Genomic DNA, 57671 nt, shown 5'->3' with positions numbered 1-57671 from the left:
GCACGCCCTATGCGATCCCCCATCAACGCATCGAATTCCACCCGACGCGCTCTCCCTTACGTCAAGGCTCCTACCGCGCGCTCGCGGCCACGGCCAATCATTTCGCCCGCGAGACGGCCATGGATGAACTGGCGCACCTAGTGGGGATGGATCCACTGGCATTTCGATTGAAGAACCTCACGGATGATCGCCTGCGCGCCGTGCTCCAAGCCGCAGCGGATCGCTTCAGATGGGGGAAAGTGAGACCAGCCCCTGATCGCGGCGTAGGTCTCGCCGCGGGATTTGAGAAAGGCGGCTACGTGGCCACGTGCGTGGAGATCGCCGTGGACCGCACAAGCGGCGAGGTGAAAGTCGTGCGCGTCGTCACGGCCTTCGAGTGCGGGGCCATTCTCAATCCCGACCATCTCAAGAACCAAATTGAGGGCGCGCTCGTGATGGGGTTGGGCGGCGCCCTGTTTGAGGCCATCGAGTTCGAAGGGGGAAAGATCCTCAATCCGCGCTTCTCGCGGTATCGTGTCCCTCGCTTCAGTGACCTTCCGCAGATCGAAGTCGTGCTTCTGGATCGCCGAGACTTGCCGTCGGCGGGAGCGGGAGAGACGCCGATTGTGGGCATCGCGCCGGCGATCGGGAACGCGATCTTTCAAGCCACGGGCGTGCGTCTTCGATCGCTGCCGCTGGTGCCCCGCGGACTCCCCATCGAAGCCCGACGGCGACAAGAAGGCTGAGCCGATATGCTCATCTCAGGAGGAGGAATGATGAAGGAACGATGGATCGCCTTGCTCGTGTTCTTCGCGACCTTGAGTTTCGGGAGTACGCGTCCCTCAGCTCAAGAGTGGGCGCGGCGACGATTGGAGACGTCACCGCGCCACCAAGAGTGGGTCACCATCACATATGGCCAGCGAACGGTCCATGCCTTCGTGGTCTATCCCGAAGCCAAAACCAAGACGCCGGCGGTCATCGTGATCCATGAAAATCGTGGGCTCACCGATTGGGTGCGGAGCGTGGCCGATCAGTTGGCTGAAGCTGGTGTTATTGCCATCGCTCCCGACCTGCTCTCTGGGATGGCGCCCAACGGAGGACGGACGAGCGACTTTCCATCGGAAGACGCGGCGCGCGAGGCGATTTCGAAATTGCCGCCGGAGCAGGTCATGGCCGATCTGGATGCCATCGCTGACTACGCTGCGCGATTGCCTGCCAGCAATGGGAAAGTCGCCGTCGCTGGATTTTGCTGGGGGGGAAGTCAAGCCTTCCGGTTCGCCACCCATCGCCAGAATCTGGCCGCAGCCTTCGTCTTCTACGGTACGGGACCACGGGATTCGGAGAGTCTGGCGCGCATCCGCTGTCCCGTCTACGGGTTCTACGGCGGCAATGATGCCCGCGTGACGGCGACCGTACCGGAGACTGCCGACGTGATGAAACGTTTGGGCAAGACCTTCGAGCCCATCACGTACGATGGCGCCGGACACGGCTTCATGCGTACGGGAGAGGAACCGAATCCCACCGATGCCAATCGAAAGGCGCGCGAGCAAGCGTGGGCGCGATGGAAGGAATTGTTGAAAAAGCTGTGAAGAGCTGACCAGCGCAGCCAGAGGACAAATATCCCGAGCTTTCTGCTCCTGGCGAACCGGAGCGCATTCTTCCAAGCCGCCACCTCGCCGCTCGCGCGCGGTGATTTCCCGCCGGGATCGAATCGGCTTCTCTTAATTCCGACCGGACCGGTCGGCACTCACACTCCTCAAGTGCCGCCGAACCCGATCGTCACGCGCTCCCCTTCTACGATCACTGGCACACTGCGCTTTCCCCCGGAGTACTGGAGCATTTGCTGAAACGCCGATTCGTCCTTTTGCACGTTGAAATATCGGACCTCATATCCTCGCTGGCCGTAATCCTCACGGGCGGCCATCGTGTACGGTCAGGTGTCTTTCCCGAAGATGAGCACGATGTTCTTCTTTTCCTCCATCGTCACCCCTCCTTGCCGCAAGTCCTTGTCGGAGTCGCCCTCCCGACGGAGAGGCGCGCCCCTTCAGATCAAAACCTACGGCGATGCGGCGCGATGATTGAGCCGGCGAAGATACTCGTGATATTCCTGCAGGCATCCGATCTCCAGCTGCTCCTTCTGCAAGGCCTCGATGGCCTCGACGGCCGCGCGAGCTCCCGTGAGCGTCGTGATGCACGGGACGCGATACTGGACGGCAGCGCGGCGGATCGAACGCTCATCGTAGAACGACGCTCGCCCAAGCGGTGTGTTGATGATGAGATGGATGTGACGGCTCTTGATGAGGTCAACGACGTTCGGACGTCCTTCGTTGACCTTGTAGACGAATCGCGCCGGCAGGCCAGCGCGCTGCAACGCCTCGCGCGTGCCGCGCGTGGCAATCAGCTCAAATCCCAAGTCGCAAAGGCGCCGCGCGATGGGAATCACGTTCGCCTTATCGTTGTCATTGACGCTGATGAAGGCCGTGCCTTGGCGCGGCAGATGGGTTCCGGCCCCATACTGCGCCTTGAGGAAAGCGCTGCCGAAGGTCGAGGCTGCGCCCATGACTTCTCCAGTCGAGCGCATCTCCGGCCCCAGTACGGGATCCACGCCCGGAAAGCGCGCGAACGGGAAGACTGGCGTCTTCACGTAAAACCGATCCACCTTCAGCTCGTCGGGCAGATCGAACTCATCCAGCATATGTCCGACCATGAGCAAGGCCGCGATCTTCGCCAGCGGAACGCCCGTCGCCTTGCTCACAAACGGCACAGTGCGTGACGCGCGCGGGTTCACTTCGAGCACGTACACGATCCCGTCTTTGATCGCATATTGGACGTTCATCAAGCCGACGACGCCCAAGGCTTCAGCCAATCGCCGCGTGTAGCGGCGAATCACATCCAGTTGCTCGGCGGGGATCATGTACGGCGGGAGCACGCACGAGCTGTCGCCCGAATGAATCCCCGCTTCCTCGATGTGCTCCTGAATGCCCGCGATCACACATCGGGATCCATCGGCGAGCGCATCCACATCCACCTCGAACGCGTCTTCCAGGAAGCGATCGATCAGGACGGGATGCGCGGGCGAGGCTTCGACGGCTTCCCGCATGTATCGCTCCAGAGCGCGCTCGTCGTAGACGATCACCATGGCGCGACCGCCGAGGACATAGCTCGGTCGGACCAAGACGGGATACCCGATGCGCGCAGCCACGCGTTTGGCTTCTTCGATGCTCGTGGCCGTCCCATTCTCGGGTTGTGGGATGCCCAGCTCGCGGAGAAGCGCGCCGAATCGCTCCCGATCCTCGGCCAGATCAATGGATTCGGGCGACGTGCCGATGATGCGGACGCCCGCTCGCCACAGCTTCATCGCGAGATTGAGCGGCGTTTGCCCGCCGAACTGGACGATGACCCCATCGGGCCGCTCCAGCTCGTAGATGTTCATCACGTCCTCGAATGTGAGCGGCTCGAAATACAACCGATCGGACGTGTCGTAATCGGTCGAGACCGTCTCGGGATTGCAGTTGACCATGATCGTCTCGTACCCCTGCTCGCGAAGGGCGAAGGCGGCGTGACAGCAGCAGTAGTCGAATTCGATTCCCTGCCCGATGCGATTGGGGCCGCTTCCCAGGATCATGATCTTGCGCCGAGCGGTCGGCTGAGCTTCGTCCTCGTCCTCGTAGGTCGAGTAGAGATACGGCGTGTAGGACTCGAATTCCGCCGCGCATGTGTCCACGCGCTTGAAGACCGGACGCACGCCGAGTTCCAGACGTCGCTGCCGCACGGCTTCGTCGCTCACTCCCCACAGATCGGCCAACCGCGCATCCGAGAATCCCATCCGTTTGGCCCGACGCAAGTCTTGGCGCGTCGCCGTCGTCAGCGTCATCGTCCGCAAGCGCCGCTGCTCCTCCCCGATCTCGCGCAGCTGCGCCAGAAACCATGGATCGATCTTCGTCAATTCGTGAATCTGCTCGACGCTCCATCCTCGATCCAAGGCGTAGCGGATATAATTGAGGCGCTCGGGCGTGGGGATCGCCAGGCGCCGCCGCAGCTCTTCCTCCGGCAGGTCGTGATCGAAGCGGAAGAGACGTCCCGTCTCCAGCGATCGAATCCCTTTCAGCAATGCCTCCTTGAACGTTCGTCCAATGGCCATGACCTCTCCGACCGACTTCATCTGCGTGGTGAGCGTCGGATCAGCCGTCGGGAACTTCTCGAAGGCCCAGCGAGGGATCTTCACGACGACGTAATCAATCGTCGGCTCGAAGCTCGCCCACGTCTTGCGCGTGATGTCGTTGGGGATCTCATCGAGCGTATACCCCACAGCGAGTTTGGCGGCGATCTTCGCGATCGGAAATCCCGTCGCTTTCGAAGCAAGCGCCGAGGAGCGCGAGACGCGCGGATTCATCTCGATGACGCGCAGCTCGCCGGTACGGGGATTGACAGCGAACTGAATATTCGAGCCGCCCGTCTCCACTCCGACCTTGCGGATCACAGCGATGGCAGCATCCCGCATGCGCTGATATTCGCGATCGGTGAGCGTTTGCGCCGGAGCCACCGTGATGGAGTCCCCCGTGTGAATCCCCATCGGATCGAAGTTCTCGATCGGACAGATGATGACGACGTTGTCGGCGAGATCGCGCATGACCTCCAGCTCGTACTCTTTCCATCCGATGATGGACTCCTCCACGAGGACCTCATGAATGGGCGAGGCCTCCAGGCCCCGCTCGACGATCTCTCGGAACTCTTCATCGTTGTAGGCGATCCCTCCTCCCGTCCCCCCGAGCGTGAAGCTCGGACGAATAACGATTGGATATTCCAGGTCCGCCGCGATCGCCCACGCTTCTTCCAGGGAATACGCGAATCCGGCGCGCGGCATTTGCAACCCGATCTCTTCCATCGCCTGCTTGAAGAGCCGGCGATCTTCGGCAATACGAATCGCCTGCAAATTCGCCCCGATCAACCGCACGCCGTAGGCCTCTAAAACGCCCTGCTCGGCCAACGCGACCGCAAGATTCAATCCCGTCTGCCCTCCAACGGTCGGCAACAACGCATCGGGACGCTCCCGTTCGATGATCTTGGTGAGGACCTCGACCGTCAGGGGTTCGACGTAGGTGCGATGGGCAAATTCCGGATCGGTCATGATCGTCGCGGGATTGGAGTTCACGAGGATGACCGTGTATCCCTCACCACGCAACGCCTTGCAGGCCTGCGCCCCCGAGTAATCGAATTCGCACGCCTGCCCGATGACGATCGGGCCTGATCCGATGATCAAAATCTTCTCGATGTCCGTCCGCTTCGGCATAGCTCCGATGTATGAAATCGAGAGTATGGCGCATCTTGGTGCAGCGGGGCAAGACGCTCGCTCGTCGCGTCGAATCCGAAGATCGAGGATCACTTCGAGGTTGGTTGAGCGGACGGGAGGGCAAGTGGTATATTAGCCTTTCTGGAGGTGGCGCCGGGTCACACGATCCGAAGCCCTCGTGATTGCGGAGGTCATAGACTTCGATGCTGCGACGCCGAGAAGAAGCACGGGAGGGAGTAGATGAGAAAGCGGACGTACGTGGGACTTGTGGGGCTTTTGTTCGTCTTCAGTGATCTCGCTCTGCCGGCCCATTCTCCCGAACGCCGATCTCTATTGCCGCTCGGATCGCTCGAGAGCGAGTGGAGAGGATGGGAAATCCAACCTCTTGAGCTTCTTCCTCAACCCCCAACCTCCCGCCGATCGCGTCCTGGGACGAGCCGCGCCTCGCAGCGTCAGCGCGCCCGCCGAAGAGCCCAACGTCAAGCCGCCCTTCAGCGCCGCTTGGCTCGCCTGGACGCCTCCGTTCGCCGCACGAGCGCTGCGGCCATCCAGCGCGACGACCTGCGCGGCGAAGATCCCGAAGTGCGAGAAGCTGTGCTCGCGGCGCTCCGCGGCCATGCCGGGACCGCCGTCGTCATGGACCCGTTCTCCGGACGCGTCTACAGCATCGTCAATCAAGAGTGGGCGCTGCGAAAGGGGTTCAAACCTTGCTCGACGATCAAGCTGGTGGTCGGACTCGCGGGATTGAACGAAGGCCTCATTGAGGCGCGGACGCCGCTGCCGCTCGGTGGGGGATCAATCGCCATGAACCTCATCGAAGCGCTCGCGCACTCGAACAATCAATATTTCGAGATCATCGGAGAGCAACTGGGGCGAGCGACGCTCCTTCAATATGCGCGAGAATGGGGGCTCGGACAACCGACGGGGATCAACCTCCCGCGAGAGAGTGCGGGCCAATTGCCGAGCGAGCGACCTCCAGCCCCGCGGGGGCGGCGCGCGATGCCAGCCGTTGGCCGCATGGCGAGTCACGGAGATGGATTCGCCGTGACGGCCCTACAACTGGCCGTGCTCACTTCCGCGCTCGTCAACGGAGGGACGTTCTATCGCCCGTACGTCGTCCAAAGCGAGGCGGAACGCCCGACACCGACCGTACGTCGCTACGTGAACCTCCCGGCAGAACATCGCGAGAGTCTCATCGCCGGCATGATCGCCGCCGTCGAGTATGGGACGGCCAAGCTCGCTTATGTTCCCGGCATCTCCTTCGCCGGGAAGACTGGGAGTTGCCGCAGTGATTCCCTCTGGCTGGGTTTGTTCACCTCGTTCGCCCCTGTCACGAATCCCCGTTTCGTCGTCACGGTGATCGTCTACGGCAGGCACGAGCGCGGCTCCACAGCCGCTTCCATCGTCGGTCAAATCTATCAACGCTTGGCTCACCGGCTGACCTCACCCCCGATGACGGAATCCTTACGGGAATCTCGGCTGCCTGATCTCACTCCTTCACGACGCTTCGCTGATGTCCCAGGAAGAACACGAGCCCGTTGCAGGGATGAAAGAGGTGCACCTCGGCAGAGGGACATCGTCACATGGCAGCGAGAATTTCACATCCAGGAGAAAACACGCCTATGAAAGCCGTTCGATTCCATGCGCATGGCGATGTCGACGTCCTCCGATACGAGGATGTCCCTGAACCGCAGATCGGCCCCACGGAAGTCCTCGTCCGCGTGCGGGCCTGCGCCCTCAATCACCTCGACCTTTGGCTCCGACGGGGATTGCCCGGCCGCTCGATTCCGCTCCCTCGTATCGTGGGCAGCGATATCGCTGGTGAGATCGCCGAGGTCGGATCGGCCGTCACGCGCGTGACGGTTGGACAGCGTGTCCTCATCTCGCCTGGCCTCAGTTGCGGACAATGTCCGGCATGCCTCGACGGTCGAGATAATTTCTGTCCCGATTACGAGGTCATCGGCTCAAACCGCTCCGACGGCGGATACGCGGAGTACGTCAAGGTGCCCGAGGTCAACATCGTCCCCCTCCCCGATCATATCAGCTTCGAGGAAGCGGCGGCGTTCCCCCTGGTCTTCCTCACGGCTTGGCATATGCTCGTGACCCGGGCCGGTGTGCGACCGGGCGAGACCGTGCTCGTCATCGCTGCTGGAAGCGGCGTTGGAATGGCGGCCATTCAAATCGCTAAGCTCTTCGGCGCGCGCGTCCTGGCGACGGCCGGAACCGAGGCGAAGCTGGAGAAGGCAAAAGCGCTAGGCGCCGACGAGGTCATCAATCATTCGACCCAGGACCTGCTTCAAGAAGTGAAGCGCTTGACCGAGCGGCGCGGCGTCGACATCGTCATCGAGCACGTTGGCACGGCCGTCTTCGAGAAGTGCGTCCTCAGCCTCGTTCCGGGCGGGCGGCTGGTGACGTGCGGCGTCACAAGCGGCTATCAAACGCAACTCGACATCCGCTACCTCTTCAGTCGCCAACTGAGCTTGCTCGGATCATTTATGGGCAGCAAAGGGGAACTCCTCGAAGCCTTCACCTTCTTCGTGCAGGGCCGTCTCAAGCCGGTCATTGATCGTGTCTTCCCACTGGAAGAAGCAGCGGCCGCGCAGCGGCGCATGGAGGAGCGAGGTCACTTCGGCAAGATCCTCTTGAAACCGTAACGTCCTCGAAAGGAGCCTCGCGCGATGCTCCGAGCGCCAGCCTGTTGGCTGGCGCTCTTTTTCCCGAGGGGATATAATTTTGCCTTATGCGACGCTAAGCGAAACTAATCTGGAGGGGGAAGGCCTTGCCTGTCGAATTGACGCAAGAGCAGCAACAGGTCCGGCACCTGATTCGCGAATTCGCCGAGGCCGAGATCGCCCCTCACGTGAGGGAATGGGATGAGGCCGAGCATTTCCCACGCGAGCTGATTCCGAAGCTGGGCGAGTTGGGCGTACTCGGGGCGATCTTCCCGGAAGAATATGGGGGAGCGGCGCTGACGTCTTTGGAGTACGCCCTCATCATCGAGGAGTTGGCGCGGGTGGATCCGGCGATCGCCCTCACGGTCGCCGCACATACGGGTCTGTGCGCGAACCATATTTTCCTGGCGGGCACGCCGGAGCAAAAGCGGAGGTACCTGCTGCCACTGGCTCGTGGTGAGAAGTTGGGCGCATGGGGATTGACCGAAGCGACAAGCGGCAGCGACGCATCGCACATGCGCACGACGGCCGTGAAGCGTGAGGGAACCTGGGTCCTCAATGGAGCGAAGAACTTCACGACCAACGGCTCGTGCGCGGACATCTACATCATCTTCGCCGTTACTGATCGCGCGCAGGAGAAGAAAGGCATCTCGGCCTTCATCGTGGAGCGAGGAACGCTAGGTCTTCGCCCCGGGCGAAAAGAGAAGAAGCTCGGCATGCGGGCCAGCGATACGGCGCAAGTGCTTTTGGAAGAATGTCTGGTCCCCGAGGAGAATCTGCTCGGGACGCTGAACCTGGGGTTCATAGACGCCCTGCGCGTGCTCGATGGCGGACGAATCACCATCGCGGCCCTAGCCGTTGGACTCGCCCAAGGCGCTTACGAGGCCGCCTTGCGATACGCGCGCGAGCGCTGGGCCTTTGGCAAGCCGATCGCCGAATTCCAAGCGATTCAGTTCAAGCTCGCCGATATGGCCACTCAAATCGAAGCTGCGCGGTTGCTCACCTATCACGCGGCGGAGCGAAAGGCACAGGGGTACCGCGTCACGAAAGAGGCCTCGATGGCCAAACTCTTCGCTTCGGAAATGGCCGTGCGCGTTTGCGAGGAGGCCATTCAGATCTTCGGCGGCTATGGGTACATCCGGGATTATCCGGTTGAGAAGTTCTGGCGAGATGCGAAGCTGCTGACGATCGGCGAAGGGACGAGTGAGATTCAACGCCTCGTCATCGCCCGCGAGATCCTACGCGGCACTTGAAGCAGCACTCTAGCGGGATCGAACGGCGACTGGGGAGCGCACCACCAGAACGCGCTCCCCAGTTCCGATCCGACCTCACCACGCAATGGAGAAGCGTCCGCTCACCGCCTGCGCCGTTCGACCGCAGGTATCACGCACCGTCACGCGGAGACGCCCATCCCCCGTGCGAACGCCCCGTGGGATCGTCCAGAGGAATTGCGACGCATCCCCAGGAAGATTCGTAATCAACGTCCACGTCGCTCCGCCGTCGGTGGACAGCTCCAGAACATGAGCCGCCAGTTGCACATCATCCGAAGACGTCCAAGAGACCAACACGCGCTCGCCACCGACGAAGACCGAACCCGTTCCGACGGTCAGACCGTTGATTGTCGGACTCGCGCCGTCAATCGAGAAAAGCTCATCGCTCGTATCCACGGCGACATTATCTGCAAAATCGCGCACCCGCACGGCGATGAACGCGCGCGTTGTCGACAACCGAGCCGGGATACTCCAATCGAAGGACTGCGCCGTTCCCGGCAGCCGCTCGACGATCGGATTGAACCTGGCGCCTCCATCGGTCGAGAGGAGGACGTCCTGGAATTTCACAGCCGTATTGTCCGATACTCGCCAGGTGATTCGGAAGGGCGTTCCAGCGCACAAGATCTCCCCACCGTTCGGACTGAGGACTTGTATAAACGGCGGCTCGCTCTCGGTGGGCAGGATGGAGAAATCGGCATCGCTCGCATCTTGGCTCACCTTCCCGGCAATGTCCTCGGCCACGATGCGGATGCGTCCCCGCTGCGTGAAGAGCGTCAGTGGCACTTTCCATCGGAAGACCTGAGGATCATCGCCGTCGAGCGTCACGATGTCCGTGTACGTCGCACCGCCGTCGGTCGAGAGTTGGATGCTCTGCCGCGTCAATCGCGTATCATCGGAAGCCTTCCAGAGGATTTCAAAGACGTCTCCGCCTCGAAAGACTTCCCGCCCATTGGGCGAGACCACCCGCACCACCGGCGCTTGCGAGTCAATGATGAAATCGGCATCGCTCTGATCAAACGCCCGACGCCCTTGCGCGTTCACGACCGTGACGCGGATGCGCCCGCGCACTGTGGAAACCGTCGTCGGCACCCTCCATGAGAATTCTCGAACATCGGCGGCCAAACCCGCAGCGACACTGATCGGGAACGTCGCTCCTCCATCGAGCGAGAGCGCGATCTCCTGCGAGGCGACGCCACCGCCGGCTTCCCATCGGATGGTAAAGGTGCTTCCTCCAATCAAGATCTCACCACCATTGGGCTGAAGGACGCGCACGCTGAGCGTACCTTCGCCGATGATGAAGTTATCCGCGAACTCCGATGTATCGCCGCGAAAGTCCGTCGCCGTACACGTGATCGGCTCTCCCCGAGAGCGCCCTGAGAGTGCAAGCGAGAACTCCCCGCGATCGTTAGCGCGCGTGCTGCCCAGGAAGACTTTCCCCTCGCCACGTCCCGAAGGATCCGGATCGGCGAGATAGACTTCGATCACCGCGCCCGCGGGAGCCGGAGCGGAAAAGACGCCTCTCACCGTCACTCGGCCACCACCTTCTTCGGTGATCGCCGTGATCTGAGGGATGACGCCTTGCCCGCCTCGGTCAATGCCCAGGTCCTCGTTTTGGAAAATCGAATTCTGTGACAAGCGATTTCCCGTTCCCGAACCGAGGATCCGCACGCCAGCTCCTCGATTGTACGCAATCGTGTTCTGCAACACCGTATTTCGCGAGGCAGACCCATCGGTCGAGAGAATCCGCACGCCATTGCCGCCATTCGGCAGTGCGATCGTCCCCCCAGCGTCCGTTCCAATGGCATTGCCCACGAGGCGATTCTCGGAAGCGTTCAACAGCTTCACGCCATCGCCCGCATTACCGCTGATGATGTTGCGCGCGACGCTCTCGCTGCTGCCAATCTGATGATTCCCTCCCCCATTGGCGGTGATCCCATCGCCGCCATTGCCCAGCGCGACCTGACCCGTCGCATCCACACCAATACGGTTCCCAAACACTTGCGTCCCCAACGCACCCGCGCCGAGGAAGAGACCGCTGCCGCGATTCCCCGAGATGACGTTACCGGCACCTTCGACGGCACCGCCGATGAGATTATTCGGCGAGTTGAAATCCACGTGGATGCCCGCGCCGCCGTTGCCCAGCGCTTGACGTCCCGTGGCATCCGTGCCGATGTAGTTCCCTTGAATCTTACTCCCCGTGCTCCGCACGAGCGTCACGCCGTTGCCCTCGTTGCCGGAGATCACGTTTCGCGCCGAGGCGGAGACGCCGCCAATCTGCGCATTGAAGACATCCGCGAGGAAAATTCCATCATCCCCGTTCTTCACGACAGCAGCGCCCCGTGCGTCCACGCCGATGAGATTCCCTTGCGCGCGCACGCCCGTGCTATTCCGCACTTGGAGGCCGTGACGCGAGTTCCCAGAGATCACGTTCCCGGCACCACTGGCCGTTCCGCCAATGGTCACATTATCGGCTCCCGTCAAGAGAAGGCCAGCACCACCATTGGGCAAGGGCGTTCGCCCATCCGCCGCGACGCCGATGTAGTTGCCCACGATTTGCGTATTCCGTGCCAGACCTCGCACTTCGATCCCATCGCCGCCATTACCGGAGATGACGTTTCGATCAGCGGCGGCCGTCCCTCCGATAAGGGTATTGCTCACGCTGTCCCCGGAAATATGAATCCCCGCAAGCCCATTGCCGCGAGCCCGCTGCCCAGAAGCATCCGTGCCGATGTAGCATCCAGCGATGACGTTTCCTGTAACGGGCGCCTCACCGCCGACGATCCGAATTCCGTGGCTACCAAAGCCGCTCACAACCACGCCGCGCACGACATTCAGACTCGAAGCGATCGTCAATCCATCCACAGCACCGGCTTGCGAACCATCCAGGACAATGATCGGCGTGCCCGCGAATCCGCGTTGCGTCGTCCCGTCTATCGTCGTCCCCCCATCGGTCAACCGCGGAAGTGGACCTAGCTCCGCGCTCACACGAATGGTGAAGACCCCACCTGATCGCTGAGCCTCCGGCAGGTCAAATCCGATCACATCGGGCGCGTTTCCCCGCCCAGAGGGGACGTCCGGATTCGGTGGATTCCCATTGGCGGCGAGGATCGCCTCGCGCAAACTCACGCGCCCGTCCTGTCGGACTTCATCGGCCGTCGTCGTGACGACGATCGTCGGCGGCGCGTTGAGCGCGATAGCGACGGTCGCTCCCCCCTGTTTCGCAACGACTAGATCATCGAGCGCTCCCTGACGGAATCGTCCGGCCACAACCGCGACCGGAGGGCTGTCCACATCATAGCTCACCGAGCGATCGAATGCCCCGCTGGCGTTCCCCAACAGGACCGTGATGCGATTGCTCCCGCGCTCGACGACGGCCAGATCGGGATATCCATCGTTGTTCAAATTCGCTATCGTGAGCGGGCCTGGGAGCGTCCCCGCATGAAAACTCATAGGAGAAGTGAACATTCGATTCTCACGCCCCCGCAGCACGAAGATGCTTCCGCTGGCGGCATCCGTCACCACAATGTCCGTTCGCTTGTCCTGATCGAAATCACCAATAGCCAAACCTTCCAGAGCGACCCCCGCAGACAAGAACTGGGGATAGGAGAACTTCCCATCCTCCGCACCATAGAGGACGGCAACGCCCGATCTCTGGCCCCGATAGAGCACGATGCCATCGAGTCGGCCATCGCCATCGAGATCGGCTACGCGCACTTCCCCAAGGCTCAGGACAGCTCCACTGACGTTGAGCGAGAAGAACCACGGCGTGCCGAATTGCCCCCGTCTATCGGCGGGCAGGAGCGCGAGAAAAGGAGGAGATGAAGAAGCGACCAAAAGATCCGGCATCCCATCGCGATTGAAATCCCCCGAAGCGAGCCCACTCACCATGAGTCCCAACCGCACGTCTTCTTTCCACTGCAATGAGCCGCGTCCCGTTCCCATGTAGATCGAGACTACCGGCTCATCCGTATAGCCGACGGCAACATCTAAAGCCCCATCTTGATCGAAGTCCTCAACAAGGAGCGCCGAAGGCTCTTGCCCGACCACTGGCACGCGAAGCGGCGTTGTAAAATCCCCGCGCCCGTTTCCAAACCGAAGGGCGAGTTCCCCTCCACCTGTCCGCGCATAGGCAATGAGGAGATCCAGCCATCCATCCCCGTTGAAATCTCCATAACTGAGCCGCGTCGGCCACGACACCCCCGAACGCCCACCATCGCCAGGACGATCCTCGGGCAAATTCCGCCCATTTTGCAGCGTCAACTCTGGCTCGCCGCGCCCTTGGACGAGGAGGCCAATGCGCTCCGGCCATTTTTGCGGAGACGATGCGCCAGCGCGCTCGCTCGGGGTGAACGGAAAGATCAAAAGGAGAGAGCCGAGGATTATCGCGCTCCATGCCCACAAAGATCGAACAGCCGGCATATTCCCCTCCTTAAAAGTTCGACACGAGCGATGCCGATTTTAGAGAAGGGATGCATCTCTGTCAAGCTGCAAATTCACCCTCGTAGGAGGCGGGCGATCCGAAGTCATACGGAGTGGAGGAAAAACGCCGAGCCCGACCGGCTCTCTTCAAGCCCGTCGGGCCCAGCGAGCGAGAGGATTATGAACGTTATTCAGATCCACCGCTCTCGAATTCGAGCGCCTCAAGCTGCCCAGCGAAGGTCAAGCGGGTGAGAACGGGTTGCGGCCCCGTTCGCCGATAGGTGATTGAATCCGTGGTGGCCTTTTGCGGCAATCGCACCAGCTTGTACGACGCCTCCACGACAGCCTTTCCGCCTCTCATGAATGTCGCCTTCCCCTCGACACCCGGTTGGTAGACGACCGTGTACGTCCCCCTCTTCAGGAGCTGTCCGGCGACAAGGACATCTTCGGTGAACGTAACCTGACGACGCTGCTCCTTCTGGGCAGCCCAGGCGATCGCTCCGAAAGCGATCATGAAGATCACCAAAAGGCTCAGCGTTCGTCTCATCATGGCTTCACCTCCTGCCTATGATCCTCTCGGAGACCGAAACTGTGAGTAGCAACTCTCGTGCCAAAGAGGCATTCCGCGCCCCGCCACAGGAGCGCGATTTTTGTAGCGAATTCGCCGAAAGCCACCAGGGCGCGTCCGCCTGTGGCGCGTCTGCGCGCCATCCCGTGGCGAAGATGTCACACTTCGAGGGCGTGCAACGCTTCCTCATACAGCTCCGACCAGTAGGACATTCGTTCGACCACGCGCAATTGCCGATACAGCTCGGGGTTCTCGAGCAGGCGCGCGGCTCCGAGGACGACGGCTTCGACCGGATGCTCTGCGCGCACAACGGGCAATTGCAATTGGTCGCTCAGCCAACGATCCAAGCCATGCAGGAGCGATCCCCCGCCGCTCAACACGATCCCACTTTCACAGACGTCGTGTGCCGCATCCGGTGGCGCTTGCTCCAGGACCCTTTGAATGCCGTCCCGAATAGCCCGCAGGATTGGCTCGAGCGCTTGAGCGACCTCGTGACTGTGCAGCAGAACGCTTTCGGCCCCGCCCCCGAGGGCCAATTTCCCATAGACCTTCACCGCGCGACCGTTCCCCTCCGGAAGCGCCGATCCAATCTCGATCTTGATCCATTCGGCGGTCCGCTCCCCGACCAGGAGATCGTAGCGCTTCTGCAGGTATCCGCGGATGGCCTCGGTCATATCATTGCCGGCGATCTGCAAGGTCTCCGAAGCGATCAATCCATGTCGGGAAGCGATGCTGAGGTTCGTCGTGCCACCCCCGATGTCCACGATCATGCGCGCCGCTCCATCCGGAGCGATCGCGTCGGCACCGAAAGCTGCGGCCAATCCCTCTTCGACGAGATCCACGCGATGAGCTCCAGCCTCGCGCGCGACTTCTATCAGGGCGTTACGTTCGGCATCGGTCGCTGATCCTGGAATTGTCGCCATCAGATGGATGCGCCGGAAGCGATTCCGACAGATGGGTTCGAGAAAATGCCGCAGCAGGTACTGGGCCAGATTCAGATTGGCGATAGTCCCATGCCGCAGGGGACGATGGACCTCCACATCGTAAGGCTCTCGCCCAAGCATCTCCAAGGCGCGTCGCCCGACGGCGATGACCTCTCCGGTGAAGCGATTCACGGCAACAGCCGAAGGTTCATGCAACGCTAGGCCTCGCCGCGAGGAATAGATGAGCGTCGTGACCGTCCCCAGATCCAGGGCCACGCGCTCAACGAAGAACCGACGGAAGAACCGCATCTTCATCCTCCTTCTCAGCCCTTCGGCACTCTCCAGGCACAAGGGCTTCGCACACTACTTTTAGATGCAATCGGCATGCCACGGGCCGCCTCCAGTCCCCGCTGAAAGGTGCACATCTCCCCTTTGGTTTCTCGCTTCGACGACGAAAATCTCCCTCTTCAGACCAACGGGAGTGGCGAGTTTGCACCCTCTGCGCAGACCAAATCGCCACGGGGAGGGGACGCTGCAGAGTTTCTTCCCTTCTCAGCACGCGATCGAATCCTCTTCTCGGCAGCGATCTTCTGGCCGATCGGCGGGCGCGCGAAATGACTTGGTTATGCGGCATGCCATTTGCTTAACTTCAGAGATGGAAGCCCTCGCGAAAGGCAGTATCTCTTCACGAGCGAAGTGGCTTCACAACGACATCAGGAGGCGAAGGCGTATGATGCGGATTCGACGTGGTGACCCATTCCGCGAACTGATGAACCTGCAAGAAGAGATCAATCGGCTCTTCCGCGAAGTCTTCCGCACGCGTCCAGAGGAAGAGGTAGCCGGTGGATGGACACCCGCCGTCGACATCTACGAGAACACTGACGGCATGGAGATCCTCTTCGATCTCCCCGGGATCAACAAGAATGAGATCCAGGTGAGCGTGGAGAAGAACATCCTCACCGTCAGCGGCGAGCGCCGATTGGAACATGAGGATCGGCCCGACAATTATCATCGCGTGGAGCGCCCCTATGGGCGCTTCAGCCGCAGCTTCACTCTCTCGCCTAACATGGACATCGAGAACATCAGTGCGGAATATCGGGATGGCGTGCTGCGGGTGCTGATCCCGAAGAAGCCGGAAGCGAAGCCTCGGCAGGTGGAGATTAGAGTGAAATGAGGCCGATCCTCCCGACGATCCTTTCGATCGTCAAGGAGGACCTGCGCCGTCGGGGAGGCCGACATGAGCGAGCGAGAGGACCGAGCTTCGGCAGAGCGCCATGGGGAACTGGCTCCCGTGCGCTTGGTGGAGACGGCGCGCGAATCTTCGGAACTGGCGCATCTGACGGCCGAATTGGAACAGTTGCGCCGGGAGCTCGCGGCCGAACACCGCCGCTATCTTCGGGCCTTGGCCGATTTTGATAATTACCGCAAGCGCATCGAGCGGGAACTGAGCGAGCGCGTGCGGGACGGCATGCGCAAGATCTTATTAGAGGTGCTGCAAGTGCTGGATGCCTTCGAGAACGTCCTGGGCTTGGAGAAAGAGCGGACGGGGACGACGGCCTCCCCGACGGGCGAAGCCCTACAACTCATTCACCGTCAGCTTGTGCGGCTCTTGGAAGCTTGTGGCGTTCGCCCCTATGAGAGCCTCGGGCGGAAATTCGACCCAGCCCTGCACGAGGCCATCGAGGCGATTCCCAGCCATGAGCACGAAGAGCAAACGATCGTGCGGGAGGTCCGAAAGGGATATCGCTGGGGAGACCAGATTTTGCGTCCGGCGCACGTCGTGGTCGCTGTCGCCGGGCCTTCCACACAAGGGTCGTCTCCTCCAGCGAAGTCGGCTGAGCCACATGCGTAGTGGGCGCTTCTGAGGAGGAGCGTCTAGCCGCTCCACATGGACGCTGGGGCGCTCATCAGAGCATCCGGCCATCAAAGGGCTCTGGGAGCAACCCTCGCAGCGGATGCACGCGCATCTGCCCTTTGAGATTAGCCGAGACGACGATCAGGTCCGGCGCGAACTCCCATAACACCTGGCGACACGCTCCGCAGGGGGAGATGAGCGCCTCCGTGTCGGCGACAAGAGCGATTCGCGAAAACTCGCGCACGCCTTCGGAGACCGCTTTGAAGAGGGCCACGCGCTCGGCGCAGACGGTCAAGCCATAACTGGCGTTCTCAATATTGCATCCGGTGAAGACGCGGTCATCGGCTGTGAGCAAAGCCGCTCCAACGGCGAACTCCGAATACGGCGCATAGGCGAGGGCGCGCGCCGCCATCGCTTGTGCGATCAACTCGGTATCGGTCATCGCGTCGTTTCTCCCGACCTTTCGACCTCGCTCAAATAGGCCTTGATCTTCTCGATGATGAGGTCAATGCCGACGATATTATACCCCCCTTCGGGGATGATGATGTCGGCATAGCGCTTGCTCGGCTCGACGAACTCCAGATGCATCGGGCGCACTGTCTCCAGATACTGCCGGATCACAGATTCGACCGTGCGGCCGCGCTCGGAGATGTCGCGGAGGAGACGGCGAATGAACCGAATATCGTCGGCCGTGTCCACGAAGATCTTCAAATCCATGAGAGCGCGCAGACGCGGATTCTCGAAGACGAGGATGCCCTCGACCAAAATGATGGGGCGCGGTTCGATGCGACGCGTCTCCGGCCGACGCGTATGAGTCGTGAAGTCGTAGATCGGCTGCTCGATCGCTCGACCCGCACGTAGCTCCTCGATGTGTTGCAAGAGCAAGTCCGTGTCAATGGCATCGGGATGATCGAAGTTCAACCGATGCCGCTCCTCCAGCGGCAAATGACTCAGGTCCTTGTAATAAGCATCCTGCTGCAGGTAGACGACGCGATCGGCGCCGACGGCCTCCAGGATCTTTTGCGCGACCGTCGTCTTACCAGAGCCGGTCCCCCCACAAATCCCGATGATCAGGACGCGACGCGCTTGGACGTCTCTCATTCCCCGTTCACTCCTTCGGCCGCGATTCGGTCTGGGCGACGTGGGCTTCCGCAAGGCGCGGGATGAGTCGATCGAGCAACGCTTGAAGTCGCTCGCGCACGCGCGTCATCGCTTCCAAGACGTCCTCATGGCGCAACGGATGCTCGGCGATGCCTGCCGCCATATTGGCGATCACCGAGAGACCAAGGACCTCCATCCCCATATGGCGCGCCACGATCGCTTCGGGAACGGTGGACATGCCCACAGCGTCTGCGCCCAATTGCCGCAGCATCCGAATCTCGGCGGGCGTCTCGTAGCTCGGCCCACTTACGGCCGCATATACGCCTTCCTCCAACGCCAGACCGATCTCGCGCGCGACGTCATGCGCAAGGGCGCGCAGAAGCGGGGAGTAGACCTGCGTCAAATCGGGAAATCGCGGACCGAAGCGCTCGTCGTTCGGACCGCGCAGCGGATTCACGCCCATCAGATTGAGGTGATCGGCGATGAGCATGAGCGAGCCAGGGCGAAAGCGAAGATTGATCCCTCCGGCGGCATTCGTCAACACCACCTGTCGGACGCCGAGCACGCCGAGCACGCGAATGGGGAATGTCACGTCCTCCATCGCGTACCCCTCATAGTAGTGAAACCGGCCCTGCAACACGGCGACTGCCGTCGTCGCAAGCCGGCCCAGGAGCAATCGTCCCGGGTGTCCGGCCACAGTAGCCGTGGGAAAATGTGGGATCTCCGCATAGTTGAGTTCTACGGCATCGCTCATCCCTCCGACCACAGTGCCCAATCCCGATCCCAAGACGAGACCGACCTGCGGCCGTATCGCGCTTCGCTCGCGAATGAAGGCGACGGCCTCTTGAACGCGTTCGTACAAGGACTTCGCCATCTCATCCCCCACGCCGCTCATGCTAGACCGAAGTTGCTGGCGCGGTCAACTGATCAGCCCAGCGATCGTCCCGGTCAAACACGTCGTCAAGAATCCGCCGATCATCGCTCGCACGCCCAACTCGGCGAGGTCGCCTCGCCGATTGGGCGCGATCCCCCCGATCCCGCCAATCTGAATGCCGATGGAAGCGAAGTTGGCGAACCCGCAGAGCGCATACGTGGCGATCATCACCGAACGCGGATGCAGCTCCGACTGCACCCGCGCCAGCTCCGTGTAAGCGACGAACTCGTTCAGGATGAGCTTTTGCCCGAGCAGATTCCCGACCTCAGTGATGTCCGCCGTTGGCACGCCCATGATGAAGGCCAGCGGCGCGAAGAGCCATCCGAGAATCCATTGCAGATTGGGCGGGATGAAGCTCACGCGCGCGTGCAAAAATCCGAGGAGCGCATTCACCAAAGCGATCAAGGCGATGAAGGCGATGAGCATGGCCGCGACGTTAATGGCTAAGCGCGCTCCGTCGCCTGCTCCGCGCGCGGCCGCCTCGATCACATTCCGATCCTCGGTCTTCACCTCGATCCGCACCACGCCCCGCGTGAGCGGCTCCTCCTTCTCCGGGATCAAAATCTTCGCCATCATGATGGCGCCGGGCGCTGCCATGACGCTTCCCGTCAACAGATAGACGGGATTGATGCCCATGCCGATATAAGCGGCCATGACCCCCCCGGCGATCGTCGCCATTCCCCCGAGCATCAGACAAAGCAGCTCCGAACGCGTCATCGAGGGCACATACGGCGCGATGATCAACGGCGCCTCTGTCTGTCCCATGAAAACGTTGGCTGCTGCCGCCAAGCTCTCGGCGCCGCTCACCTTCATCGTCCACGCCATGAATTTCGCCATGGCGAGCACGATCCGCTGCATGATGCCCAGGTAATAGAGGATCGAGAAGAACGACGAGACGAAGATGATCGTCGGCAGCACGCGAAAGGCGAAGATGACGCCAAAACTCTCTCCCGCCAGCGGTCCGAAGACGAACGTCGCGCCTTCGACGGCGAAGGCCAGGAGTCGCCGAATCAATTCGCCGAGCTGATCGAAGAACCATCGCCCCGGGCCCGTTCGCAAAATGAGGATCGCCAGAGCGATCTGCAAGCCGATGCCCCAGAGGAGAATGCGCGCGCTCACGTCGCGCGGGCTGTTGGAGAGAAGGAACGCGATGCCGAGGATAGCGAAGATGCCCACCAGCCCGATCGCCCGCGTCGTCCACGGGACATGAGCTGTGCGCGCTTGATCGCGCATGTCCGGCGCATCTCCTTGAACTTTCTCTACAAGCTCACGCTCGTGCGCCGTCGGCATCGAAGAAGCTGAAGCCCAAAGCGGCGCCGCGAATGCGCGCGCTTCCGTCGGGCGTGCCTTCTCCCCCTCGAGGACGAAGGAGAGGATCCCGGCTCCGGCCAGCAACGCCCCGAGGATGATTCCCGCTTTGCGTCGAAATGCTCGATCCATCTTCATCCCCCTCCCCAATTCGTGAAGATTTTGGCTCGCTGATGAGAAGGCCAGCGGCACGAGAAATGCGGACAGATGCTCACACGACGGCTTTGATCAGAGGTTCGGGCTTCGGCGCGGCCGCCCCAATGACGAATGCGGCGCGGACCTGTTCCAAAGCGCGCGGCAGCCGCTCCTCACTATTGTAATGGAGCGTGCACAGGACTTCCCCCCGGATGACAGGCTCGCCCACCTTCTTGTGAATGATGAGGCCAACGGCATGATCAATGGGCGCGTGAAGATGCTCGCGTCCGGCGCCCAACAGCATAGACGCCTGGCCGAGGCGCTCGGCATGAGCTTCGACCACGACGCCCGCGACTTCCGCCCGATAGTCCATGCGGAACCGCGCCTGCGGCAAGCGCGCGTAATCATCCACGACGCGCGGATCCCCCCCTTGCGCTTCGACGATCTCTCGAAACTTCTCCAGAGCGGCCCCGCTGTGCAAAACGCGTTCGGCCATTTGTCGAGCGGTGTCGAGATTCGCCGCCCGATCACTGAGAAGAAGCATGTGCGCGGCCAACTCCAACGATAGCGCGCGTAGATCCTCCGGACCTCGTCCTTTGAGCGTCTCTATGCTCTCGATCACCTCGAGGGCGTTGCCGACAGCTCGCCCGAGCGGCTGATTCATATCCGTCAGCAGCGCTCGCACGCGCTTGCCCATGCGCCGCCCGACGTCCACTAAGCGCTCGGCCAGATCTCGTGCCTCGTCCTCGCTCTTCATGAAGGCGCCCTTTCCCACCTTGACGTCCAGCACGAGTGCATCAATCCCTTCGGCGATCTTCTTACTCATGATGCTGGCGACGATGAGCGGCACGCACTCCACCGTCGCTGTGACGTCGCGCAAGGCGTAGAGCTTGCGATCGGCCGGGACGATCTCCTCCGTTTGTCCCACGAGCGCCGCGCCCACGCGCTCGACCAATTGGCGAATCGTTTCCAGCGGGAGCTGTACGCGAAATCCCGGGATGGACTCCAATTTATCGAGCGTCCCTCCTGTGTGCGCCAGACCGCGACCGGAGATCATCGGCACGCGCCCGCCAGCCGCTGCGACGATGGGCGCCAAAACGAGTGAGGTCTTATCCCCCACGCCCCCGGTGCTGTGTTTGTCCACCTTCGCCTCGAGCAGATGTCCCCAATCCAGCGTGCGCCCCGATCGCACCATCTCCTCGGTCAGGACGAGCGTCTCTTCCATCGTCATCCCCCGCCACATCGTCGCCATCAAAAAAGCGGCCATTTGATAGTCGGGGATCTCCCCTCGCGAATAGCCGCGAATGAGGAATGCGATCTCCTCGGGCGCGAGCGCCTGCCCATCTCGTTTCTTCCGAATCAGATCAACGACGCGCATGTTCGCAACCTTCTCGGTGAGCCCAGGGGCTCACGCTCCGGATCGCCGCAGCAAGCACACCGCGTACGCCGCAATTGCCTCTCCGCGGCCGATAGCATCCACACCCTCATTCGTCTTCGCCTTGATATTGACTCGATCCGGTGGGATCTGCAGCAGCTCTGCCACCCGATTGCGCATGCTCTCCAGAACGGGCGAGAGGCGCGGGACTTCGGCCAAGATCGTCACATCCACGTTCTCGATCTCAAACTCGCGCTGCGCGAGCTCCGCGAGCACGGCCTCCAAGAGCTTCGCGCTGGAGATCCCAGCGTAGCGTGGATCCGTGTCCGGAAAATGTCGCCCCAGGTCGCCAAGTCCCGCTGCGCCCAAAAGCGCATCGCAGAGGCTGTGAAGGACAACATCGGCGTCCGAATGTCCCGCTAATCCCTTGGGGAAGGGGATCTCGATCCCCCCCAGCACGAGCCGCCGCCCTTCGACCAGGCGATGGAGATCGTATCCGAATCCGATGCGCTCGCTCATCTTCTCTCCTCCGCGCGCACGAGCGCTTCGGCCAGAAGCAAATCTTCGGGCCACGTGATCTTCATATTGCGGACTGATCCCTCCACGATGACGACCGGCCATCCACAGCGCTCGACGAGCGCCGCCTCATCGGTCGCCGTGACCCCTTCGCGCAGGGCGCGTTCATACGCCTCGAAGAGGATCGAAGCGCGGAACGCCTGCGGGGTTTGCGCCAAATAGAGGCGACGACGATCCAACGTGCCGATGACGCGCTCATCTTCGACCTCTTTGACCGTCTCCGCGATGGGGAGGGCCAGCAGTGCTGCGCCCACGGCGCGCGCCCGCTCGATGACGCGCGCGATCTGCTCGGGCGTGACGAAGGGGCGAACGCCGTCGTGAACGAGGAGGAGATCCACGGCCTTCGGTGAGAGCACCTGCAGGGCGCGCGCGACCGAATCCATGCGCTCTGGCCCGCCCGCGATCACAGCGGCGAGCTTCGTCACGTGCGCCGCCGCGAATATCGCTTCGGCGCGCGCTCGCAATTCCTCAGGCACGACGACGACCAGCCGATGCACCTCCGCACATGCTTCAAACGGACGCAGCGTGCGCAAGATGATCGGCTCCCCCGCCAGCGAGAGGAAGGCCTTCGGGATATCCGCGCCGATTCGCTTCCCTCGCCCGGCTGCGACGATGATGGCGACGTTGGTCTCCTTCACTCTTGCCCCGGCCTGCTCCGGCGAGCGCTCACGAGTCCTCCGCCGCCTGCGACGATCGCGAGCCCCGCGTCGAACGCGCGTCTTCGACGTAGCGTCCGAAGATCATCTTCCCCGCTGTCGTCTGCAGGACGCTCGTCACAGTCGCTTCAATGGTCTTGCCGATCATCTTCCGCGCGTTATCTACGACGACCATCGTCCCATCGTCCAGATAGGCGACGCCCTGATTCGCCTCCTTCCCCTCCTTGAGGATGAAGACGCGCATCGTCTCACCAGGCAAGACCACGGGCTTCAGCGCATTGGCCAGCTCGTTGATGTTCAAGACCTCGACGCCGCGCAACTGCGCCACCTTGTTGAGATTGAAATCGTTGGTCACGATCTTGGCATCTAACTGCTTGGCCAGCTCGATGAGTTTCTGATCCACGTCCCGTAGCTCGGGGAAGTCAACCTCGGAGAACTGCACCGTGATGCCATGCTTGGTCTGCAGCTTCTGCAAGATGTCCAATCCGCGCCGCCCGCGATTGCGCTTATGCGTATCCGGAGAATCGGCGATCTGTTGCAGCTCCCGGAGGATGAAGTTCGGAATCACGAGCATGCCTTCGAGGAACCCCGTCTCCACGATGTCCGCGATGCGCCCGTCAATGATGACGCTCGTGTCGAGGATCTTCACGTTCCGCGAACTGCGCTCGCGCAGGAGCCCGCCAAGAGCGGACAGATCGAGGAACTCCCCCTTGGCGGCGCCGACCATTAAGCCGACATAGGCCATCAGCAGCAGCAAGGCCAACGTCACATAGGCGCGCACATCTGGTGGCAACGCGCCTTGAACCGTGATAAGGAAGCCGATGAGCGTCGCGCCGATGATACCGAGGATGGATCCCATGGCCGCCCCAATGAGCGTCTTCAGCGAGGCTCGACGTACGCGCGTCTCGAAGAAGATGATCGCCACGGCCAGCGCCGCAGCCGCCAGCACCGAGAGACGCACATCGTGAGCGATGGGGCGGAGAAAGTATCCCGCGGCAATCAAGATTCCCGTGAAAACGATCCGAATGAGCAAAACGTCCCAATTCACGCGCATGATCGCTCCTTCCGATCGCCGCCGGTTGCGTGCGGCGATTTGGCAGGGATGATCGAAAATCGCGACCGCGAACGCTCGATGATCCCTCGTTCACCCACGACCTCACGCCATGATGTCGAGGACTTCGAAGATCGAGCGCACGCCGATGATCTCCATCGTCTCCGAAGCATCCACGCTCCGGCGATTATTCTCCGGCACGATGAGGCGCCGGAAGCCCATCTGCGCGGCCTCGCGCGCGCGCGCGGCGGCCGCTGAGACAGCCCGCACCTCTCCGGCCAATCCGACTTCTCCGAAGATGACCGTCTGCGGATCGAGCGCCACGTTGCGGAAGCTGGAAGCGACCGCCGCGACAATGGCCAGATCCACAGCCGGTTCATCCACAGTGATCCCACCGGCGATATTGACGAAGACATCACATCCGACCAATTGGAATCCCGCCCGCCGTTCTAACACGGCCAAAAGCAGGGCCACCCGATAAGGATCCACGCCGCGCGTCATCCGCCGTCCCGCTCCAGAGCCGCTCGATCCCACGAGCGCCTGCAGCTCGATCAAGATCGGGCGCGTCCCCTCCATACAGGCCGAGACGACCGAGCCCGAGACGCCCAGCGGACGCTCGCTCAGAAACATCGCCGAAGGGTTCGGCACGGGGATCAACCCCTGCGACGTCATCTCGAAGACGCCCACCTCATTGGTGGCCCCGTACCGATTCTTCACAGCGCGAATCACCCGATGATTCTGATGCCGCTCCCCCTCGAAATAAAGGACCGCATCCACGATGTGCTCGAGCGCCTTCGGTCCGGCGATCATCCCTTCCTTGGTCACGTGCCCGATCAGGAAGATGGGGATCTCGTGACTTTTGGCCAGCATGAGGAAACGAGCCGCGGCCTCGCGCACCTGTGCGAGGCTGCCCGGTATTGACTCGAGCGTCTCGGAGAAGATCGTCTGAATCGAGTCAATGACGACGGCCGCGGGGCGCAGTGTCTCGATGGCCTCGCTCACAGATTCCAAGCACGTCTCCGTCAAAACGTAGAGCGCTGGTGCTTCCAGCCCTAAGCGCTCTCCGCGCATCCGGATCTGCCGCTCCGATTCCTCGCCCGAGACGTAGAGCACGGTTCCGTATCGGCGAGTCAATTGATCAGCGACCTGTAGCAGCAGCGTGCTCTTGCCGATCCCCGGATCGCCGCCGACAAGCACAACGCTCCCTGGGACAATCCCTCCCCCCAAGACGCGATCGAATTCGGGAAGCCCACTGGTCCAACGGACATCCGCGCGCTGCTCAATCTCCGAGTATGGTCGGGGAATCGCACGACCCGCGCGCCGGAGACGACGCTGTTCCCCTTCGAAGGGAGGCTCTCGCTCCTCAACGAGCGAATTCCACTCTCCGCAGGCGGGACATTTCCCCAGCCACTTGGGCGATTGGTACCCACATTCTTGACAGATGTAGATGGTCTTTTGGCCCCTCGCCACGTCCCGTCCGTTGCTCCTTTCGTTCCCGAATCGGTATAATTGTGACCGCAATGCCAGTGAGTGTCAATCAAATGGGTCTCTGGCGCGCGAGCGCGACTTCTGGATCCCCCCCCTCGACGGTCTCCGCCCCCACGGACGAAGATTACATTCGCCTGGCCTTGGAATTGGCAGCTTCGGCGAAAGGAGAAGTCAGTCCGAATCCCTTGGTGGGCGCGCTCGTCGTCAAAGAGGGATGCATCGTCGGTCGCGGCGTCCATCGCTATGCCGAAGTGAAGCACGCTGAAGTCCTCGCTTTGGAAGAGGCCGGAGAGCGGGCCCAAGGAGCGACACTCTACACGAATCTGGAACCGTGCTGCCATTACGGACGAACGCCGCCTTGCACCGACGCGATCATTCGTGCTGGCATCGCGCGCGTCGTCGCCTGCATGATGGATCCGAATCCGCAGGTTTGTGGGCGCGGCTTCGAAGCCTTGCGCCGCGCGGGCATTCGCGTTGAGGTCGGCATCGCCGAAGCGGAAGCTCGGCAGTTGAATGAGAAGTTCGTCCACTACATCACTTCGGGACGCCCCTTCGTGCATTTGAAGATCGCCATGAGCCTTGACGGTCGGATCGCAACGGCGACCGGCCATTCCCGATGGATCACGGGTGACGTCTCGCGTCGAACCGTCCATCACTTACGCCACGAGTATGATGCCATCTTGGTCGGCATCGGCACGGTGCTCGCCGATGATCCGGAATTGACGGATCGGTCGGCCCGCCCGCGCCATCGGCCGCTCGTTCGCGTCGTGCTAGACTCTCGTTTGCGCATCCCCCTCACGTCGAAACTCGTGCGCACGGCGCGCCAGTGGCCCCTGTGGATCTTCACGACGGAACCTCTCAGGGAGCACGCGTCCCACTTGATCGAGTGCGGAGCCTCGGTGATCCCTGTCCCGGCTCGCGCCGGACGTGTGGACCTTTCGGCCGTCTTGGATGAACTCGGCCGCCGAGAGATCACGAGCCTCTTGGTCGAGGGAGGAGCCGAAGTCCATGCCGCCTTTCTCCAGCAAGGGCTCGCCAATAAGCTGACGGTCTTCATCGCGCCGAAGATCATTGGTGGACGGGGCGCTCTCCCAGCCATCGGGGGCGAGGATATTCCGACGCTCGATCGTGCGCTCTCGGTCCGGATCGTCGCCGTCGCATATTCGGGCGACGATGTGGAGATCACGGCGTATCCAGTCCCCTGACCGCGCTATCGGCGCGCTTGAGATCGCGATGAGGATGACCGCATGATGCGCGCGCGCAAACGTCTGGGGCAACATTTCCTGTCCGATCCCCATCTCGCCCGTCGGATCGTGGAGGCCGTTGATCTCCATCCCGAGGATGTCGTCCTGGAGATCGGTCCGGGACGCGGCGCTCTGACCCGCTTTCTGAGCGAACGCGCGGCCCGCGTCCTGGCTGTCGAGATTGACGAAGCGCTCGCTCGACAGCTCGCTGGCCGATGGCCTCCGGAGAAGGTCACCCTCATCATCGGAGACATCTTGAAGCTGGACCTCGATCAGCTCCTGGAGCGAGAAGGACTCAGCGCACCCATTCGCGTCTTCGGCAATCTCCCGTACAACATCGCTACGGCCATCCTTCAACATTTGCTTCGCTTCCGCACACGCCTGCGCGATATGACCGTCATGTTGCAGCGCGAGGTCGCCGACCGCATCCTGAGCCCTCCCGGGAGCAAGTCCTACGGCTATCTCTCCATCTTCGTCCAGTACCATTGCGAAGGCCGACGCCTCTTCACCATCTCGCCGAGCGCCTTCCGACCATCGCCTAAGGTCTTCTCGACGGTCGTCCATCTTCGCGTGCGCGAACGTCCGGCCGTGGAGGTCCCCGATGAAGAGTTCTTCTTCGACGTGGTCAGCGCGCTCTTCGCCGAACGGCGCAAGACGATTTGGAACAATCTCAAGCGCGCCGCTGCGCGCTTACGGGTGAACGATCTCGCCTCGGTCTTTCAGCGCGTCGGTCTCTCTCCCCTCCGTCGAGCGGAGACGCTCGCGTTGGAAGAATTGGCCGCTCTGACGACGGCTCTTTTTCACGCGCGCGCTCAAGAGCAGGGAGCGATTCGCTTCGTTTGACAGGCTCCGAAGGATTCGCTAGAGTGAAGGTTCGAACCCTCGGGGCGTGGCGCAGCCTGGCGAGCGCGCCTGCCTTGGGAGCAGGAGGTCGGCGGTTCAAATCCGCCCGCCCCGACCACGCTTTCGATCCCCCCGCGAGAGATTCCCCCCTCGACAGGAGCGACGACCGAATGCTATCTTTGTAGCGCGCCCCGATAGCTCAACTGGAAAGAGCAACGGCCTTCTAAGCCGTAGGTTGTGGGTTCGAGTCCCGCTCGGGGCGCCACTTGCCCTCCCACACGCTCACTCCCCAATGGAACGGTCCCTTCGAGTTTCGGATGAGGCCCTTCTTCCTCCCTCCGCACGGGCACCTTGTGAACGCCTCGGGCCTTTTGATATCATGCGGAAATGATTGATTAGGAGGCATCCCATGGGGGCCATTTTGATCGTAGATGACGAGGAGAGCATCAGAGCGCTCTTGAAGGAGCTTTTGAGAGGATTGCTGGTGGCTCCGGAAGTGAAGGAATGGGCCGATTTGGGCATCACGCGTCTCCTCACCGCCTCGGAAGGAGCGGAGGCCTTGGCCCTGATGGAGCAAGAGGAGATCGCTCTGGCGATCGTGGACATTAACCTCCCGCGTCTGGATGGCATGCAGGTGCTAGCGCGGATCAAGGAACGAAGCCCAGAGACCGAGGTCATCGTCATCACCGGATACGCCTCCTTGGAGACGGCCATCGAGGCTGTGCGGCGTGGGGCTTACGACTATATCACTAAGCCCTTCGATCATGCGCGACTCCTCAAAGTCGCCGCCCATGCCCTCGATCGCTGGCGATTGCAGAAGGAGAACAAGCGGTTGTTCCAGACGTTGGAGAAGCGCGTCGCGGAGCTCCACTTGCTTTATGAATTGACGGCCTCGCTCAATCGTGTGCTCGAGCCGCGACGCGTGTTGATGGTGGTTGCGGAGGTGCTGCCCAAGGCGATCGCTTATGATGTCCTGAGTCTGCTGCTCGTGGAAAGGCAGGCAGAGCTGACAATGATCCCCCGCCATGTCGTGAGCGAGGTGTTCTTAGAGCGCGTGAAGCAACAGGCCCTCGAGTCGGCGCGCCAGATTCTCCCGACCCTCTCGGAGGTCTCCGTTGCCCTCCATGTGCTCGAGCCGGAGGTGCCGCCCAGCCAGATCCTCGTCGCTGAAGAGCCGCGGGCCTCTCTCACAATTCCTCTCGAGGAGGGGGAGGCCATTGTTGGAGTGCTCCACCTCAGTCGCGCTCAAGCCGAAGCGTTCACTTCGGACGAAGAAGCCTTCGTCCGCATCGTCGCCCAGCAATTGCTGATCGCCTTGAACCGATTGCGCGAGACCGCCGCCGCGGAGCAAGACAAGATCAGCGCGATGCTGGAGAGCATGAGCGAGGGCGTCGTCATGGTTGACGAAGCTCGTCAGGTGCGCGTGATCAATCGAGCGGCGAAGGAGGTCTTGGGACTGACGGGCGACGCGACAACGGAGGCATTCGTGAATCGTTGCGAGGAGCTGGGGCTTTGCAATCTCCTCCAGAACGGGGGTCAGGAGAAACAGAGCGCGGAATATCGTCTGGAAACGCCGACGCCCCGCGTCCTGAAGGTCAATGTCAGCCGCGTGCGAAGCCATACGGGCGAGCTTTGGGGGACCGTCTTCACGTTTCACGACGTGACGCGGGAGAAGGAACTGGACGAAATGAGACAGGATCTGCTCTCGCAGATCTCCCACGATCTGCGCACGCCGTTGTCGCTCATCAAAAATGCGCTCGGCATCGTGCTCGCTCAGAAAGCGGGCGCTCTGACGCCCGAACAACTTCGATTCCTCTCGATCGCGAACAAAAATGCGGATAAACTGGCGCACTTGCTGGATACGATTCTGGATCTGGATCGCATCCGAAGAGGGAAGTTGGAGCTGGAGATCGAGCTGATGGATGTGGAGAGGGTGATCGACGCGGCGCTGGCGACGTTCCAACCGATCGCTGAGCAGAAGCGAATCACGCTGCAGAAGCAACTGACGGAGGGATTGCCCAAGGTATACGCGGATGCCGGACGCCTGGAACAAATCCTCAACAATCTGCTCCAGAACGCGATCAAGTTCACTGCCGAGGGCGGACGCGTGTGGATCCGCGCGATGCCATATACAGATCCGGCCGATCCTGAGACAGCTTGGGTTCGCATTGATGTACAAGACACAGGCATCGGTATTCCCGCAGAAGCGCGCGAGCGCATATTCGAGGGGTACTATCGCGCGCCGACGACGAAGGAACAGGGCTTGGGCCTAGGGCTCGCCATCACGAAGGCGCTCGTCGAAGCCCACAAGGGACGCATCTGGGTCGAGAGCACAGTGGGTGAAGGCAGTTGCTTCTCCTTCCTCTTGCCGGCCGAAAGGCGACGTCCGCGGAAGCCGGTGGTCCTAATTGTCGAGGACGAGCCCGATATGGTCGAGACGTTGAGCTTCCATTTGCAGAGCGAGGGCTTTGCGTGCGAGGTGGCGTATACGGGGATGGAGGCGTTACGCAAAGCGAACGAATTGGCCCCGGATGCTATCCTCCTGGACATCATGCTTCCGGACATCAACGGCTATCAGGTCTGCCGCCGCTTGAAGGCTGAGGAACGGACGCGCCACATTCCGATCCTCATGTTGACGGCTCGCTCTCAAGCGAGCGATCGTTTCTGGGGACTCGAAGCAGGAGCGGAGGCCTACATCGTGAAACCGTTTGAGATCGAGGAAGTCACGGCGAAGCTCCGCGAGGTGCTCAAGTTGTGATCCCGAGCGAAACCTTACGCACATGGTTGATCTGGAGCATCGTGGCGATCGCCGGGGGGATTCTCCTGGCGATCCTTGTCGTCTTGGCGAGGGAATCATGGCGACGATGGCGACAATGGCGCCTGGCGCGGATTCGGCGGCGGTTCCGCGCGATGCTCGATGAAATGGACCGCATGGAGGAGGCCGCTGTGGCCGAGCTGGCTGAACAGCTCAAGAAGACCTTCGGCTTGAGACACCTGGAATGGCTTCTGAACGAGAGCGTGGAGCTGGCCGACGTCTCCTTGCAGGCGAAGTTTCAAGCGCTTTACGAGCATTTGGGCCTTTTGGACCGCTATCTTCACGACCTTCGCCATTCGCCCCGCTGGAGCGTTCGCGCGGGTGCAGCGCGGCGCCTTGGAGAGATTGGCAGTGCGCGAGCTGTCCCAGCGCTGCTCGAAGCCATGCGCGACCCCTATGAGGACGAGGACGTCAAGCTGGCGTGCGCTCGCGCTTTGGGAATGATTCGCGATCCGCAAGCGATTCCGTCGCTGATCGAAGCCCTTCGGGAACCGGACAAATGGGTCTCGCCGCGAGTGGCCGAGGTGCTCGTGCCGTTTGGAGCGCTCGCTGAAGCACCCCTGATGGAAGCCCTTCGGGACCCGAACTCGGACAACTTGCGCACATGGGCCGCGAGTATCCTCGGAGAGATTCGCTCCCGAGCGGCCGTGCCGAATCTCATTCGCGCCTTGTGGGATCGCGCGGAATCCGTTCGCGCGGCAGCCGCCCGCGCCTTGGGCGAGATTGGGGATCACCGTGCGGTGAATGCCCTCCTGGAAGGAACGCTGCGAGATCCCTCGGCGCTCGTTCGGATGGAAGCGGCTGTCGCCTTGGGGAAGATCGGGGATGAGAAGTCGCTGGAAGCCCTGCAACTCGCCCTCGCGGATCCGGATCCAATTGTTCGCTTGCGCGCCATCGAAGCGCTGGAGATGATCGGTCCTTCAGCCAGTGAGCTCCTTGAAGGCTCATTGACCGACGATGATCCTGAGGTGCGGTATCGAACGGCCGCCGTCTTGGAACGGTTGGGATATGTTCAAACCCAGCTGGACCGCCTCAAGAGCGAGGACGCGATCGAACGCGCCATGGCGCGACGGAAGCTCACGCTCATTGGAAAGGCCGGGCTTCGGGAATCGCTTTCGGCTGGTCTGCACGATCCGGATTTTCGCGTTCGCGCGCAGGTGTGTCAGGTGCTCGCCGAGGTGGGGGAGAAATCTCCCGGAATTCTCGAAGCCTTGCAACTGACCACAAGGGACCGCGAATGGTCCGTTCGCGCGCAGGCGATCGCCGCACTTGGGAGATTGCGCGCGAAGGAAGCGTTGCCCGACCTCATCGAGCGGTTAGGGGATCAGGAAGCGATCGTGCGCGAAGCGGCTGCCGCGGCAATCGCAGAAATGGAAGCGACGGACCTGGCGGCCTTCTTGCCGCAGTTCTTGAACCTGCTTCGCGATCCGAATGCTTGGATCCGCGCCACGGCGGCCACGATCCTGCAGCGGATCCCCGATGCGCAGGTCCGAGAAGCGCTTCTGGAGGCCCTCAAGGATCCCATCGAGGATGTGCGCGCGCATGCGGCGGCCGCGCTCAGCGCCTTTTCCGAACCGCACGTCATGTCCGCTCTACTGGTGGCTTTGGAAGATCCGAGCCCTTCCGTTCGCTTGGCCGCAGTGCGCAGCCTCAAGCACTTGGAATACCGAGGCCCTCTTGATCCATTCGTGCGGCTCCTGGATACGGATAACGAAGAGCTTCGGGAGGCTGTCGCCGATACGCTCGCGCATCTGGCTCGGGATGTACAGGCGCTCATTCGTGCACTTAGCGATCTCTCCAGCGAAGCGGGACGCCGAGGGGCTGTTCACGCGCTCGCCCAACGCCAAGAGGAAGAAGCCACCGAGGCCTTGTGCGCCTTCCTCCGCGATCCTTCGGCTCGTGTGCGTGAAGCTGCGGCCCGCGCGCTCGGACGACGACCCGGAGCATGCGCCCTGAACGCCTTGCTTTCAGCGCTCAATGATCCGGCAGAATCGGTGCGGATCGCCGTCCTCGACGCTCTAGGTGAACTCGGTGCTCCGGAGGCGCTGGACCCGGTCATGAACGCCACGCGAGACCCGAGCGATCACGTCAAGCAACATGCGGCGCTCTGCTTGGGCAAATTGGGCGACGCCAATGCTCAAACGCGGCTCGCGGAATTGCTGAATGCGGCATCCCCATCCGTACAAGCCGCTGCGATCATCGGCCTGGCCTTGCTGCGCAGCAGCTCGTATATCCCGGATATACTCGCGCGGCTCCAAGACCCACAGGTCCGGGACGCGGCTCGAGTGGGGCTCGAACGCGAGTCGGAAAAAACGATCGCACGAGTTCGTGAGTTCCTCCACATCGAGGCCCTGGATGATCTTGTGCTTCCCGACTTCGAGCGCATGATCGAACACTATGTCCACATCGTCCGACACAGTCAGGACAGCGACGCCCGTTGGCATGCCGTCCAAGGACTCGGTGTGGTGAGCGATGCTCGGTATCTGGAGCTTCTCCAAGAGACATTCATCCGCGATCCCGATGCGCGCGTGCGCGCCGAAGCGCTGCGCACTTTGGCTCGAGTCGCTTCTCCCGCTGATGCGCGCGCGGCAGCATTTCGAGCCCTGCGCGATCCCGATCATCACGTCCGAATGGAAGCCGTGAGGCTTCTCGGGCAACTTCGAGATCCGAAAGCGACGGATCAGCTTCTCGAGCAACTCTCACTCGCCGAGCCGTTCTATCGGGAGGCGATCGCCCACGCGCTCGCCGCCATCTTCCAGAGGGAACCGCAGCGGCTCGTGGAATTGGCCCTCGCAACAGAGAGGAGACCCGTCCTGCTCGGCCTGCTGCACGCCCTGAGTCTGCTTGGATCCCCACACGCGCTCCCCGCGTTCCGTCGAGCGTTGCAACATCCGGATGCCGAGGTGCGCCGCGCCGCTGTATCCGCTGTCGCGAAACTGGAGGGATCGGAAGCACGAGCACTGCTCTTGGCGGCCTTGAGGGATCCAGATCCTCAACTTCGGATTCACGCGGCGCAGATCCTCGGGAGCTTGGACGTCCACGCGTATCGCGATGTCCTTCGGACGCTGGAGCAGGATCCCGTCCCTGAAGTTCGAGAAGTCGCTCATCGGATTTTGACCGGACGCCCACGATGACGCCTCCTCCTCGGAGCGAATGGCTCGTGCTCGTGCTGCTTGGCGCAGCGCTCGCCGTGTATATCGGCGTGCATTGGCCGCTCACGAAGGCGACGGGGATCGTCGTGCGGCATTTGCTGGGATGGTGAATCGGTGATCATCGCCCATTTCCGGGAGAGAAGCGACAGAGAGGTGATCGGGTGAAACGAAGCGTTTGGATCGGGGAACGTCTGAGGCTCGCGACGACCACGAGGCGGGGGTTTTTCGTCTGGCCCTCGGATGTGCTCTTTGGTCTTGCCCTCCTGCTGTGGAGCATGCTTCTCCATGTGAGGCTCACGTCCGCGAGTCCATCGCTTCATATCCCGTGGATCTTGGCGGGATTGATCTTCCTCGCGCACGAGCTGTGGATCCGGGCATTAGCTCTGGAGAGTCCGTATCGGATATTAGCGGCCGCTTTGGTGACTTCGGTGCAGATCGTCGTCTCGCAGATCGCTCTGGGAATGTTCGACCATTTGACAGGCCCGGCGCTTTTGCTGACCAATCTGGTGATCGCGGCCGCATTCCTGATGGGCTATGGGTTCTGGGCGCGAAAACGCATCGCGCAAGCACCGGCTTCTCCTCGCGCGCGGCCCTCTTTTGTGGGCGGCCTGCTCGGTGCGCTCGTGGCCGTCACCTACGGCTTCATCCTCTATCTCGAGCGAATGGTGCCGCCGCACGATGTGGACTCGCTCAACTACCATCTGCTCGATGTCCTCACGTACGCGCACAACCGAAATCTCGATCCCTTCCCCTTCGCGTGGATTCAGCCATATTTCCCGAAAGCTGGAGAGCTGCTCACCCTCTGGATTTATCTGCTCGGGGGCGGGAACAAAGCAGCGTTCGTCCACATGAACACCGTTCAGATCCCCTTTGCCTTCATGGGCGGATGGGCCGTATGGAGTCTGGCTCATGCGTTCGGGCTCCGGCATGTGGCCGTGCTCGCGCTGTCGCTCTACGTGCTCACGCCCCTTGTGCTCCTTCAATCGCTCACGACGATGGTGGATATCATTGCGGCGGCATTCTTCCTGACGGCGCTCGTCTTTCTCGTTCTCCATCTCCAGAATCGGCGGTCGTTGGAGCTACATCTGTTCGCGCTGGCCTTCGGGCTTCTCCTGGGCACCAAGTTCACGTTCCTCTACCTCTCGCTCCCTTTGATCGTCGTCTTCCTCTTCGGCGCGGATCGAGGAGAGTTCCCGCTCGGCGAGCACTTGCGCCTCGTGTGGTCACGGGTGGGGACGCTGCTGCTTTGTGTGCTCCTGGGCGGAGGATTTTGGATGGTTCGGAACGCGCTCGTCTTCGGAAATCCCGTCTATCCCGTGCGCTTGGAGATTGCAGGGACGACGCTCTTCGATGGCCCGATCTCGATGACGCGACATTCGGAGTTGCACGAGCGGCGATTCGTCTCTCAGCGTTGGCAATGGCTCTTCTACCCGTTTCGCGAAGCCTACGTGGATGACCCCCGGTTCCACACGGCGCCGGAGGTCCCAATCCACTACGGATGGTCGAATGGCTTCGGCCCGCAATTCGCCATGGGAGGGATCGCGACCCTCCTGATGCTCGTTCGAGCGCGACGGCGGCGCGACCGATTGCTCTTCTGGACGCTCATGACGCTTCCGCTTAGTATCGCCCTTTGGTGGATCTTGAATCCATACCGCGAACCGCGGTATATTCTGGCGATTTGTGGGATAGCGATCTTCGCGCTCCTGGTGTTGCGGAGCGAGTTGACCCGATTCGGCCGCGCGTTCCTCACTGGCGCCCTGGTCATCGCTGCGTTCTTCTCCGTCCTGGCGACTACTGGTCATTTGGTCGAGCGCGATGCAGGAAGTTGCGGTCATTCGTTAGTGCACCTCCTTCGAAGTGGCCGATTTGGCCCCGATGCCATCGCGAACTACCCGCTTGTCAAAGAGTATGGTCCCGCGATAGACGGACTCGTCTGGATCGCCGATCACATCCGGAATCGGACGATCGCCTACACGGTCCCGGATTTCGCTGCGCTTCTGTACGGATGGGAATCCACGAACCGGCCCGTTCACATCCCGACATGGGAATTCGTGAAGCTCGCGCATCTGCCGCGCGCGACGACATACGCGGAGTGGCGCCGGCTCCTTGCCGAACAACGCGTGGACTACATCTTCTTCTACAATCCGCCGACGTACGACGCGCCTTATCCGGTCGCTGAGTGGATTCGCGCGCATCCGGAGGACTTCGAGGTCGTGAAGTCTTGGGGACCGACGGTCGCGCTCTTGCGCCCGCGATTTTCTTCACTCGAGCGGGCGAACGTCTCCGACACCTCGTCCGGCTGGCCGGTTGGACGATCGGTCCGAGAATTGCCCGAACTCAATGACCCGCTGGCGTGGCAGATCTATCTGGAGGTTCGTGGATGTGAGGTCACGCGCGCAGCGGCCGACGGCGGCGTTCGCCTGAGCTGGCGCTTCACTACGCGCGAGAACGACTATGGCGAGATCCTGGCTGGAGTCGAACTGACCGAGTGGTCGGCGGCGCGATGGTTGGAATTCCAACTCTTCTGGTCAGGCGCCCCGGATCTCCTCTTCGTGTACGTGAAGAATCTCGATCCCCGACAGTACGCGCGATTTCGTCTCCCTCTGCGGACACTCGCGCCCGGATGGAATCGCGTGCGGATTGATCTGACTCGGCCCGAGTGGAAGACCAACGGATTCACCCTCGGGGATGTGCGGACTCTTCACCTGGTCGTGGATGACGATCCGGATGAGCGCATCGGGACAGGCGAGATCATCGTGAGAGATTTTCGGTTGGCGAGGGAGGGTTCATGAAGGCGGCCGTACTCGTCCTCATGCTGCTGTGTCACGTTCGAAGCGATGACGAAAGGCCTCTGACTCCATTGCCTCAGGTATCGCTGGAATCCGTCCGAGCGTTGATCGAGCGGGGAGAATTGGAAGAGGCCGCCCGACAGCTCCAGGAAATCCGCGCGACGCATCCGCGCGATCCAGAGAGCGCGCGCTTACTCGGTGAAGTGCGTCGCCGACAGGGACGATGGGACGAGGCGCTCGCGCAATATCAGGCTGTGTTGGCTCTCATCCCACGGGATGTCGAGGCGATGTTTTGGATCGCGACGCTCTATCGGTGGAAGGGCGCCATGGAGGAATCGCTCGCTGCGTATGGGCGCGTTCTGGCAGAGGTGCCACAGCATGTGGACGCGCTCCTTGGACGCGCGCGCGTTTTTCTGCAAATGGGCCGACTGGCCGAAGCCGAGGCCGATGTGCGCGCGGCGCTCGCTGCTGCTCCACGGAGCGAGGAAGCGGCCGAACTCTGGCTGCAGATGCTCCTGCGCGCCCGACGATTTCAAGAGGCCGAAGCATGGATTCGGGCGCATTCGGATCTGCCCGGACGAGATCGCTGGCTTGGCGATCTCTATGCTGCCCAGGGGCGAATGTCCGAAGCCATCGGCGCCTATGCGCGCGCACTCGCGGCCATGCCTCACGATCACGCCGTGCTTCGCGCTTTGGCTGAAGCGTATCGCAAGTCGGGGAAACTGGAGCGCGCCGTGGAGCTCTATCGGCAGCTCGCGCGCCTGTATCCGCACGACGCCGACAGTTACTTCTGGATCGGAACGATCGCGCGATGGCGCGGGGACGTGCGCGCTGCGGAAGAAGCATTCCGAGAAGCCCTCCGTCGAGAACCGCGACATCTGGATGCCGTGATCGGACTGGTGCGCCTCGCCCTCGCACAGGAAGATCTCCGATTGGCTGAACGGCAGTTGGAGCAAGCGCGCGCACTCGATCCGAACCATCCTGAAGTCATCGTGCTCTGGGGTCAGCTCTTGGAGCGGCAGGGCCGGCGGCGAGAAGCCCTGCGAGAATATCAACGAGCACTCCATCGCGATCCGCAAGACGAGGCGGCTTCGGCCGGATATTGGCGGCTTTGGCCCATCGTCCGCCCAACCTTCGAAGCGACCTATGAGCAGCATGAGACGGAGGTCTTGGAAGGACGCGCTGACCGCGTCTTCGATATTCCGGTGACGCGCATTCGGTATCGCCTCCAACGGGCTACGGCTCGCGGGCGTTACCCCGTGGGCGAGACTTGGGCGCTGCAAGGCATTCTGCGCGCCAGCCGCGACCAGGTCACGAACCGTTCCGGTGGCTTCACGATCTATGACTTCACCATCCTCACGCCTACCTTCGGGGTAGAGGGCGCACCCGCTCCCCGCTGGTCGTTCACCGGAGAGATCGGCGCTGCCTTCTTTCAAAGCAACGCGGCAGGCTCCATACCGGAGGAGACGTTCCTCCATTCCGAAGCCCATCTCGAATATCGTGGGCCGAGCGATCACCTGGGGTTTGGTTTCCGACGAGGTCCCTTCTTAGGACGGAGCTTCGCCGCAGATGTCCGATTCGGGATCTTCGTCGAGAATCGCTTTCAGGCGCTCTACGATCGGCGCCTCTCCTCCACCCTCTGGGCACACGCCGACTACGCCTTCGCCCGCTATTCCGATGGAAATCGAACGCACGCGGCCGGAGCCACGTTGCGCTATGCGGACGCCCGAAAGGAGGGAATCATCGGGTACCGCCTGACGCCACTACAGGCCCGCTTTCTGACGCCAGAGAACACGCTCGACTTCCTTCGAGTCCATGAGGCTATCTTCGCCGGATGGTGGGCGCCGCATGCGGAGATCATGCTCCGCGCTGAGGCCGCGCGGGCGTGGTATCAGGACCGGAATTGGGGATGGCGGGCGCGCGCGATGGTGGGATATCGGCCCCATATCCTCCGCGTCGTCGAATTCGGGGCATCGTATTTTCGGGACTGGTACGCACGCGATGCGCTCCGATACAACACGCTGACGATCCGCAACGTCATGCCGTATCTGGCGCTCAGGAGCGAAGCGCGTCCGCGTTGGTCCTACGAACTCCGCTATGGATATGCGCGGCTCTCCGATGAAGCCACAGCCCGCTACTGGGCGCACGATGCCCTCGGTCGGTTCGCCTTCTGGATCGGCACTCGCCTGCGCCTAGGAGGAGAAGGGCGCTACTGGCGCGACACGCTCACGCAGCGGACTTGGCATGCCTCCATCTTCCTACAGTGGGTCTTCTGATGAGAGAGACGGTGCGACTGCTGGTGCTCTCGCTTCGTCCTCGTCATTGGACGAAGAATCTGATCTTGCTGGCACCGCTCGTCTTCTCACGACATCTGTTTGAGGAGGATCGCGCGCTCCGCGCCGCAGCGGCTTTCGGGATCTTCTGCCTGCTCTCTGGAAGCATTTACGTGCTCAACGATCTTCGCGACATCGAGCGGGATCGCCGTCATCCGATAAAGGCGCGACGACCGCTGGCCTCTGGTGCGCTCTCACCGCGCCTGGCAGCGCGCTTCGGCGTGCTCTTGCTCGGTGGAGCGCTGGCGCTTTCATTCTGGCTCAATGTCGGCTTCGGACTCACGGCCCTCGCTTACGCCGTGCTGCAAGTCTCTTACTCGCTCTGGATGAAAGCGATCGTCATTCTCGATGTGTTCGCCATCGCCATGGGTTTCGTCCTACGCGCCGTCGCCGGCGGAGAAGCCGTTGCCGTCCCCCTGTCGCCGTGGTTCTTCATCTGCACGATGCTGCTGGCGCTTTTTTTAGGGTTGAGCAAGCGTCGGCACGAATTGCTCCTACTGGAGCGATCGGCCGCCGAACACCGAGCGAGCTTGGCCATGTACAGCCCGCTCCTTTTGGATCAGATGATCGCACTGGTGACGGCAGCGACGATCGTCACCTATGCGCTCTATACGCTCTCGGCCGAGACGATCGCGCGACTTCATACCGACGCGTTGAAGTACACCGTCCCCGTCGTTTTGTACGGGATCTTCCGCTACCTCTATCTCGTCTACCAGAAGGGGGAAGGAGGAAGCCCGGAGATGCTTTTGATCTCGGATCGTCCATTGTTCGCGACCATCCTGCTGTACGGCGCGATGGTCGTGTGGATCCTCTACCGATAGGAGGCCTTCGGAGGACGGCGTATGCTCGTCCGAATCCTTATCCTCGCGCAACTCTTCATCATCGGCTACACGCTGCTTTACAACACGGTGAACCTTCTCCTCATGGTCCTCGCCTTCTGGCGCATTCGGTTCTTCCTTCGAGAGCGTTCGGTACTTGATCCGGAATTCGCGTACGCTTCACCGTATACCCCTTTGATCTCGCTCATCGTGCCCGCCCACAATGAGGAACGGACGATCGTCGAATCCGTGCGCGCGCTGCTGCGCTTGCGCTATCCGCGCCTGGAGGTCATCGTCGTCAACGACGGCTCGACCGATCGCACGCGCGAGGTGCTGCAAGAGGCGTTCGCCTTGGTGCGGCGTGATCTCCCCCACCATGCGCCACTGAAGACGGCTCCCATTAAGGGACTCTACGAAGCCAGGAGTGAGAAACCCGCTCACGTTCAGCGGCTCATCCTCGTGGATAAGGAGAAGGGCGGCAAAGCCGATGCGCTCAATGCTGGGATCAACGTGGCACTGGCTCCCTACATTTGTACGGTGGATGCTGACTCGCTCATTGACGAGAAGGCGCTCCTTCAGCTTATCGCCGCCGTACAAAAAGATCCCGGGCAGATCGTCGCCATCGGCGGACAGGTCAGCGTCGCCAATGGGCGCGTTGTCGAACCGGGTCGCGTGCGCTCGACGCAGTTGCCGAAACGTGCTCTCGTGCTCCTTCAATTCGTCGAATACCTCCGATCATTCACGATGGGGCGAACGGCGTTGGCGATGCTCCGGGCCTTGCTCATCCTCTCGGGCGTCTTCGCCCTCTATCGCCGGGATGTGCTCATCCGCATCGGGGGCTTTCTCACCGAAAATATGCGCACCCGCCTTGGACGCGAATACGCGCGCGACGCGCCACAGACGGTGACCGAAGACCTGGAGATCATCCTGCGGCTCTACCGCTACATGTACGACAAAAAGATCGAGGGGCGCGTGGACTTCCTCCCTTATCCGATCGCATGGACCGAGGTGCCCGAGGTGCTCGCCGACCTGCGGAAGCAACGAAAGCGATGGTATCGCGGGCTCGTGGAAAACCTCCTCGTCTTCTATCGCGATATGCTCTTCAACCGGCGCTACGGTCGGATTGGACTTCTGGCCATGCCCTATCAGGTGTTGTTCGAAGTCTTCGGCCCCGTGATTGAATTAAGCGGCTATCTCATCCTCCTCATTTGCATCCCCCTGGGCTTATTGAGCGTCGAGTATGCTGTGCTCTTCTTCCTCTCGGCTGTCCTCTACGGCATCTTCGTCTCGACCTCCGCGATTCTCTTCGGAATTTGGTCCGAGGCCGTCTATCGCTCGGTTGGGTATCACTCGCTCTTCACCTACAGTCCCAAGGAGACGTTGAAGCTCTTGCTCTTCACCGTCCTCTCGCATTTGGGGTATCGCCAACTGATCATTCTCTGGCAGGTGGGGACGCTGGTGGACATGGTGCTCGGTCGCGCCCCCACGTGGGAGAAGATTCGTCGGCGAGGCTTCTCTTCGGCAGCGCCCGAGCAGTCCCTTCCCGAGCAAGGAGTCATCGTGCCCGGTTCTTCTGCGAAGGGCTGAAGGCGCGTAGCCCGAGGAACCCATGGCGTTAAGAAGGGGTCCGGAGCGAATCTGTAAGCCGAATTCTGTCTCCCACCTCTCCAGGAAGAGAGTCGGGAGGGCGGTCATTCCTCTGGGCTGACGGTCACCCGCCAGCTCAAGCGACCTACCCGAAGGCGCCATCGCACGGCGTCCGTGCGATCGTCGGGCGGGCCACCCTCGAGCGCCTTCCTATTTGGTCTTGCACCGCGGGGAGTTTGCCTAGCCGGACGTGTCACCACGCCCGCTGGTGGGCTCTTACCCCACCGTTTCACCCTTTGCCTGATCCTCCACTCTAGAGAGTGAAGGCCATCGGCCGGTCTGCTCTCTGTTGCACTTGTCGTCAAGCCGCCCTCACGGACGGCTTGCCTGGGTGTTACCCAGCCCGCTGCCCTGTGGTGTTCGGACTTTCCTCCGAAGGATCAGCTCCGCCAATCCTTCGGCGACCGCCCGATTCGCCCCAGACCCGAGAGAATTATAGCCCTCGGCTTGCGAAAAAGGGAATCTCTTGCAGGCGGCGCCACATGAAGAAAAATTAATCAGTCGGACCATACCACTCGTCCCCTGGTCGGTGTATAATTCCTCGCGAGTGAGAAAGGAGCGCGCGCTATGAACATCAGGCATTGGAAAAAGACGGTCCTCGCAGTGATCGCCCTTGGGCTCCTCGTGGGCTCTTCGGCGTGGAGTCAGTCGTCTCAAAAAGCGACGAAACCCCTCAGTCCGAACGAGGACCCACGCCTCATCGGCAAGCGCGACATCAACAAGCGGCAATGGAACTTCTACAGCATCGAGCGCGAAGTCCAATTGGGGCGACAACTGGCGGCCGAGATCGACCGATACATGCAAATCCTCGATGACCCGATCATCAGCGAATATGTCAATCGCGTCGGTCAAAACCTCGTCCTCCACTCCGATGCGAAGGTCCCATTCACGATCAAGGTCATCGTCTCGGATGAAGTGAATGCGTTCGCGCTCCCGGGAGGCTTCTTCTACGTGAACACGGGATTGATCGCGGCTGCCGATAATGAATCGGAATTGGCGGGGGTGATGGCTCACGAGATCGCGCATGTCGCGGCGCGACACGCATTGGAGAACTTCACCAAGACGCAGTTGCTGAGTTTCCTGCAGATCCCGCTCATCATCTTCACAGGAGGGGGATATTACGGCCTCGGTCAACTCATCATGATGGGCTCGGATCTGGGCATCTACGCGGCCTTCTTCAAGTTCAGTCGGGGGGCGGAGAAAGAAGCCGACATTCTTGCTGCTCAATATCTCTGGGCAGCGGGATATGATCCGAATGGGCTGCTGACCTTCTTCGAGAAGATCAACGCGATGCAGAAGACGCGCCCGGGGGGCATCTCGAAGCTCTTCATGTCGCATCCGCCGACGCCCGATCGCATCGCGGTCGTGAAGGATCTGATCGCCCGGTTCCCCGAGCGAGAGGAATACATCATCACCACGTCCGAATTCAACAAGATCAAAGACAGGCTCATTCGGCTGCAGGGGCTGCATCGGCGCTTGGATGAGAAGCGAGCGCCGGGAAGCACGCCTGAAGAGCGTGGCCGACCAACGCTGAAGCGCCGTCCGCAAGGTCAAGATCAACCTCAAGAGGGCACACAGGGAGAGGAGAAGACTGGGGCTGAGTCTGCGGAGAAGTCCCCGGCTCCACAGGAGAGGCCCACCTTGAGGCGGCGGAATCCGTGATCCCTGGCGGCGGAAATCGGGCCTCCCGGTACGAGTCCGGCGAACAAAGCTGATCAAACGCGCGCCTCTTCACCCCGATGAGGTGACCGTGCGAGGCGCCCGAGTAACCCCCACGCCGCGAGGGCGCCTCCCCCACTGACCAGCAAAAGGGGGATCACCACTCCTACTCCCCTCAGAACGATGACTGAGATCGCCCAGAGAAATCCCGCTAAGCGAAGATCGGACTCGACTCGGAGGGGAACGAAAGGCCGATCTTCCTCAAGCCCCACGTGACCCGGCATACACGCCGCGATCACTTCTCTTCCGACGCGCACAATGGCGGCCGTCTCTCCTCGGCTCGCCCATAGGGCGAGATGCTCAATCCCTTGAACCACAAGCCCGATCCCTATCTGGATCAGCGCTCCCAAGAGGCCACCAAGTGCCAGGAGCAGGAGGAGATACCCCATGGCGCGTTTCCCTTCACGCGCGAAGAGCAGATAAAGCCGATAGAGCGTTTGCGAGAACGTCCCGCCGTTGGTCACGGCTAAAGTTGGCCCGTAGATCAGAGCCGCGAGGAGAGCTAATCCCGCCGACACGATCCCTAGCGCGAGCAGGAACTGCGGGATGAAAAGGAGCGCCCAGAGCAAGCGCCCGCTCGTCCCCATTCGCGCGAGCGCTCCGAGAGCTAACAGGAGCACAATCCCGAACCCGATGATCCCGGCGAACAGCGTCGCCGGACCAACGATAGCCGGCAGTCGTTGAAGAATTCCCGAAGCTGGGGCCCATGTGAGCCGAAGACGAGGCCCTCCCTCAATGATCAATGAAGCAGCGAGGGTCGCTGAGCTCAGAGCAAACATCGCGATGAATGCTCCCCATCCGACGATGCGCCACGTCGCCGCCAACTTCGGAGACTCCACCGCGACGGATCCAAGGAGCTGAAAAACGACTAAGAGCATCCAGCCAATCATCGTGCTCGTCCCGTACCACAGAATCCGCCGATGGTCCAAAAGAAATCGTAGTGCGGCCATGGCATCGGCCAGCGTCAGCGTGGGAACTGTCTCCGCCTCGATGACCGAACCGGCGCTCTCAACTCCTGCTCCTCCCTCGCCTGACGGCGTCTCTTCGGACGGAGCCGAAATCCTTCCTTCTCCAAGAGGCCCAACAGATTCTTCAAGGGCCCGCTCCGCCCCTTCCCCTTCACCGTGCGATGACTCTGTGGCGAAGACTCCCTCCTCGGCTGCCGAGGAAGATTCGACCGACGGAATAATCGTTTGCGAAGCCAACAACCGATCAAGTGTGGAGGCGTTGCAACTCGGACAAAAGAGGACCTTCTCAGGCAATGGAATGCCACATTCCGAACAGAATCGCGCCATACTCACGAGATGGCGGCCGCGATGATGATCGCAATCCCGATGATGATCCCAGCGACGACGATCCCGACCGCGATGTTCTTATCCTCCACCAACTCCTTCCCCAAGGAGAAGGGAGTGATGAGGTCGAAGATCAAATATCCGATGACCGAGAGAGCGATTCCCAAAAGCCCATACGTCGCCGTCGCGACCAGATCCCAGAGGCTCAGTTTCTCTGCGATCCTCGAAGCTTGAACGGCCAATCCCACGAGCACCACGTGCGTTCCAATGCCCATATCTCGCGCTCCTTCCCCGCATCAGCGGAGACGGCCTCTGATGCCTGAGTCCTACTTCGCTCATCGTGAAAGACACCCACAGAGGACCACCATGAGTCCCCCTCCCCCGCGTGCGGCGAGGATCGCCCGCGCTGTACCAATGTCCCGCGCAGTCAGCGCGACGCTTCCTCTTTGAGGAGAGCCAGGAAACGAGCGGTTTATCCTCGGGTGATGCTGATCTCCTCTTCCTTGCCGCGCGTGAAGAACCAGATCAGGATGCACACCATAGCGATGATGACCAACGTGATCCACACCCACTGGCTCACGTGTCCTTCGTCGGTCGGATTCGGCGCCGCCTTCCACTTGAAGAAGTACACCATGGAGAGGATGAGACACACCGCCGTGACGATCCACAAGGCCGCATCTATAATCGCTTTCTTCCTCATAAGCCCCCCTCCTTGCGCCTCTTTCCCAAAATCGGAGAGAGCGCAGCGCTGAGCCTCTGCCTCTCACGCTCTCTCCCACGATCGCCTCGAGCGCATCTCAAATGCTCACCTCACAAGCCCCTCGCCGAGAAAGGCGAGATTCAGGCGTTCAAGAGGACGTTATCACTCAATCGCACCTTCCCGACGACCGCCGCCACCATCACCAGGGCCGGACGGTCTTCCAGAAGTGGGATCGGTTCCAGTGTCTCCCCGTCTACGATGGAGAGGTACTCGATGCGGATCGCCGGATGCGCCTCGATCATCTCGCGCATCACCTTGAGGATATTCGCCGTATGACGTTCCCCCGCAGCCACCAGGACTTGCGCTTTCTCCAACGCTTGTGGGATCACGCGCGCCGCTTGACGCTCGCGTTCGGTGAGCCACTCGTTCTCAGGCGCGATCGCCAATCCATCGGCATCCCGCACGATCGGACACGTGACGACCTCCACATCCACGTGAAGATCTCGGACCATCCGACGCGCGATCACAACCTGCTGCGCATCCTTCCAGCCGAAGATCACGAAGTGCGGATGAATGACGTTGAAGAGGACCATCAGATACGTCGTCAGTCGGACGAAATGTTCCGGATGAGTTGCTCCATAGAGCCGCTCGCTCAACCCGCGGACGACGACCTCCGTGCATGCCCCCTCGGCAAATAGCTCTTCCTTGGTCGGGGCGAAGACGTAATGCACGCCCAAAGGCGAGAGGACCTCGACCTCGTCGGAGAGATACCGCGCCGGTTTCTCCCGTCCTCCCCGGCGCTCCCCCTCAGGCCTCTCCCCCACGAGCGGCGGAGGCGAAATGGCGACAACGAGGATCTCGGCCAGCTCATGCGCGCGGCGGATGAGGCTCAGATGTCCCTCATGCAGATGCCCGGCCGTCGGAATCAAGCCGATCGTTCGCCCCTCGGCCCGATACTTCCGGGCGACCGCCTGCATGCGCGCTGCGCTCTTGATCACCTCCATAGTTGAGCCTCCCGCCTGGCGTATTATAGGTGAAATCCTCGACGAATCAAAACACCGGCTTCGCCGACGCTCTCGAGCGCGCCCGGGGGAGCCGACGACTCCTTTACTGAATGGGCGAATATGCTATGATGATAATGGCCGCTTGATTTCGCTCCACAGGGGAGCGTGAAGCGGCCCTACCGGATGGGGAGAGCGAATCATACGCGAGGAGGTGAGCTATGCCGGTCTACGAGTACCGTTGCACGCAATGCAATCGAAAGTTCACCGTGACGATGAGCATTGCCGAATACGAGAAGAAGAAGGTCAAATGCCCCAAATGTGGGAGCCGGAAGGTCGAACAACAACCCGTGGCTTTCTACGCCGTGACTTCGAAGAAGAGTTAAACGCGTGAGCGGAACGGGACGAATCGCCTCCTTTTTGGAAGCAGGGGCGGTGCGAATGAGCTGGTGATGAAGCGCGAATGATTATTTGTCCGAAATGCGGAACGGAGTCGCCGGAGACGGCGCGCTTTTGCCGTCGATGTGGAGCGCGCTTGATGGAGTCCCCATGGGAGGAGACTCCGACGCAGATCTTAGAGACTCCGCCGACAGCATCTCTGGAACCACGGCCGACCGGCCCGGCCTATGTTCCCCCGGCGATCTCCCCGCGCCCGCCTGCTCCGATGGACGTTCGCGTGGACGTCGGCCGATGGCTCTCCGAAGGATGGAAACTCTTCGCCCGCCAATGGCCGACGTTCGCGCTCGCCACGTTAGTGGCTGGTTTCCTCTCGATGGTGACGCTCACCATCACAACTGGGCCCTTCTTGCTCGGTCTCTATTTCATGGCCTTCCAGGTCATGCGGGGAGAGAGGATTCAGCTGGGAGATCTCTTCAAGGGATTCGAGCAATTCGGGCTCGCCTTCCTGGCTTGGATCATCGAAGTCTTCATCCACCTCTCGCTTGGTGGGCTCACCGAACGCGCCCCGCTCATGGGATTGATTTCGCTCGCCTTCTCTCCACTGGCATTTGCGCTGTTCGCCTTTGTCTATCCGTTGATCCTCGATCGGAAGCTGGACATCGCTGCGGCGTTGAACGAAGCATGGCGCATCGTCATCTCGCGCCAATGGGTGATGTTCTGGGTCCTCGGCATCGTCTTCCTGTTGATCCTGACGGCGGGCCTTCTCGGATGCGGGATCGGCGTGTTCGTCACGCTCCCGTGGATCATTTGCGCAGCGGCCGTCGCCTACCGAGATATTTTCGGCGTGCGATCGTGGCCACCGGACCTCTTCCCCCCTCCCCCCGAACGATGGGAATCCAGTTGAAGCGCGGACTCATATGCGCTCACGTTTCGGATGAATGATCGAACGCTAGTAGCCCCGTCTCCTCCTCCGAAGGCGGGGAGGACGCTGCGAAATATTCCACAATCCGCTGGGCAAGCCGCTCGCCGACGAATGGCCGCAGCTCTTCGACCGTCGCGCGTCGGATGCGCGCGACGCTCCCGAAATTCCGCAATAGTCGGTCCTTTCGCCGCTCGCCGATGCCGGGAATCGCGAGCAACTCCGAAGCGAAATCCCGTCGTTGCCGACGTCGTCGGTGGAATGTCACCGCGAAACGATGCGCCTCGTCGCGGATCATCTGAATCAGATGCAGCGCTGGCGAATGACGATCGAGGACGAGTGGCTCCGCCCGCCCCTGGACATACAGAACCTCCTCCCGTTTGGCGAGAGCGGCGACCGGAAGCGTCGCGAGGTTCAGCTCCTCGAGCGCTTCCGCGGCAGCCCGCAGTTGTCCCTTCCCTCCATCAATGAGCACGAGATCAGGGAGCGGACGCGCCTCGCGCAGCACGCGGGCGTAACGCCGATGGACGACTTCGCGAAGGGCTCCGTAATCGTCTCCTTCCCGAGCCGTTTTCACAAGATAATGGCGATACTCGCTTTTGCGCATTGCTCCGGCCTCGCACACGACGAGGGAGGCGACCATCTCCGTCCCCTGCAAATGCGAGACGTCGAACGCTTCAATCCGCTGGGGCGGTTGCGGCAATCCCAGGGCGCGCCCTAATTCCTCCAGGACCTGAGACATCTCTGGGCGCAGCACGCGAAAGCGCTCCTCGAACGCGAGCTTGGCGTTTTGCGTGGCGAGTGCGACCAGCTCTCGCTTCACGCCGCGCTTGGGCTCCTGCACGCGCACGCGCCGCCCTTTTCTCGCGCTCAGCCATCGCTCGATCAATCGCCGATCCTCGATGGCGCACGGGAGGACGATCTCCGATGGCACGTAATCCCCCGCCTCGTAATACTGCACGAGCACCTGTGCGAGGAAGCGCCCCAGATCCCCCGGCGGCAGTTCCTCCCAATAGAAATCGCGCTTGCCGACGATCTTCCCTTCGCGCATGGTGAAGAGATAGAGCGCTAGCCGTCGCCCATCCGTGTGGAGGCCGAAGATGTCCGCATCCACTTCCGTCGGGAGCGCCATCTTCTGCTCCTCCCCGAGGCGCTCGACGACGCGCAGCAGATCCCGATATCGCGCAGCGGCCTCGAAGCGCAATTCTTCGGCCGCCCGCTCCATGCGCTCGCGTAAGCTCCGAGCCAGATCGCGATTCTTCCCTTCCAGAAACAGGCGCACGTCGCGCACCGCTTCCCAATATTGATCGCGGCCGAAGAGCCCTTCCACACACGGCCCTAAACACCGCTTGATCTGATACTGCAAGCAAGGCCGTCCCTTTCGCTGATAGGTGTGAAACACTTCGTCCGAGCACGGACGCAAGCGGAACTCCCGCTGGATGAGATCGAGCACTTGGTCCGCGAGCGATGCCGGCAGATATGGACCGAAATACAGCGCGCCGTCGCGCTCGATCTTGCGCACCTTCACGACGCGCGGGAATGGCTCGTTGATCGTCAGCTTCAGATGCGGATAGTGCTTGTCGTCCTTGAGGAGGGCATTGAAGCGCGGTTGATATCGCTTGATGAGATGTCCCTCCAGGATGAGCGCTTCGATCTCCGTGTCGGTGACGATGTATTCGAGATCGGTGATGTGGGCGACCAATTCCGACGTCTTCGCGTCGTGCCAACGCGAGGAATGGAAATACTGCCGCACGCGATGGCGCAAGTTCTTCGCCTTCCCGATGTAAATGACTTCCCCGGCGTGATCGCGAAAGAGATAGCACCCGGGGGCTTCAGGAAGCCGTCGGATTTTCTCCGCGAGCGTCATCGCCCGAACTCCTCGAGCGCCTTCTCCGTCATATAATAGAGCGCGACGCCGAGGAAGACAATGAGCGAAGCCGCGCGCCGATTCTCGCGATTGATCTCCGGGATCAGATCCGAAGCCGCGACATAGAGCGTCACTCCCGCCGAGAGCGGCAAGGCATAGGGGACCGTTCCTCGCACGGCGCCCACCGAGATCAGCCCCAGGAGCGTCGCCACGGCGACACCCACACTAGCCCATCGGGCGGCACGCCGCGACCGACCCGATGCGAGGACGACCGAGGCGACCGTGAACCCCTCCGGCAGCTTGTGGAGAAAGATAGCGATGAAGATGAGGATGCCCAGTCGATGCTCCACATGAAACCCGGCGGCAATGGCGGCGCCATCGAAGAACGCATGCAAGGCCACACCGCCGATTGCCGCCCAAACGACATGCCGTTCCGCGAGCGCCTCGGCATGCGTCTCCTCCCCGAAATGAAAATGCGGGGCTACTGTATGCTCGAACAACTGAATGAGCAGATACCCAGCGAGCACGAGGATCAGCGGCCCTGACAAGCGCCCGCGCCAAACCTCCAGATCAAGACTTGTCGGAATGACCTTCAGGAAGACCGCGGCCAGGAGGAATCCGGCTCCCAACGCGAGGAGAGATGAGAGGAGGGATCGGCGGATGGCTATTCCCGGCCACGTCACCCACCATCCCCCCACAATCGTGGCCAACGCGGCCAATCCTCCGAAAATCGCAGCCTCCATCCGTCCCCCCAACGCTCATTTTCGCACGACAGATCGGAGGAGTATATCACCCGGCCTCAGCGACCTCCAATGAGGCGCCGACAGGGGTTTTCAAACTTTTTCGACCGAAGCGCCATCCTAAAAATGTGGAAACGGTCGCGCCGCGAAAAATGCGCCGACCGATCCATCCGCCGTCGACAGGGACGACGGCGAGAATCGTCAGAAGGAGGAAAAGGCGATGCGACGAAGCGTGATCCTCGGATTGGCGCTCTCGCTTCTCGTGGGGGGAGGGGGGACGATCTGGGCTCAACGCCCGGCCGAGCTTCTGCGCTTGAGAGAATACCTCGGGCTCACTCCGGAGCAAGTCACGCAAATTCAGGAGCGGCTCAAAGCGTATCGGAACGAGATCTTCCCCTTACAGCAGCAATTGCGGGCGAAGTCTCATGAGCTGCGTCTCGCGCTGGATGCGCCACAGCCCAATGCGACAGCGATCGGACAACTCGTCTTGGAACGTCGCGCGCTGCGACAGCAGCTTCGGGAGAAGCAGCAGAAGTTGCGCGCGGACTTGGAAGCTCTTCTCACGCCGGAACAGAAGCAGAAGTTGACCGAATGGCGTCAAATGCGTCCTCCGCTACGTCCCCGCCGATGGGGCTTCTCGGATGCCCAGATCGGAAGACCATTTGGTCTCCCTCGATAGGCCGCGAAGGCATCCCCTACTGGAACATCTCGCGATGAGCGAGGCTGCCCACTGCTCCCCCCTTCCCCATGCATTCTAACCGTGAGCTGGCGAATTCTCCGCCAACTATATGCGCCTTGCGCGCGCGCGAAAAACCGACTAGGTTTCCCTTCGTGCGGAGTCGAAGGGCAAAGGACATACGGCGGCTTCGCCTCACCAAGATCTTCTTCGCGCTCCTGATAAGCGTCGCTACACTGGCAGCAGCGAAGCCGGGATCTCCTCTCCAGGGATTGGTTTCATCTCGCCTCGCGGTCCGAATTCAGGATATCCATCCGACGGTTCTCGCTCCCGGCGATCGCGCCACGGCGCACGTGCTGGTCATAAACGAGCGTGCGGAGGACGTCTGGATCGAATCCCTTCAGCTCTTCCTCCTCGATCCCGATGACAGCACGCCTCATGAGGTCGCTTCGCTCGCAGCGGAGGCCGCCTCAGACTTCGCCGCCGAACCTGTGGCATCTCGGACGCATCGCCTCTTGACGATTCCCTTCCAAGCGCCGATCCGTAGCGGCCGTCATCACCTCATCGCCGTCGTTCATGGATATTCCGTCGCTGGCTTCTCCACCATCCTATCGGAAGCACGAGCGATCACCGTCGCTCGGCTTCGCATGCACAACCTGAAGGTCTATCCCACGGTGCTCCCCGACTGCCAGGGCGCGACTTCCGTCCAGTTCGAGGTGGAGTTGCAGAACGTGACCTTCGACCCCGTGGACGATGTCCGACTTCTCTACGAGCTCCGAGAGCGCGAGAACAATGCGCTTGTGGCGAGCGGACGCTTACTGCTCGGTCGAATCGCCGCCGGAGAGCAGCGACGTATCCGTTCTCCAGAGCTGGTGGAGATCCCGAGGTCAGCCCTTATTCCCGGGCGACGCCTGGTGTTCGAGGTTCGACTCCATCCCGAAGCCCTCACCGAACGACGCCTCCTGGCCATCGGCACAGGAGCCGATGTGAAAGTCGAAGACATCACCATCGTTCCGCCGGGTGGAGCGCCGGGTGACCCCGTTCTTCCCGGAGGGACGGCCACGCTCGGCTTCACGCTCGTCAATCGAGGCAACCAGCCGGGGACGAGCCCGTCGCTCACTGTGCGCGTGATCGCCGAAGCGAATGGAAAGAGACTGCGCGTAGAGCCCGAAACGCTCTCGCTGCCGAATGTCGCGCTGGCGCCCTGTGGGGGAAGCCTTCGCGTCGGCGCTACTCACAGATCGGAAGACGTGAGCGCAAGTCTTTCGCCCCCCGCACTCTTCATTCCCGAGGACGCTGAAGAAGGTGACGCCGTCGTGCGCCTGATCGTCGAGCGCGTCTCGGAAGAGACGACGACGGACACGGATGAAGAACCGCCATGCGCGAGCGTCCATATTGATCTCCCGAACTTGCGCCTGCTTGATCTCTCTGTTCCTCAAGAGGTATTGCTCGGACAGAGTGCGAGCGTGCGTTTTCGCGTCGTCAATGTGCGGGATCATCCGCAGGATCGCGCTCCCGTTCCCGCTGGCGTGCGTGTGCGCGCCGAACTCTGGCAAAAAGGCCAGCCACTCGCGCGAGAGGAATTTCGCACACGGCGTTCGCTCGATGCTGGGCACGCTGAATTCCCTCCAGTGGATTTCGCACTTCGTGTACCCGCTCAGGCCGAGAAAGGGCCGGCGCTTGTGCGCCTGGAAGTAGATCCTCCGACGCCCGAACGCCCGCGCGGAGACGTGCGGGAATCGAATGAGGCGGACAATATCGTCGAAATCCCGATTCGATTGACTACGCCCCTCCCGGATCTGGTCATCGAAAGTGCGCGCGTCCTCGCTCCAGGTGATCCGCCGACGCTGATGATCGGCGCGCCCACAGCCCTCTTCTTCCTCATCGCGAACCGAGGGGAAGGCGCGGCTGATCCGGCGACCCATGAGATCAGCCTCGCCCTCACGATCAACATCGGCCCCTTTCCCTTCCAACTTCGCGCGCCGCTTCGAACGGTGGAGACGCCGCGCTTAGGCCGCGATCGCTTCACTCCCTTCCTCACGACGGTTCAAATTCCTCGACTCATTCAACTGCCCGGCCTCTTGCTCCCCATCCCCGTTCCCCCAGGTCCCGCCGAAATCCTCATCACCGCCGATTCGAAGAAAGCCGTTGAGGAAAAGGACGAGGGCAATAACACGAAGCGATTGCCGGTGATCTTGGCCCATTCACCCTAGACGACACGGGCCGATCCAAGGTCCGAAGTTCTCTCCGCACCGCGCGCTTCAGGTATTCAGCTTTTGAGGAAGGCGCCAATGCCGAAGGCAGCGAGAGAAAATGGTTCCCAAAAAGTCGAGCAATGGACTTACAGCCGAAGCCGAGACCAAAAAGGCGAATGGACGAGCTGGCAGCATATATCGGGCTTCGACATGAAGTGGCAGGAAGACGAGTGAGTAGTAGATGACGAGTACGGCGCTTCCGGCCAGAACCACCTGATGCCGAAAGCGCGCAAAGAAGAATCCCATCACCAAAAGCACGAATCCGAGGCCGAAGTATAGGCCCAACACTGCCTTCGCCCAAGAAGGCGTATGAGTTCCCAGGTGGAGCCATCGTCGGGGAATCTTCGCGACGCTCGCGAGGAGATAGCGGATCGGACGCTGGCGGATGCGCTCAAAGGCGAGCTGACGCAGGCGCCTATTCTCGCGCCACCAATATGCCTGCTGAATCCCGAGCATCTGAAGTTCCCGCCGTATGTCACGCTCCCACTCCGGACTAGGAATCCAAGGTTCGCGCGTGGCGATCCAAAATCCGTATCCCAGCTCCATGGAAACGAACATCGGCTTCCCAAAGGCGAGGTAATTCCGAGTCACCCACGCACCCACAGGAAGAGACATGCTGAGCGTCAGCGGGAGGACATAACGGAGGCGGAAGGCTGGGAAATGGAAGAACCTCCCTGCGATCCCCAGAAGCACGGGCAGCAAAAGAACATATGGACGAACTAACGCGGCCAGGCCGAGGATAAACCCCGCCAGGAGTGCCCTTCGAACCGTCAGCCCGTCGGTGAACCAGATCACCGTGAAGAGCGAGAGCAAAAAAACGTGTAGTATGTCCGACATCACGAGTGACGCCCAATATGCCCACATGGGATAGGTCCCCACCAGAACGAGCGTGATCATTAACTCTTTGCCATAACCATAGGCTCTCCGAGCCAACGCGAAGATCAAGACGATGGTGGCGATCATTAACACGCCATTGGCGAGCACGGCAACGAGAGGCTTTCGTCCCACAAGTCCATAAATTCCCGCAAGGAAGAAGCTGTATCCGGGAGGAAACGTCGCCGCAGGGACAAAGCGCGCGGACGCGGCTTCCGGATGCCTTACCTGATAAAGGCGCGTCAGATCAGGATCCTCCCATTCCTCGCGCGCATAGGAGAAGCCGTACCCCCGTACGAGATTCCAGGCTGGCTGCTCGTAGAAGACCGCGTCAGAATAGAGCCAGTTCCCCCGATGAACGTAAACGGCGACCGCAAAAGCACCTCCCTGAAGGACGCACACAGCCAAGAGAATCTTCATGCACAACGATCGTTCGTCTCGACGCGACGCCTGAGCTGTTGGACGAGTTCGTTCATCCATGGACAATCTTCCTCTCAACTCTCCGTGAGAAGGAGAGCATAGAGCCGACCTCCGTGGAGAGAGCAACGCGGAAGCGCACACACTGTGGGCGATCCCGAGGCTAGCAGTTCAAAGGGATTCATGCCCAATGGTCGAATTCTTTGATCGCAGCCACTACGTAGGCCTGGTCCTCCTCCGTCAGGGAAGTGTAGAACGGCAGGCGAAGCAAGCGATCGCTGACCTGCTCGGTGACGGGACATTGACCGGGTCGCCCACCGAAGCGTCGCCCCATCGCCGATAGGTGCAGCGGTTGGTAATGAAAGACGCTCAAAATGCCGTAGGTCTTCAGGTGAGCGATCAATGCCTGCCGCTCCTCGAGCGAGGGCATGAGCAGGTAGAACATGTGGTACGATTGCTGACAATGTGGAGGAACGTAGGGGAGACGAACGCCATGTGCCTCGGCCCAATCGCGCAAATGCTCAGCATAGTATTCCCAGATGCGTCGGCGCTTGGCCTGAATCTCCTCGCGGGCTTCGAGTTGCGCGTAGAGAAAAGCCGCCAATAGATCCGACAGCAGATAACTCGAGCCGATGTCGACCCAGGTGTATTTGTCCACTGCGCCCCGAAAGAAGCGGCTGCGGTCTGTGCCTTTCTCGCGGATGATCTCCGCCCGCTCGATATACTGCGGGTCATTGATGATGAGCGCGCCGCCTTCGCCGCAGGTGAAGTTCTTCGTCTCATGAAAACTCAATGCTGCCAAGGGACCGAATGTGCCCAGGGGTTTCCCCTTATAAGCGCCGAACAACCCGTGGGCATTATCTTCGACGACGACCACTCCATGACGGCGGCCAATCTCCAAAATAGCCTCCATTTCGCAGCCCACGCCCGCATAGTGCACGACGACGATCGCCTTCGTACGCGGCGTGATCAATTGCTCCAGTTGGGTCTCATCGAGATTGAGCGTGTCCCACCGAATGTCGGCGAAAACGGGTCGGGCCCCACGCAGGACAAACGCATTGGCTGTGGAGACGAACGTGAACGAGGGGATGATCACTTCGTCACCCGGTTCAATGTTGAGAAGCAGCGCCATCAACTCCAGCGCATGAGTCCCCGAAGGCGTGAGCAATACGCACGGCGCGTCGAGCAACTGCTCCAGTAACTCCCGGCATCGCCGAGTGAACGCTCCATCACCGGAGATATGCCCATTCGCCACAGCCTGAGCCATGTACGCTTGCTCCCGCCCCGTCAAAGATGGCCGATTGAAGGGGATCCGATACATGCCGGACCTCCGCTCAGGCGAGCAACCCGTCACGGTCACGCGGAATTTGCTCCCGCATCATTCATCGAACCACACGTGAAAGGTGTAATAGGCATAACTCGGTTCAAGCCCCGCGCGAATCCATACCTTCTGCGCTGCGATATTGGTGATCTGAGTGGAGATAAGAAAGCGCGCCATCTTACGTCGCTGGCACCATCGCAAGGCTTCTATAATGAGGGCACGAGCAATCCCCTTCCCTCGGGCTTCCGGAGAGACCGCGAATAATCCTCCTTCTACCTCCTCGGGATCGTTCAAACGCAGGGTGACGAATCCAAGCAATCTCCCTCCTTCTTCCGCAGCCACGAGGACTTCATCCGCCAGCTCACCGCGACACGAACGCACCGCCCAATCTACATAGGCCTCATCTGAATTCACAGGATCCAGGCGCGGATCGGCATGATAATGCCCCCGATATCCGCGAAAAGCCTCTGCCGCGATGTGACGGACAGCCTCTACATCTTCAGGACGCGCGGAGCGGATGAGGACAAAAGGCTCTTCCGCAGGAATGGGCGTTCCCTGCAAGTCCCGGCAATAGTAGATGAGCGTGTCCATGAGTCGCCCCCCAGCCTGCTCAAGCCTGTGAGCCGTGCGAAGGTCGTCCGCATGACACCGAACGATGAGCAGATCTACGTCTTCGCGCGCGCAGAAGTCTAGGATCGCAGATACATCTTCCACAGTCCCCGCGAACGCCCGCGCTGTGCGTATCCCGAAACGCTGCGTATCAAGAGGAGAGAGCCGAATGGACGGCTGAGTCAACTTCACGAGAACGTTCCTCCTCGAATCCGACTGTTTCACGAACGACGCTCGCCGGGCGTTCCATCACGCGGAAATGCATTCGGGCAAGATATTCGCCAATGATCCCCAGCGAGAGCAGTTGCGCGCCGGAGAAGATCGCGATGATCGAAGCCAGGAACGGAAATCCCGGAACGCTTCCCCCGTGGATCAAATAGCGCCCGACGACATAGACGAGCACTCCGAGGCCGAAGAGCGAGAAGAAAAAGCCGATCAAGCTCGCGATCTGCAGCGGGAGTACGCTGAATCCCGTCATCATGTTGAGCGCATGGGTGACGAGCTTCCAAAAGGTGTAATGAGAGCTTCCGATCGGCCGCGGATCGTGCCGCACAGCGACCGCGGCAAATCGCGTTGTCCCCCACGTGAGCAAGACGTCAATCGAGACAAAGGGACCCTGATAGTTGGCAAAGGCCTGGCGCAACGACGTGCGAAAGGCTCGAAAGGCGCTAACATAGCGCGCCGTCTCGGCTCCCATCGCGCTCTGCAAGGCTAATTTCGTGATTTGCGCGGCCATCGTGCGCCAAAAGCCATGAGGCGGTTTGAGTGGAGTCCCGTAGACGACGTCGTATCCTTCGGCCAGCTTCGCCAAGAGCTTCGGAATTTCTTCCGGGGGATGCTGCAAATCGTCATCCATCGTGACGATCACATCGCCGCGAGCCGCCCGAATCCCGCATAGGAGCGCATTGTGCTGACCGTAATTCCGCATCAGACAAATCCCCCGAATCCACGAATGCTGCCGAGCCAAATCGCTAATCGTCTCCCAACTCCGATCTTCGCTCCCATCGTTCACCAAGATCACTTCCGCCTCCGAAGCGCAAGCCGCCAAAACGGGCTGAAGCCGCTGCACCAGCAGAGGGAGGATTCGTTCGCTGTTGAAAACCGGAACGACCACAGATACCCTTGGAAGCGCGCTTTGCATAACCTTCGGTCCGAAATTCTAAGTTCCCGCGCTCATTCGGTCAACCCTTCATTCCCTCAACCGAACCACCGTATGAGCTGATGGGAAAAGGCCGAGGCGAGACTCCAGCCAATGGCCGGAAGAAGAAGCAGAATTTGACCGCGCGCACTCGATGCGGCCAGCACGGCGCATCGGCTCACGAGCAAGTAGTACATCGGAAGGCCATAGATCAAGTAGCGCGGCAGAAAGAGCGGAAAGAGCACGAGCGAGAGAAGAGTGAGCCCTGCGATGGGGATCAGAAGCGTGACGAGCAAATACCCCGAGGGGGTCACCAGTAAGTCCCCGATCGCTCCAGTAAAGCGCCGGACGCGCAAAGTCGCTAGCAGCTCCCGCCGCCATTTCCATCCAAGAGCGAGAAATGGAAGGCTCCAGGGCAAAAACCCGTAACGCATCGTATCGGGAAATGGGAGCATTCCATGAAAGGCCCCGAAGAGATAAATAGCCCCGGAGAGCGATCGCGC

46 protein-coding genes, 2 tRNA genes and 1 other RNA gene (1 of these 49 running past the window's edge) are annotated in these 57671 nt (G+C 61.2%); 23 read left to right on the top strand and 26 right to left on the bottom strand.

Going from position 1 to position 57671, the window contains the following annotated elements; all coding sequences use genetic code 11:
* Together NZ746_06505 and NZ746_06500 are read left to right on the top strand one after the other, a co-directional pair.
* Nucleotides 1-725, top strand: partial view of a molybdopterin-dependent oxidoreductase gene (locus NZ746_06505; protein ID MCS6817013.1) — the final stretch only. Its footprint begins 1423 nt before the window's first position; the window shows 725 of its 2148 coding nt (coding positions 1424-2148); its start codon lies off the left edge, out of view; its stop codon occupies nt 723-725.
* Nucleotides 726-752: 27 nt separating this feature from the next.
* Nucleotides 753-1568, top strand: a complete 816-nt coding sequence (locus tag NZ746_06500; GenBank protein MCS6817012.1) for a dienelactone hydrolase family protein — start codon at nt 753-755, stop codon at nt 1566-1568.
* 167 nt (nt 1569-1735) lie between these two features.
* Here the strand turns inward: NZ746_06500 and NZ746_06495 are convergent, their stop codons facing one another.
* Together NZ746_06495 and carB are read right to left on the bottom strand one after the other, a co-directional pair.
* Nucleotides 1736-1960: a glutaredoxin family protein gene (locus NZ746_06495; protein ID MCS6817011.1), complete on the bottom strand. Its 225-nt coding sequence runs from the start codon at nt 1958-1960 to the stop codon at nt 1736-1738.
* A 75-nt stretch (nt 1961-2035) separates the two neighbouring features.
* Nucleotides 2036-5269, bottom strand: coding sequence for a carbamoyl-phosphate synthase large subunit (carB, locus tag NZ746_06490; protein ID MCS6817010.1), 3234 nt, complete (start codon nt 5267-5269; stop codon nt 2036-2038).
* A 240-nt stretch (nt 5270-5509) separates the two neighbouring features.
* Between carB and NZ746_06485 the strand changes: the two genes are divergently transcribed.
* The 3 genes from NZ746_06485 to NZ746_06475 all read left to right on the top strand — a co-directional run bounded on the left by NZ746_06485 (nt 5510) and on the right by NZ746_06475 (nt 9194).
* Nucleotides 5510-6895: a penicillin-binding transpeptidase domain-containing protein gene (locus NZ746_06485; GenBank protein ID MCS6817009.1), complete on the top strand. Its 1386-nt coding sequence runs from the start codon at nt 5510-5512 to the stop codon at nt 6893-6895.
* A complete protein-coding gene (locus tag NZ746_06480; GenBank protein ID MCS6817008.1) occupies nt 6892-7923 on the top strand; it encodes a zinc-binding dehydrogenase in 1032 nt (343 codons plus the stop codon). Before NZ746_06485 ends, NZ746_06480 begins: the two co-directional genes overlap by 4 nt.
* Before the next feature lie 125 nt (nt 7924-8048).
* On the top strand, nt 8049-9194 hold the full coding sequence (locus NZ746_06475) for an acyl-CoA dehydrogenase family protein (GenBank protein ID MCS6817007.1): 1146 nt from the start codon (nt 8049-8051) through the stop codon (nt 9192-9194).
* Nucleotides 9195-9269: 75 nt separating this feature from the next.
* Here NZ746_06475 and NZ746_06470 read toward each other — a convergent pair whose 3' ends face one another.
* From NZ746_06470 to NZ746_06460, 3 genes are all read right to left on the bottom strand, one after another.
* Nucleotides 9270-13631, bottom strand: coding sequence for an FG-GAP-like repeat-containing protein (locus NZ746_06470; protein ID MCS6817006.1), 4362 nt, complete (start codon nt 13629-13631; stop codon nt 9270-9272).
* A gap of 187 nt (nt 13632-13818) precedes the next feature.
* Nucleotides 13819-14181, bottom strand: coding sequence for a hypothetical protein (locus tag NZ746_06465; GenBank protein MCS6817005.1), 363 nt, complete (start codon nt 14179-14181; stop codon nt 13819-13821).
* A 176-nt stretch (nt 14182-14357) separates the two neighbouring features.
* A complete protein-coding gene (locus NZ746_06460) occupies nt 14358-15437 on the bottom strand; it encodes a rod shape-determining protein (protein MCS6817004.1) in 1080 nt (359 codons plus the stop codon).
* Between the two features lie 415 nt (nt 15438-15852).
* On the opposite strand from NZ746_06460, the gene NZ746_06455 reads away from it, so the two are divergent.
* Together NZ746_06455 and NZ746_06450 are read left to right on the top strand one after the other, a co-directional pair.
* Nucleotides 15853-16296, top strand: a complete 444-nt coding sequence (locus NZ746_06455; protein ID MCS6817003.1) for an Hsp20/alpha crystallin family protein — start codon at nt 15853-15855, stop codon at nt 16294-16296.
* A 63-nt stretch (nt 16297-16359) separates the two neighbouring features.
* Complete coding sequence (locus tag NZ746_06450; protein ID MCS6817002.1) at nt 16360-16974, top strand: nucleotide exchange factor GrpE; 615 nt, start codon at nt 16360-16362, stop codon at nt 16972-16974.
* Between the two features lie 55 nt (nt 16975-17029).
* Here NZ746_06450 and cdd read toward each other — a convergent pair whose 3' ends face one another.
* From cdd to radA, 9 genes are all read right to left on the bottom strand, one after another.
* A complete protein-coding gene (gene cdd / locus NZ746_06445) occupies nt 17030-17419 on the bottom strand; it encodes a cytidine deaminase (GenBank protein MCS6817001.1) in 390 nt (129 codons plus the stop codon).
* On the bottom strand, nt 17416-18078 hold the full coding sequence (udk, locus tag NZ746_06440; protein ID MCS6817000.1) for a uridine kinase: 663 nt from the start codon (nt 18076-18078) through the stop codon (nt 17416-17418). Before udk ends, cdd begins: the two co-directional genes overlap by 4 nt.
* A 7-nt stretch (nt 18079-18085) precedes the next feature.
* A complete protein-coding gene (locus NZ746_06435) occupies nt 18086-18952 on the bottom strand; it encodes a purine-nucleoside phosphorylase (GenBank protein MCS6816999.1) in 867 nt (288 codons plus the stop codon).
* Between the two features lie 45 nt (nt 18953-18997).
* Entirely contained in the window at nt 18998-20245 is a 1248-nt protein-coding gene (locus tag NZ746_06430) for a NupC/NupG family nucleoside CNT transporter (protein MCS6816998.1), read from the bottom strand.
* 286 nt (nt 20246-20531) lie between these two features.
* Nucleotides 20532-21833, bottom strand: coding sequence for a thymidine phosphorylase (locus NZ746_06425; GenBank protein ID MCS6816997.1), 1302 nt, complete (start codon nt 21831-21833; stop codon nt 20532-20534).
* 30 nt (nt 21834-21863) lie between these two features.
* Entirely contained in the window at nt 21864-22349 is a 486-nt protein-coding gene (gene ispF, locus NZ746_06420) for a 2-C-methyl-D-erythritol 2,4-cyclodiphosphate synthase (protein ID MCS6816996.1), read from the bottom strand.
* A complete protein-coding gene (ispD, locus tag NZ746_06415) occupies nt 22346-23044 on the bottom strand; it encodes a 2-C-methyl-D-erythritol 4-phosphate cytidylyltransferase (GenBank protein ID MCS6816995.1) in 699 nt (232 codons plus the stop codon). The genes ispF and ispD overlap by 4 nt, the downstream gene beginning before the upstream one ends.
* A 28-nt stretch (nt 23045-23072) precedes the next feature.
* On the bottom strand, nt 23073-24116 hold the full coding sequence (locus NZ746_06410; GenBank protein ID MCS6816994.1) for a TRAM domain-containing protein: 1044 nt from the start codon (nt 24114-24116) through the stop codon (nt 23073-23075).
* A gap of 102 nt (nt 24117-24218) precedes the next feature.
* Entirely contained in the window at nt 24219-25583 is a 1365-nt protein-coding gene (radA, locus tag NZ746_06405) for a DNA repair protein RadA (GenBank protein MCS6816993.1), read from the bottom strand.
* A 71-nt stretch (nt 25584-25654) separates the two neighbouring features.
* Between radA and ribD the strand changes: the two genes are divergently transcribed.
* The 11 genes from ribD (at nt 25655) to NZ746_06350 (ending at nt 41182) form a co-directional block, all read left to right on the top strand.
* Nucleotides 25655-26806, top strand: a complete 1152-nt coding sequence (gene ribD, locus NZ746_06400) for a bifunctional diaminohydroxyphosphoribosylaminopyrimidine deaminase/5-amino-6-(5-phosphoribosylamino)uracil reductase RibD (GenBank protein ID MCS6816992.1) — start codon at nt 25655-25657, stop codon at nt 26804-26806.
* A gap of 42 nt (nt 26807-26848) precedes the next feature.
* A complete protein-coding gene (gene rsmA, locus NZ746_06395; GenBank protein MCS6816991.1) occupies nt 26849-27688 on the top strand; it encodes a 16S rRNA (adenine(1518)-N(6)/adenine(1519)-N(6))-dimethyltransferase RsmA in 840 nt (279 codons plus the stop codon).
* A 40-nt stretch (nt 27689-27728) separates the two neighbouring features.
* Nucleotides 27729-27806: transfer RNA gene (locus NZ746_06390), tRNA-Pro, on the top strand.
* Between the two features lie 70 nt (nt 27807-27876).
* Nucleotides 27877-27953: transfer RNA gene (locus tag NZ746_06385), tRNA-Arg, on the top strand.
* Nucleotides 27954-28097: 144 nt separating this feature from the next.
* Nucleotides 28098-30446 carry a response regulator gene (locus NZ746_06380; protein MCS6816990.1) on the top strand — a complete coding sequence of 783 codons (2349 nt, stop codon included), beginning with the start codon at nt 28098-28100 and terminating at the stop codon, nt 30444-30446.
* Entirely contained in the window at nt 30443-33637 is a 3195-nt protein-coding gene (locus NZ746_06375; protein MCS6816989.1) for a HEAT repeat domain-containing protein, read from the top strand. The genes NZ746_06380 and NZ746_06375 overlap by 4 nt, the downstream gene beginning before the upstream one ends.
* On the top strand, nt 33634-33765 hold the full coding sequence (locus NZ746_06370; GenBank protein MCS6816988.1) for a hypothetical protein: 132 nt from the start codon (nt 33634-33636) through the stop codon (nt 33763-33765). The genes NZ746_06375 and NZ746_06370 overlap by 4 nt, the downstream gene beginning before the upstream one ends.
* A gap of 51 nt (nt 33766-33816) precedes the next feature.
* Nucleotides 33817-36447: a glycosyltransferase family 39 protein gene (locus tag NZ746_06365; protein MCS6816987.1), complete on the top strand. Its 2631-nt coding sequence runs from the start codon at nt 33817-33819 to the stop codon at nt 36445-36447.
* Nucleotides 36444-38720: a tetratricopeptide repeat protein gene (locus NZ746_06360; GenBank protein ID MCS6816986.1), complete on the top strand. Its 2277-nt coding sequence runs from the start codon at nt 36444-36446 to the stop codon at nt 38718-38720. The genes NZ746_06365 and NZ746_06360 overlap by 4 nt, the downstream gene beginning before the upstream one ends.
* Before the next feature lie 11 nt (nt 38721-38731).
* Nucleotides 38732-39598 carry a decaprenyl-phosphate phosphoribosyltransferase gene (locus tag NZ746_06355; GenBank protein ID MCS6816985.1) on the top strand — a complete coding sequence of 289 codons (867 nt, stop codon included), beginning with the start codon at nt 38732-38734 and terminating at the stop codon, nt 39596-39598.
* Between the two features lie 21 nt (nt 39599-39619).
* A complete protein-coding gene (locus NZ746_06350) occupies nt 39620-41182 on the top strand; it encodes a glycosyltransferase (protein MCS6816984.1) in 1563 nt (520 codons plus the stop codon).
* Nucleotides 41183-41220: 38 nt separating this feature from the next.
* Here NZ746_06350 and rnpB read toward each other — a convergent pair.
* Nucleotides 41221-41662, bottom strand: an RNA gene (gene rnpB, locus NZ746_06345) — RNase P RNA component class A.
* Between the two features lie 147 nt (nt 41663-41809).
* On the opposite strand from rnpB, the gene NZ746_06340 reads away from it, so the two are divergent.
* Nucleotides 41810-42904, top strand: a complete 1095-nt coding sequence (locus NZ746_06340; GenBank protein ID MCS6816983.1) for a M48 family metallopeptidase — start codon at nt 41810-41812, stop codon at nt 42902-42904.
* 53 nt (nt 42905-42957) lie between these two features.
* Here NZ746_06340 and NZ746_06335 read toward each other — a convergent pair whose 3' ends face one another.
* The 4 genes from NZ746_06335 to panC form a co-directional block, all read right to left on the bottom strand.
* On the bottom strand, nt 42958-44256 hold the full coding sequence (locus NZ746_06335) for a zinc ribbon domain-containing protein (protein MCS6816982.1): 1299 nt from the start codon (nt 44254-44256) through the stop codon (nt 42958-42960).
* Between the two features lie 2 nt (nt 44257-44258).
* A complete protein-coding gene (locus NZ746_06330; GenBank protein MCS6816981.1) occupies nt 44259-44528 on the bottom strand; it encodes a DUF350 domain-containing protein in 270 nt (89 codons plus the stop codon).
* A 197-nt stretch (nt 44529-44725) separates the two neighbouring features.
* Nucleotides 44726-44953, bottom strand: a complete 228-nt coding sequence (locus tag NZ746_06325) for a hypothetical protein (protein MCS6816980.1) — start codon at nt 44951-44953, stop codon at nt 44726-44728.
* Between the two features lie 140 nt (nt 44954-45093).
* Nucleotides 45094-45957 (bottom strand): pantoate--beta-alanine ligase, encoded by an 864-nt coding sequence (panC, locus tag NZ746_06320; GenBank protein ID MCS6816979.1) that lies wholly within the window; start codon nt 45955-45957, stop codon nt 45094-45096.
* A gap of 218 nt (nt 45958-46175) precedes the next feature.
* Between panC and NZ746_06315 the strand changes: the two genes are divergently transcribed.
* Together NZ746_06315 and NZ746_06310 are read left to right on the top strand one after the other, a co-directional pair.
* Nucleotides 46176-46340 (top strand): zinc ribbon domain-containing protein, encoded by a 165-nt coding sequence (locus tag NZ746_06315; GenBank protein MCS6816978.1) that lies wholly within the window; start codon nt 46176-46178, stop codon nt 46338-46340.
* 152 nt (nt 46341-46492) lie between these two features.
* Nucleotides 46493-47257 (top strand): hypothetical protein, encoded by a 765-nt coding sequence (locus NZ746_06310; protein ID MCS6816977.1) that lies wholly within the window; start codon nt 46493-46495, stop codon nt 47255-47257.
* Between the two features lie 19 nt (nt 47258-47276).
* Here the strand turns inward: NZ746_06310 and uvrC are convergent, their stop codons facing one another.
* Both uvrC and NZ746_06300 read right to left on the bottom strand, forming a co-directional pair.
* Complete coding sequence (gene uvrC / locus NZ746_06305; protein MCS6816976.1) at nt 47277-49139, bottom strand: excinuclease ABC subunit UvrC; 1863 nt, start codon at nt 49137-49139, stop codon at nt 47277-47279.
* On the bottom strand, nt 49136-49882 hold the full coding sequence (locus NZ746_06300; protein ID MCS6816975.1) for a ZIP family metal transporter: 747 nt from the start codon (nt 49880-49882) through the stop codon (nt 49136-49138). Before NZ746_06300 ends, uvrC begins: the two co-directional genes overlap by 4 nt.
* A gap of 217 nt (nt 49883-50099) precedes the next feature.
* Between NZ746_06300 and NZ746_06295 the strand changes: the two genes are divergently transcribed.
* Nucleotides 50100-50558: a Spy/CpxP family protein refolding chaperone gene (locus NZ746_06295; protein ID MCS6816974.1), complete on the top strand. Its 459-nt coding sequence runs from the start codon at nt 50100-50102 to the stop codon at nt 50556-50558.
* A gap of 350 nt (nt 50559-50908) precedes the next feature.
* Nucleotides 50909-52768 carry a hypothetical protein gene (locus NZ746_06290; protein ID MCS6816973.1) on the top strand — a complete coding sequence of 620 codons (1860 nt, stop codon included), beginning with the start codon at nt 50909-50911 and terminating at the stop codon, nt 52766-52768.
* Between the two features lie 48 nt (nt 52769-52816).
* Here the strand turns inward: NZ746_06290 and NZ746_06285 are convergent, their stop codons facing one another.
* From NZ746_06285 to NZ746_06265, 5 genes are all read right to left on the bottom strand, one after another.
* Nucleotides 52817-54163, bottom strand: a complete 1347-nt coding sequence (locus tag NZ746_06285; protein MCS6816972.1) for a glycosyltransferase family 39 protein — start codon at nt 54161-54163, stop codon at nt 52817-52819.
* Between the two features lie 118 nt (nt 54164-54281).
* Nucleotides 54282-55421, bottom strand: coding sequence for a dTDP-4-amino-4,6-dideoxygalactose transaminase (gene rffA / locus NZ746_06280; GenBank protein MCS6816971.1), 1140 nt, complete (start codon nt 55419-55421; stop codon nt 54282-54284).
* A gap of 57 nt (nt 55422-55478) precedes the next feature.
* On the bottom strand, nt 55479-56222 hold the full coding sequence (locus NZ746_06275) for a GNAT family N-acetyltransferase (GenBank protein ID MCS6816970.1): 744 nt from the start codon (nt 56220-56222) through the stop codon (nt 55479-55481).
* Entirely contained in the window at nt 56182-57171 is a 990-nt protein-coding gene (locus NZ746_06270; protein ID MCS6816969.1) for a glycosyltransferase family 2 protein, read from the bottom strand. The genes NZ746_06275 and NZ746_06270 overlap by 41 nt, the downstream gene beginning before the upstream one ends.
* Before the next feature lie 56 nt (nt 57172-57227).
* Nucleotides 57228-57671: hypothetical protein (locus tag NZ746_06265; GenBank protein MCS6816968.1), on the bottom strand; the 444-nt coding region annotated here is incomplete at its 5' end.

This window comes from Blastocatellia bacterium (assembly GCA_025055075.1).
GTDB lineage: Bacteria > Acidobacteriota > Blastocatellia > HR10 > HR10 > HR10.
Note: the sequence above shows the minus strand (reverse complement) of the source record. Positions and strands in the feature narration are given on the sequence as shown.

Excerpts from the sequence above, each read along its gene's own strand:
- NZ746_06310 (MCS6816977.1), top strand. The coding sequence starts at position 46,493 with ATGGAGTCCCCATGGGAGGAGACTCCGACGCAGATCTTAGAGACTCCG.
- NZ746_06300 (MCS6816975.1), bottom strand. The coding sequence starts at position 49,882 with ATGGAGGCTGCGATTTTCGGAGGATTGGCCGCGTTGGCCACGATTGTG.
- NZ746_06380 (MCS6816990.1), top strand. The coding sequence starts at position 28,098 with ATGGGGGCCATTTTGATCGTAGATGACGAGGAGAGCATCAGAGCGCTC.
- ispF (MCS6816996.1), bottom strand. The coding sequence starts at position 22,349 with ATGAGCGAGCGCATCGGATTCGGATACGATCTCCATCGCCTGGTCGAA.
- uvrC (MCS6816976.1), bottom strand. The coding sequence starts at position 49,139 with ATGACGCTCGCGGAGAAAATCCGACGGCTTCCTGAAGCCCCCGGGTGC.
- carB (MCS6817010.1), bottom strand. The coding sequence starts at position 5,269 with ATGCCGAAGCGGACGGACATCGAGAAGATTTTGATCATCGGATCAGGC.
- NZ746_06450 (MCS6817002.1), top strand. The coding sequence starts at position 16,360 with ATGAGCGAGCGAGAGGACCGAGCTTCGGCAGAGCGCCATGGGGAACTG.
- rffA (MCS6816971.1), bottom strand. The coding sequence starts at position 55,421 with ATGTATCGGATCCCCTTCAATCGGCCATCTTTGACGGGGCGGGAGCAA.
- NZ746_06325 (MCS6816980.1), bottom strand. The coding sequence starts at position 44,953 with ATGAGGAAGAAAGCGATTATAGATGCGGCCTTGTGGATCGTCACGGCG.
- NZ746_06360 (MCS6816986.1), top strand. The coding sequence starts at position 36,444 with ATGAAGGCGGCCGTACTCGTCCTCATGCTGCTGTGTCACGTTCGAAGC.
- ribD (MCS6816992.1), top strand. The coding sequence starts at position 25,655 with ATGGGTCTCTGGCGCGCGAGCGCGACTTCTGGATCCCCCCCCTCGACG.
- NZ746_06370 (MCS6816988.1), top strand. The coding sequence starts at position 33,634 with ATGACGCCTCCTCCTCGGAGCGAATGGCTCGTGCTCGTGCTGCTTGGC.
- NZ746_06470 (MCS6817006.1), bottom strand. The coding sequence starts at position 13,631 with ATGCCGGCTGTTCGATCTTTGTGGGCATGGAGCGCGATAATCCTCGGC.
- NZ746_06335 (MCS6816982.1), bottom strand. The coding sequence starts at position 44,256 with ATGGCGCGATTCTGTTCGGAATGTGGCATTCCATTGCCTGAGAAGGTC.
- rsmA (MCS6816991.1), top strand. The coding sequence starts at position 26,849 with ATGATGCGCGCGCGCAAACGTCTGGGGCAACATTTCCTGTCCGATCCC.
- NZ746_06330 (MCS6816981.1), bottom strand. The coding sequence starts at position 44,528 with ATGGGCATTGGAACGCACGTGGTGCTCGTGGGATTGGCCGTTCAAGCT.
- NZ746_06460 (MCS6817004.1), bottom strand. The coding sequence starts at position 15,437 with ATGAAGATGCGGTTCTTCCGTCGGTTCTTCGTTGAGCGCGTGGCCCTG.
- NZ746_06435 (MCS6816999.1), bottom strand. The coding sequence starts at position 18,952 with ATGGCGAAGTCCTTGTACGAACGCGTTCAAGAGGCCGTCGCCTTCATT.
- cdd (MCS6817001.1), bottom strand. The coding sequence starts at position 17,419 with ATGACCGATACCGAGTTGATCGCACAAGCGATGGCGGCGCGCGCCCTC.
- udk (MCS6817000.1), bottom strand. The coding sequence starts at position 18,078 with ATGAGAGACGTCCAAGCGCGTCGCGTCCTGATCATCGGGATTTGTGGG.
- NZ746_06465 (MCS6817005.1), bottom strand. The coding sequence starts at position 14,181 with ATGATGAGACGAACGCTGAGCCTTTTGGTGATCTTCATGATCGCTTTC.
- NZ746_06340 (MCS6816983.1), top strand. The coding sequence starts at position 41,810 with ATGAACATCAGGCATTGGAAAAAGACGGTCCTCGCAGTGATCGCCCTT.
- NZ746_06295 (MCS6816974.1), top strand. The coding sequence starts at position 50,100 with ATGCGACGAAGCGTGATCCTCGGATTGGCGCTCTCGCTTCTCGTGGGG.
- NZ746_06425 (MCS6816997.1), bottom strand. The coding sequence starts at position 21,833 with ATGCGCGTCGTTGATCTGATTCGGAAGAAACGAGATGGGCAGGCGCTC.
- NZ746_06410 (MCS6816994.1), bottom strand. The coding sequence starts at position 24,116 with ATGCGCGTGAATTGGGACGTTTTGCTCATTCGGATCGTTTTCACGGGA.
- NZ746_06430 (MCS6816998.1), bottom strand. The coding sequence starts at position 20,245 with ATGCGCGATCAAGCGCGCACAGCTCATGTCCCGTGGACGACGCGGGCG.
- NZ746_06285 (MCS6816972.1), bottom strand. The coding sequence starts at position 54,163 with ATGGATGAACGAACTCGTCCAACAGCTCAGGCGTCGCGTCGAGACGAA.
- NZ746_06500 (MCS6817012.1), top strand. The coding sequence starts at position 753 with ATGATGAAGGAACGATGGATCGCCTTGCTCGTGTTCTTCGCGACCTTG.
- NZ746_06315 (MCS6816978.1), top strand. The coding sequence starts at position 46,176 with ATGCCGGTCTACGAGTACCGTTGCACGCAATGCAATCGAAAGTTCACC.
- NZ746_06480 (MCS6817008.1), top strand. The coding sequence starts at position 6,892 with ATGAAAGCCGTTCGATTCCATGCGCATGGCGATGTCGACGTCCTCCGA.
- NZ746_06270 (MCS6816969.1), bottom strand. The coding sequence starts at position 57,171 with ATGCAAAGCGCGCTTCCAAGGGTATCTGTGGTCGTTCCGGTTTTCAAC.
- NZ746_06485 (MCS6817009.1), top strand. The coding sequence starts at position 5,510 with ATGAGAAAGCGGACGTACGTGGGACTTGTGGGGCTTTTGTTCGTCTTC.
- NZ746_06350 (MCS6816984.1), top strand. The coding sequence starts at position 39,620 with ATGCTCGTCCGAATCCTTATCCTCGCGCAACTCTTCATCATCGGCTAC.
- NZ746_06455 (MCS6817003.1), top strand. The coding sequence starts at position 15,853 with ATGATGCGGATTCGACGTGGTGACCCATTCCGCGAACTGATGAACCTG.
- panC (MCS6816979.1), bottom strand. The coding sequence starts at position 45,957 with ATGGAGGTGATCAAGAGCGCAGCGCGCATGCAGGCGGTCGCCCGGAAG.